Source organism: Paenibacillus sp. FSL R7-0331 (genome assembly GCF_000758645.1).
GTDB lineage: Bacteria > Bacillota > Bacilli > Paenibacillales > Paenibacillaceae > Paenibacillus_AQ > Paenibacillus_AQ camerounensis.
Map to the genome: position 1 here is coordinate 3,290,388 of NZ_CP009284.1, position 56,907 is coordinate 3,347,294.

Annotated in this window: 61 protein-coding genes (2 of these 61 running past the window's edge); 53 read left to right on the forward strand and 8 right to left on the reverse strand. The window is 50.4% G+C overall.

Annotation, left to right across the window (positions count from 1 at the left end):
• Positions 1–876: the 3' portion of a sensor domain-containing diguanylate cyclase gene (locus tag R70331_RS13740; RefSeq protein WP_042176361.1), read on the forward strand. It extends 756 nt beyond the left edge of the window; the window shows 876 of its 1,632 coding nt (coding positions 757–1,632); the start codon falls outside the window, past its left edge; the stop codon is at positions 874–876.
• A 111-nt stretch (positions 877–987) separates the two neighbouring features.
• On the opposite strand, the gene R70331_RS32305 is transcribed toward R70331_RS13740, so the two are convergent.
• Complete coding sequence (locus tag R70331_RS32305; protein WP_269322333.1) at positions 988–1,113, reverse strand: hypothetical protein; 126 nt, start codon at positions 1,111–1,113, stop codon at positions 988–990.
• Between the two features lie 173 nt (positions 1,114–1,286).
• Here R70331_RS32305 and R70331_RS13745 point away from each other — a divergent pair, with 173 nt between their 5' ends.
• From R70331_RS13745 to R70331_RS13780, 10 genes are all read left to right on the forward strand, one after another.
• Positions 1,287–2,084, forward strand: a complete 798-nt coding sequence (locus R70331_RS13745; RefSeq protein WP_042176363.1) for a glycoside hydrolase family 73 protein — start codon at positions 1,287–1,289, stop codon at positions 2,082–2,084.
• Positions 2,085–2,089: 5 nt separating this feature from the next.
• Complete coding sequence (locus tag R70331_RS13750) at positions 2,090–2,371, forward strand: holin (protein WP_042176365.1); 282 nt, start codon at positions 2,090–2,092, stop codon at positions 2,369–2,371.
• Positions 2,372–2,492: 121 nt separating this feature from the next.
• Positions 2,493–2,915 carry a hypothetical protein gene (locus tag R70331_RS13755; protein WP_042176367.1) on the forward strand — a complete coding sequence of 141 codons (423 nt, stop codon included), beginning with the start codon at positions 2,493–2,495 and terminating at the stop codon, positions 2,913–2,915.
• A 135-nt stretch (positions 2,916–3,050) separates the two neighbouring features.
• Positions 3,051–3,185 (forward strand): sporulation protein YjcZ, encoded by a 135-nt coding sequence (locus R70331_RS32075; RefSeq protein ID WP_197071804.1) that lies wholly within the window; start codon positions 3,051–3,053, stop codon positions 3,183–3,185.
• Positions 3,186–3,298: 113 nt separating this feature from the next.
• The gene (locus R70331_RS13760) at positions 3,299–3,775 is read left to right on the forward strand and encodes a GNAT family N-acetyltransferase (RefSeq protein ID WP_042176369.1); all 477 of its coding nucleotides are present in this window, start codon (positions 3,299–3,301) and stop codon (positions 3,773–3,775) included.
• 65 nt (positions 3,776–3,840) lie between these two features.
• Entirely contained in the window at positions 3,841–5,556 is a 1,716-nt protein-coding gene (locus R70331_RS31085; protein ID WP_081947611.1) for an alpha/beta fold hydrolase, read from the forward strand.
• 206 nt (positions 5,557–5,762) lie between these two features.
• Positions 5,763–6,365: a hypothetical protein gene (locus R70331_RS13770; RefSeq protein ID WP_042176372.1), complete on the forward strand. Its 603-nt coding sequence runs from the start codon at positions 5,763–5,765 to the stop codon at positions 6,363–6,365.
• Complete coding sequence (locus R70331_RS13775) at positions 6,358–6,918, forward strand: accessory gene regulator ArgB-like protein (protein WP_042176374.1); 561 nt, start codon at positions 6,358–6,360, stop codon at positions 6,916–6,918. Before R70331_RS13770 ends, R70331_RS13775 begins: the two co-directional genes overlap by 8 nt.
• Positions 6,887–7,021, forward strand: a complete 135-nt coding sequence (locus R70331_RS31090; protein ID WP_081947612.1) for an AgrD family cyclic lactone autoinducer peptide — start codon at positions 6,887–6,889, stop codon at positions 7,019–7,021. Before R70331_RS13775 ends, R70331_RS31090 begins: the two co-directional genes overlap by 32 nt.
• A 17-nt stretch (positions 7,022–7,038) precedes the next feature.
• Positions 7,039–7,434: a LytTR family DNA-binding domain-containing protein gene (locus tag R70331_RS13780; protein WP_042176376.1), complete on the forward strand. Its 396-nt coding sequence runs from the start codon at positions 7,039–7,041 to the stop codon at positions 7,432–7,434.
• Positions 7,435–7,459: 25 nt separating this feature from the next.
• On the opposite strand, the gene R70331_RS13785 is transcribed toward R70331_RS13780, so the two are convergent.
• Positions 7,460–8,095 (reverse strand): DUF2569 domain-containing protein, encoded by a 636-nt coding sequence (locus tag R70331_RS13785; protein ID WP_156131124.1) that lies wholly within the window; start codon positions 8,093–8,095, stop codon positions 7,460–7,462.
• A gap of 887 nt (positions 8,096–8,982) precedes the next feature.
• Here R70331_RS13785 and R70331_RS32080 point away from each other — a divergent pair.
• Positions 8,983–9,825: a hypothetical protein gene (locus R70331_RS32080; RefSeq protein WP_231576471.1), complete on the forward strand. Its 843-nt coding sequence runs from the start codon at positions 8,983–8,985 to the stop codon at positions 9,823–9,825.
• Between the two features lie 51 nt (positions 9,826–9,876).
• On the opposite strand, the gene R70331_RS13795 is transcribed toward R70331_RS32080, so the two are convergent.
• Positions 9,877–10,761 carry a cohesin domain-containing protein gene (locus R70331_RS13795; protein ID WP_081947613.1) on the reverse strand — a complete coding sequence of 295 codons (885 nt, stop codon included), beginning with the start codon at positions 10,759–10,761 and terminating at the stop codon, positions 9,877–9,879.
• A gap of 911 nt (positions 10,762–11,672) precedes the next feature.
• Here R70331_RS13795 and R70331_RS31535 point away from each other — a divergent pair.
• The 4 genes from R70331_RS31535 to coaD all read left to right on the forward strand — a co-directional run bounded on the left by R70331_RS31535 (position 11,673) and on the right by coaD (position 14,062).
• Positions 11,673–11,813 carry a hypothetical protein gene (locus R70331_RS31535; RefSeq protein WP_156131126.1) on the forward strand — a complete coding sequence of 47 codons (141 nt, stop codon included), beginning with the start codon at positions 11,673–11,675 and terminating at the stop codon, positions 11,811–11,813.
• 266 nt (positions 11,814–12,079) lie between these two features.
• The gene (locus tag R70331_RS13805) at positions 12,080–12,325 is read left to right on the forward strand and encodes a sporulation protein Cse60 (RefSeq protein ID WP_042176382.1); all 246 of its coding nucleotides are present in this window, start codon (positions 12,080–12,082) and stop codon (positions 12,323–12,325) included.
• Between the two features lie 635 nt (positions 12,326–12,960).
• The gene (rsmD, locus tag R70331_RS13810; protein WP_042176385.1) at positions 12,961–13,569 is read left to right on the forward strand and encodes a 16S rRNA (guanine(966)-N(2))-methyltransferase RsmD; all 609 of its coding nucleotides are present in this window, start codon (positions 12,961–12,963) and stop codon (positions 13,567–13,569) included.
• On the forward strand, positions 13,553–14,062 hold the full coding sequence (gene coaD / locus R70331_RS13815; protein WP_042176387.1) for a pantetheine-phosphate adenylyltransferase: 510 nt from the start codon (positions 13,553–13,555) through the stop codon (positions 14,060–14,062). The genes rsmD and coaD overlap by 17 nt, the downstream gene beginning before the upstream one ends.
• Here the strand turns inward: coaD and R70331_RS13820 are convergent.
• Complete coding sequence (locus tag R70331_RS13820; protein ID WP_052419053.1) at positions 14,043–15,269, reverse strand: nucleoside recognition domain-containing protein; 1,227 nt, start codon at positions 15,267–15,269, stop codon at positions 14,043–14,045. The genes coaD and R70331_RS13820 overlap by 20 nt on opposite strands.
• 153 nt (positions 15,270–15,422) lie before the next feature.
• On the opposite strand from R70331_RS13820, the gene R70331_RS13825 reads away from it, so the two are divergent.
• Positions 15,423–16,472, forward strand: a complete 1,050-nt coding sequence (locus tag R70331_RS13825) for a SepM family pheromone-processing serine protease (RefSeq protein ID WP_042182656.1) — start codon at positions 15,423–15,425, stop codon at positions 16,470–16,472.
• On the opposite strand, the gene R70331_RS13830 is transcribed toward R70331_RS13825, so the two are convergent.
• Positions 16,450–17,688, reverse strand: coding sequence for a tRNA(Met) cytidine acetate ligase (locus R70331_RS13830; protein WP_042176390.1), 1,239 nt, complete (start codon positions 17,686–17,688; stop codon positions 16,450–16,452). The two genes, R70331_RS13825 and R70331_RS13830, sit on opposite strands and share 23 nt — an antisense overlap.
• Positions 17,689–17,838: 150 nt before the next feature.
• On the opposite strand from R70331_RS13830, the gene R70331_RS13835 reads away from it, so the two are divergent.
• From R70331_RS13835 to R70331_RS13935, 22 genes are all read left to right on the forward strand, one after another.
• Positions 17,839–18,360, forward strand: a complete 522-nt coding sequence (locus tag R70331_RS13835) for a YceD family protein (RefSeq protein ID WP_042176393.1) — start codon at positions 17,839–17,841, stop codon at positions 18,358–18,360.
• A gap of 53 nt (positions 18,361–18,413) precedes the next feature.
• Positions 18,414–18,587, forward strand: coding sequence for a 50S ribosomal protein L32 (gene rpmF / locus R70331_RS31095; protein ID WP_026263995.1), 174 nt, complete (start codon positions 18,414–18,416; stop codon positions 18,585–18,587).
• A gap of 475 nt (positions 18,588–19,062) precedes the next feature.
• Positions 19,063–19,659 carry a transcription factor FapR gene (gene fapR, locus R70331_RS13840; RefSeq protein WP_042176396.1) on the forward strand — a complete coding sequence of 199 codons (597 nt, stop codon included), beginning with the start codon at positions 19,063–19,065 and terminating at the stop codon, positions 19,657–19,659.
• Positions 19,643–20,632 (forward strand): phosphate acyltransferase PlsX, encoded by a 990-nt coding sequence (gene plsX, locus R70331_RS13845; protein WP_042176398.1) that lies wholly within the window; start codon positions 19,643–19,645, stop codon positions 20,630–20,632. The genes fapR and plsX overlap by 17 nt, the downstream gene beginning before the upstream one ends.
• Before the next feature lie 8 nt (positions 20,633–20,640).
• Positions 20,641–21,630 carry a beta-ketoacyl-ACP synthase III gene (locus R70331_RS13850; RefSeq protein WP_042182658.1) on the forward strand — a complete coding sequence of 330 codons (990 nt, stop codon included), beginning with the start codon at positions 20,641–20,643 and terminating at the stop codon, positions 21,628–21,630.
• A gap of 69 nt (positions 21,631–21,699) precedes the next feature.
• Complete coding sequence (fabD, locus tag R70331_RS13855) at positions 21,700–22,623, forward strand: ACP S-malonyltransferase (protein ID WP_042176401.1); 924 nt, start codon at positions 21,700–21,702, stop codon at positions 22,621–22,623.
• 45 nt (positions 22,624–22,668) lie between these two features.
• Positions 22,669–23,418 carry a 3-oxoacyl-[acyl-carrier-protein] reductase gene (gene fabG, locus R70331_RS13860; RefSeq protein WP_042176404.1) on the forward strand — a complete coding sequence of 250 codons (750 nt, stop codon included), beginning with the start codon at positions 22,669–22,671 and terminating at the stop codon, positions 23,416–23,418.
• 122 nt (positions 23,419–23,540) lie between these two features.
• Positions 23,541–23,774 carry an acyl carrier protein gene (locus R70331_RS13865; protein ID WP_019911228.1) on the forward strand — a complete coding sequence of 78 codons (234 nt, stop codon included), beginning with the start codon at positions 23,541–23,543 and terminating at the stop codon, positions 23,772–23,774.
• 211 nt (positions 23,775–23,985) lie between these two features.
• Positions 23,986–25,224, forward strand: coding sequence for a beta-ketoacyl-ACP synthase II (gene fabF / locus R70331_RS13870; protein ID WP_081947615.1), 1,239 nt, complete (start codon positions 23,986–23,988; stop codon positions 25,222–25,224).
• 15 nt (positions 25,225–25,239) lie between these two features.
• Positions 25,240–25,944, forward strand: a complete 705-nt coding sequence (gene rnc / locus R70331_RS13875; RefSeq protein ID WP_042176408.1) for a ribonuclease III — start codon at positions 25,240–25,242, stop codon at positions 25,942–25,944.
• Positions 25,945–26,168: 224 nt separating this feature from the next.
• Positions 26,169–29,738 (forward strand): chromosome segregation protein SMC, encoded by a 3,570-nt coding sequence (gene smc, locus R70331_RS13880; protein WP_042176411.1) that lies wholly within the window; start codon positions 26,169–26,171, stop codon positions 29,736–29,738.
• Between the two features lie 77 nt (positions 29,739–29,815).
• Positions 29,816–30,820 carry a signal recognition particle-docking protein FtsY gene (gene ftsY / locus R70331_RS13885; protein WP_042176413.1) on the forward strand — a complete coding sequence of 335 codons (1,005 nt, stop codon included), beginning with the start codon at positions 29,816–29,818 and terminating at the stop codon, positions 30,818–30,820.
• Between the two features lie 418 nt (positions 30,821–31,238).
• Positions 31,239–32,702, forward strand: a complete 1,464-nt coding sequence (locus R70331_RS13890; RefSeq protein ID WP_042176415.1) for a circularly permuted type 2 ATP-grasp protein — start codon at positions 31,239–31,241, stop codon at positions 32,700–32,702.
• A gap of 71 nt (positions 32,703–32,773) precedes the next feature.
• On the forward strand, positions 32,774–33,727 hold the full coding sequence (locus R70331_RS13895) for an alpha-E domain-containing protein (RefSeq protein WP_042176416.1): 954 nt from the start codon (positions 32,774–32,776) through the stop codon (positions 33,725–33,727).
• On the forward strand, positions 33,724–34,590 hold the full coding sequence (locus tag R70331_RS13900; protein WP_042176418.1) for a transglutaminase family protein: 867 nt from the start codon (positions 33,724–33,726) through the stop codon (positions 34,588–34,590). The genes R70331_RS13895 and R70331_RS13900 overlap by 4 nt, the downstream gene beginning before the upstream one ends.
• 385 nt (positions 34,591–34,975) lie before the next feature.
• Positions 34,976–35,785 carry an SDR family oxidoreductase gene (locus tag R70331_RS13905; protein ID WP_042176420.1) on the forward strand — a complete coding sequence of 270 codons (810 nt, stop codon included), beginning with the start codon at positions 34,976–34,978 and terminating at the stop codon, positions 35,783–35,785.
• 157 nt (positions 35,786–35,942) lie between these two features.
• The gene (locus R70331_RS13910; RefSeq protein WP_042182660.1) at positions 35,943–36,287 is read left to right on the forward strand and encodes a DUF1801 domain-containing protein; all 345 of its coding nucleotides are present in this window, start codon (positions 35,943–35,945) and stop codon (positions 36,285–36,287) included.
• A 23-nt stretch (positions 36,288–36,310) separates the two neighbouring features.
• Complete coding sequence (locus R70331_RS13915; protein WP_042176422.1) at positions 36,311–36,703, forward strand: DnaJ family domain-containing protein; 393 nt, start codon at positions 36,311–36,313, stop codon at positions 36,701–36,703.
• A 25-nt stretch (positions 36,704–36,728) separates the two neighbouring features.
• The gene (locus R70331_RS13920) at positions 36,729–37,553 is read left to right on the forward strand and encodes a class I SAM-dependent methyltransferase (RefSeq protein ID WP_042176424.1); all 825 of its coding nucleotides are present in this window, start codon (positions 36,729–36,731) and stop codon (positions 37,551–37,553) included.
• 77 nt (positions 37,554–37,630) lie between these two features.
• Entirely contained in the window at positions 37,631–40,126 is a 2,496-nt protein-coding gene (gene hrpB / locus R70331_RS13925; RefSeq protein WP_042176426.1) for an ATP-dependent helicase HrpB, read from the forward strand.
• 130 nt (positions 40,127–40,256) lie between these two features.
• The gene (locus R70331_RS13930) at positions 40,257–40,916 is read left to right on the forward strand and encodes a general stress protein (RefSeq protein WP_042176429.1); all 660 of its coding nucleotides are present in this window, start codon (positions 40,257–40,259) and stop codon (positions 40,914–40,916) included.
• A gap of 384 nt (positions 40,917–41,300) precedes the next feature.
• Positions 41,301–41,660, forward strand: a complete 360-nt coding sequence (locus R70331_RS13935; protein WP_042176432.1) for a replication termination protein — start codon at positions 41,301–41,303, stop codon at positions 41,658–41,660.
• 32 nt (positions 41,661–41,692) lie between these two features.
• Here the strand turns inward: R70331_RS13935 and R70331_RS13940 are convergent, their stop codons facing one another.
• Positions 41,693–42,256, reverse strand: coding sequence for a TraR/DksA C4-type zinc finger protein (locus R70331_RS13940; RefSeq protein ID WP_042176435.1), 564 nt, complete (start codon positions 42,254–42,256; stop codon positions 41,693–41,695).
• Positions 42,257–42,456: 200 nt separating this feature from the next.
• On the opposite strand from R70331_RS13940, the gene R70331_RS13945 reads away from it, so the two are divergent.
• The 6 genes from R70331_RS13945 (at position 42,457) to R70331_RS13970 (ending at position 49,291) form a co-directional block, all read left to right on the forward strand.
• Entirely contained in the window at positions 42,457–42,840 is a 384-nt protein-coding gene (locus tag R70331_RS13945; RefSeq protein ID WP_042176438.1) for a DivIVA domain-containing protein, read from the forward strand.
• A 129-nt stretch (positions 42,841–42,969) separates the two neighbouring features.
• Complete coding sequence (locus R70331_RS13950) at positions 42,970–45,732, forward strand: CHASE3 domain-containing protein (RefSeq protein WP_231576473.1); 2,763 nt, start codon at positions 42,970–42,972, stop codon at positions 45,730–45,732.
• Positions 45,733–45,935: 203 nt separating this feature from the next.
• The gene (locus R70331_RS13955; RefSeq protein ID WP_231576474.1) at positions 45,936–46,802 is read left to right on the forward strand and encodes a PRD domain-containing protein; all 867 of its coding nucleotides are present in this window, start codon (positions 45,936–45,938) and stop codon (positions 46,800–46,802) included.
• A 22-nt stretch (positions 46,803–46,824) separates the two neighbouring features.
• A complete protein-coding gene (locus tag R70331_RS13960; RefSeq protein ID WP_042176443.1) occupies positions 46,825–47,331 on the forward strand; it encodes a PTS sugar transporter subunit IIA in 507 nt (168 codons plus the stop codon).
• A 47-nt stretch (positions 47,332–47,378) separates the two neighbouring features.
• Positions 47,379–48,833 carry an N-acetylglucosamine-specific PTS transporter subunit IIBC gene (gene nagE, locus R70331_RS13965; protein WP_042176445.1) on the forward strand — a complete coding sequence of 485 codons (1,455 nt, stop codon included), beginning with the start codon at positions 47,379–47,381 and terminating at the stop codon, positions 48,831–48,833.
• 143 nt (positions 48,834–48,976) lie between these two features.
• Positions 48,977–49,291, forward strand: coding sequence for a hypothetical protein (locus tag R70331_RS13970; protein WP_042176447.1), 315 nt, complete (start codon positions 48,977–48,979; stop codon positions 49,289–49,291).
• Positions 49,292–49,408: 117 nt separating this feature from the next.
• Here the strand turns inward: R70331_RS13970 and R70331_RS13975 are convergent, their stop codons facing one another.
• Positions 49,409–49,621 (reverse strand): hypothetical protein, encoded by a 213-nt coding sequence (locus R70331_RS13975; protein ID WP_042176450.1) that lies wholly within the window; start codon positions 49,619–49,621, stop codon positions 49,409–49,411.
• A gap of 333 nt (positions 49,622–49,954) precedes the next feature.
• Here R70331_RS13975 and R70331_RS13980 point away from each other — a divergent pair, with 333 nt between their 5' ends.
• From R70331_RS13980 to R70331_RS13995, 4 genes are read left to right on the forward strand one after another with little or no spacing between them, the layout of a single operon-like run.
• A complete protein-coding gene (locus tag R70331_RS13980; RefSeq protein WP_042176453.1) occupies positions 49,955–50,467 on the forward strand; it encodes a sigma-70 family RNA polymerase sigma factor in 513 nt (170 codons plus the stop codon).
• A gap of 57 nt (positions 50,468–50,524) precedes the next feature.
• Positions 50,525–51,658, forward strand: coding sequence for a hypothetical protein (locus R70331_RS13985; protein ID WP_042176456.1), 1,134 nt, complete (start codon positions 50,525–50,527; stop codon positions 51,656–51,658).
• Positions 51,655–52,647 (forward strand): ABC transporter ATP-binding protein, encoded by a 993-nt coding sequence (locus tag R70331_RS13990; protein WP_042176458.1) that lies wholly within the window; start codon positions 51,655–51,657, stop codon positions 52,645–52,647. Before R70331_RS13985 ends, R70331_RS13990 begins: the two co-directional genes overlap by 4 nt.
• On the forward strand, positions 52,644–53,528 hold the full coding sequence (locus tag R70331_RS13995; protein ID WP_042176460.1) for an ABC transporter permease: 885 nt from the start codon (positions 52,644–52,646) through the stop codon (positions 53,526–53,528). The genes R70331_RS13990 and R70331_RS13995 overlap by 4 nt, the downstream gene beginning before the upstream one ends.
• Before the next feature lie 94 nt (positions 53,529–53,622).
• On the opposite strand, the gene R70331_RS14000 is transcribed toward R70331_RS13995, so the two are convergent.
• The gene (locus R70331_RS14000; RefSeq protein WP_042176462.1) at positions 53,623–53,949 is read right to left on the reverse strand and encodes a catDE operon transcriptional regulator CatR; all 327 of its coding nucleotides are present in this window, start codon (positions 53,947–53,949) and stop codon (positions 53,623–53,625) included.
• A gap of 161 nt (positions 53,950–54,110) precedes the next feature.
• On the opposite strand from R70331_RS14000, the gene R70331_RS14005 reads away from it, so the two are divergent.
• From R70331_RS14005 to R70331_RS14020, 4 genes are all read left to right on the forward strand, one after another.
• Positions 54,111–54,893, forward strand: coding sequence for a GTP cyclohydrolase II (locus R70331_RS14005; protein WP_042176465.1), 783 nt, complete (start codon positions 54,111–54,113; stop codon positions 54,891–54,893).
• 75 nt (positions 54,894–54,968) lie between these two features.
• Entirely contained in the window at positions 54,969–56,024 is a 1,056-nt protein-coding gene (locus R70331_RS14010; protein ID WP_042176467.1) for an ABC transporter ATP-binding protein, read from the forward strand.
• A 76-nt stretch (positions 56,025–56,100) separates the two neighbouring features.
• Positions 56,101–56,895 carry an ABC transporter permease gene (locus R70331_RS14015; protein ID WP_042182664.1) on the forward strand — a complete coding sequence of 265 codons (795 nt, stop codon included), beginning with the start codon at positions 56,101–56,103 and terminating at the stop codon, positions 56,893–56,895.
• 4 nt (positions 56,896–56,899) lie between these two features.
• On the forward strand, positions 56,900–56,907 hold the beginning of the coding sequence (locus R70331_RS14020; RefSeq protein WP_042176469.1) for an ABC transporter permease. It continues 778 nt past the right edge of the window; the window shows 8 of its 786 coding nt (coding positions 1–8); its start codon is at positions 56,900–56,902; its stop codon lies off the right edge, out of view.

Below are 56,907 nucleotides of genomic sequence, written 5' to 3' on the forward strand. Positions count from 1 at the left end.
AGAGATACTTATCTGACAGGATATGCCGTCGGTGACGGATATCTTAACTACCCCGGCCTTGGCTGGACGGTCATTATCCGGCAACCGGCAGAAATTGCCTTCGCTTCAGTGCATCAATTTGAACGGTTTATTATATTAATCGGCCTGGCGGCGGCTGTGGTCTTCGGGATAATCGGATGGCTCCTGGCCGGCTGGATTTCCCGGCCGCTCCATGACATTTCCCGCACAGCAGATATACTGAGCTCGGGCGCCTGTGTGGAGATTCCTACCTCGGCCAGAATTAAAGATGTGGCTGTCCTCTCCGCATCTCTGCAGAATCTGGTTGATAATTTGACCAAAACAGAGAGCAAGCTCAGCTATATGTCTAATAAGGGTATGCATGATTCGTTGACCGGACTGCCTAACCGTACAGCGCTGAATGAATTTATGTCTCATGCGGTCAGCAAGGCTAAGCAGAACCAGTCTACGCTAAGTATCCTGTATCTTGATCTGGACGGCTTCAAGAAGGTGAATGACACCTTCGGTCATGCTACAGGTGATGTTCTGCTGCAGCAGGTGGCGGGGAGGCTGCTCGAATCTACCCGTGATCATGAGATTGTAGCACGGCTTGGCGGAGATGAGTTCGTTGTCATCCTGCATACTTCGGCAGGCAAGCCGATGCAGGAAGCGGAGGTTGTTGCTACCCGCATAATTAAGAAGCTCAATCAGCCGTTCCTGATCGGTGGCGAGAACCTTCATATCGGCTGCAGTGTTGGAGCCGCCGTATGGTCACCGGATGCCGGGGAGCCTGACGACACGATGCGCCTGGCGGACGAAGCGCTGTATATCTCCAAGCGCAGCGGCAAAAACCGGATTACCTTTGAGGCGGCGAGCTGATTCTATGCACGAATTCGCCTGAACAGTAGAAAGCTCTTTTGGCCTGCGGCATTCTAGACCTGCTGCAGCCAAAAGAGCTTTTATATTTGTGCAAAAGAGTATATAGGACGATTAGCGCAGCTTTTTACGCGGGTTAGACCACCATTTAATCCATAGATTCTCCTCATCGTCATGAAAGAACTTGATTCCAATCCATTTTAGAGGTGTCCACACCTCTTTAAAATAATATGAAGGCATAGTCTTTTATACCCTCCTTATAGTTAATTTTTACTATATATTACGCCTGAATTTATAGATTAACAAGACATGTCAAAAATAAAAATAAAAATTTATATTAAATCAGAGTATTCGCTATAAGCACAAGCCATCTTTTAAAAAGTGCATTTAATATAGGGAAAGGATGTGAGAGTATGACTAATGCCGAGTTTATTGCCAGGATTGTTCCTTTTGCGGTAGCAGATATGCAGCGCAGCCACATTGCCGCTTCGCTTACCATAGCCCAGGCTGCACTGGAATCCGGCTGGGGCAAGAGCGGACTGACGGAGAAGGCCAACAACCTGTTCGGCATAAAGGGCAGCGGACCGGCAGGAAGCGTAGCTGTCAGGACGACGGAATACATGAACGGCAAGCCGGTACAGGTTACTGCAGCCTTCCGTGCTTATAACAACTGGGGAGAGTCGGTAGCTGACCATTCTGCGCTTATTATCGGCGGTGTGTCATGGAACCGTAATCTTTACAGCAGAGTAATCGGTGTGGACGGTCGGGCAGCCGCCAGGGAAATAGCTGCTGCGGGTTATGCCACTGACCCGAACTATTCGGCTAAGCTGATTCAGATAATGAATACCTACAATTTGTACCAATATGACGAAATCAAGGAGGATGATGAGATGTCGGCTGAAGACAGACAAAAGCTTGCCAGCCTGGAAACGGAGCTTAAAGACCTGCGTGTGTTGCTTGCCGCGCTTACAGTCAGCCGGGATACACTCAAAACCGGTGTGCAGGAGCAGGGGCAGTCGATTAAAAATGCAGCGGACCGGCTTACCGTGATCGAAGGGCGGGCGGTAATGAATGTACCGGCCTGGGCAGAGCCGGCAGTTAATGCTGCAGTTGCTGCTGGGCTGCTGGATACGCCTACTGGCGGAAGCTACGACTTCTACCGTCTGCTCACCGTACTTCACAGAGCGGGACTGCTGGTGACCGGGAGGTGAATGACATGGTTAATGAGGCGCTTAACAATGTGTTAGCTTTCGCATCCGTACTGGCTGTGTTTGTTATGGCGCTTGTCCAGCTGGTGAAGAACAGTGTCAATCTTCCCAAGCAGCTTGTTCCGGCCGTTGGCCTGGCGGTCGGTCTTATTGTCGGAGCTGTTTCTTACCCGTTTACCGATATGACGCTGGTGCTCCGGCTGTGGGCCGGCGGGCTGGCTGGCCTGTCGGCTACCGGATTGTTTGAGCTTGCTTTTAACAAAAGAGACGGAACAACAAAGGACAAGTGACTTATCCTTGGAGTCGCCTGTGGCAGTAAGGTTGTACTTTTGCCTGCTGGTGATAAGACCAGGCCATCAATGGCTGACGTTAATATGATAAATTATGCCTGAAAAAAAGGAGGTGCTATTGATGGGAACTTATCTTGATGCCAGAACATCACAAAATGCCAGTACGGCGAACTCTATTGCCATTCCGATCCTGGTTATTAATACACCGCAGCTATTCGGTCAAATTGGCCTGCTGAGTGCAGGAGTTACCACGAATCCGCGTGTATTGCTGAAAGGCACAATCTCGGTGCAGCTGCCGCTCGCTTTGGTCGGAATCACCATTACAATCGTCAGAGGAACATTGGCTACTGACCCCGTTGTTTACTCTGCCACTTCCACCTTCAGCCTGAGTCTGCTGGCTCCGCAGGTTATCACATTTTCAGCTGCTGACTTTAATCCTCCGGTGACGCCGCAGCTGACTTATACTGCTTTCGTTACTTCTAACCTGCTTGGAACAGTTCGTGTAGGTCCGGAGAGCTTTGACGGAATCCTGGTTTCTGACTAACTGCTGACAGCGCAGCTTGCCATGCTTATCCGGTATGGCAGGCTGCTTCCCTAAAAAAAGTCCGTTCTGCCCAGTCTGCGCAGATCCATCATACATACTCTATCCTGTAGTCATCATTTTGAAGGAGGTTATCTCATGGGTGCAGATTGCGGATACGGCGGTAATGTTGGTGGCGCTAATGTAGGTCCTGTAGGTCCTTGGACATCTACTGGTGCGATTCTGGTTCTTTATATCCTGCTTGTTATTATCTTGAGTGCCTGCTTCATTTAAAGGGGGTCCCCTATGCATGTTCCCGTTAGAGCGGGAGCATGCTTTTTTTTGTTGCGGCGGGCAGGTGCAGTTAGGGTATACTGGAGAAAAATGGCTGGAGGTATTGCAGTAAGATGATTATAAGAAGACTGGCTGAGCATGAGCTTCCTCCGATGGAGCTGCTGCTGTCAGCAGATCCTTGCCGTAAGAAAGTCGAGGCCTACCTGACAAGAGGAGAGTGTTTCACAGGATTTATAAATGATGAGCTTGCAGGTGTATATGTGCTCCTTCCGACAAGACCGGATACAATTGAGCTGGTGAATGTGGCTGTGGAGGAAAGACATCAGGGGAGAGGAACGGGTAAACAACTGATTTTACATGCGGTTCAATCCGCTGCGCAGCTTGGATACCGGACAATGGAGTTAGGAACCGGTAATTCGAGCGTGAATCAGCTGGCTTTATATCAAAAATGCGGTTTTCGTATTGTCGGCGTTGATCTGGATTTCTTTACTAGACATTATCCGGAGGTTATTTACGAGAACGGAATAATCTGCAGAGATATGCTGCGTCTGTCTAAGGATCTTTTAACTTACAAACAACTATTTAAATAAAACGAACGATTATTGACAGTTAAACGTATTACAAGAATAAAACTCAAAGCAGGGAGAGGTTGTTTATGAGAAAAAAAGCTGTGTTGATATCGGTCTGCGGTCTGCTGCTGCTTGGGACAGGAGGAGTAACGCCGCCGGCATATGGTGCTAATAATCGGGCAGGAATTACCCTTAATAATGAGCCGTTCAGTCTTCCGGAGGGGATGGACACCTTCTTGCAAGGTTCAGAAATCATGGTTCCGGTTCGTCCTCTGGGAGAAGCTTTTGGTTATGAGGTCAAGTACATAAAAGTACAGAACAGTCTGGAGCTGAACGGAAATAACCATACTTTTGTTATTAAGCTTGATGAGACCACAGTTTACGTGGATGGAGAGGCTGGGCAGGATATTTTCGTTCAGCCGGAACTGAGAAACAACCGGATTTATGTTCCAGTCTCCTTTTTCAGAGTGTTAGGGCTGATTATAACCAACAATGCAGGTTCAGCCCAGGCCGCTGTTACTACTCCGTACAAGTATGCTGAGAACATTACAGCATTGCTTAGCGGCGGCAAGTATATGGAGCTGTGGCAGCAGACCTTCAGCAAAGACGTCCAGCTGGCGCTTCCCGTATTAAAGCTGCAAGCATTCTGGGAAACGCTTACGGGTACTCACGGTTCCTTTGTCCGGCTGGATTCTGTTGGAGCGACTCAGGAAGCGGATTATACCGTCATTCAGGCACCCCTTGTGTTTGCAGAAGCACGGCTGACTATGAACCTGAAGGTGGACAGCTCAGGCCGCCTGGCCGGTATTCTATTCGGACCTGCATCAACAGCAGTGGAGCTTTCGCTCCCTGCAGGACTCATTGAAGAGGAGACCATTGTTGGTGCCGGAACTGCTTATCCGCTGGAAGGTGTGCTGACTTTGCCGGAGCATTCATCGGGTCCGCTTCCGTCAGTTGTACTGGTGCACGGCTCCGGCTCCACTGACCGTGACGAAACGGCTCTAGGCTACAAGGCTTTCCGTGATCTTGCCTGGGGACTTGCCCGCCAGGGGATTGCAGTCCTCCGTTATGACAAACGGACATTTACTTATGGACAGCAATATGCAGGCGACAAGGCGGCAAGCCTGACTGTGAAAGAAGAAACCGTGGAGGATGCCGTACTGGCAGCCAAGCTGCTCAGACAAGACAAACGTTTGAATCCGGATCAGGTATACATCGCCGGACATAGCCTGGGCGGTATGCTGGCCCCGCGGATCGACGCTGATGGCGGCGATTTTGCCGGACTGATTCTGCTGGCAGGCTCGCCACGTAAGCTTTGGGAGATCGTCTATGACCAGAACATGGCGTTAATCCGTTCTATGAATGAAAGTGATCCGCTTAAAGCCCAGTCTGCTGCACTTATTGATGCTGAGGCTCAGAAAGTCAAGGCACTGGCCTCCATGACCGCAGAGCAGGCGAAGCAGGCACCGCCGGTGTTCGGGATGCCGGCGAATTATCTGCTTGAAATGCAGCACCATGATACGGCAGAGCTTGCCCGCAAGCTGACCAAGCCGGTACTCGTGCTGCAGGGGGCGGATGATTTTCAGGTATATGCGGATAAGGATTATCTGCTATGGAAAGAGGTGCTCAGCAATAATCCGTCGGCCGAGTTCAAGCTGTATCCCGGTCTGAACCATTTCTTTGTGAATTATGACGGGGCTGGTGCTGGAACAACCGATGAATATAATGTGCCGGGGGTTGTGGATGAGCAGGTCATTTCGGATATTGGAGGGTGGATCAGCAAATATAACAATAAAAATTAGAAGGAGTCCAATTTTTATTGTCATTCTTCTTGCGTCATTCTTTATTATCCTATTTTTTGTGTACCATTTTTATAATTTAAGTAGATTTTTTACAAATTTCATCTATACGAATATAGGTCTAAAGTTATATTATAGAGTTAAAAATTGTTACTAATTGATTTTCAGGCCGGGCGGTGTATGTGTTGTTGTGGGAAGTTGCAGGATTCATGTTTTTTTCAACGGTTGAAGGTTTGGCTTTGTATTACTTAATCATGTGTTTATTCCGGTTTAAATGGAAAGGGCATATCTGGCCCGCGATGTTCGTGATGCTGCTCAATAATCTTCAAAGCTATCTGGTGCGCAACGAGCTGAACATGGACAATATTTCACCGCTGATTACCATTATTGTTTTTATTTTGTTTTTTTCCGCTGTTGTACGGATGCCGGTTATTCTGTCGGTTATAGCGACGGTTTCCGGGTATGTTATTTTTGCGGCGGTTCAGACGGCACTGGTCTTTCTCCTGTTTGGATCACTTGCTGCCGTTAATGAAAGCTTGTATAACGGGTATCTGCTGCAGACAGCAACCGCCATTGTGGTTGTGTCAAGCTTCTGGCTGCTGTACCGCCAAGGCAAAGGCTTCACGTTTGATCTCGCTAAGCTCAGGCTCAAGCTGGAGGATATTGTGCTTACGGTGCTGATCGTCGTCTTTTTGCTGGCAATTTCGGTGCTCCTGCTATTTAATAATCTGCTGGTTAATATCGTGTTCTTCCTGGTCATGTCGGCATTTCTGCTGTATTACTCTACTAAGAAGGAGCAAGAGGATGCTTGAACAGATGTCCGGAAGGATCGCAGCCCAAATCAAACAAATCGTTCCGGAACATCCGGCATCCTATGCTGTTCTTAAATTTGCGCTTGCTGTTATTCTCAATATAGTATCTGTAATCGGCTTGACATTATTGATATCGCTGGCTACAGGACGAACTTTGGAAGCTGTTCAGATCCTGATAGCCTTTGCATTACTGCGGCAGGTCTCGGGCGGTATACATCTGAAGTCCGGAATGGCGTGCATCCTGTTTACGACGGTTTTGTTTACCATTCTATCCTATGTGCAAGCCGGGCAGCCCGGTGTCCATCTCATGAACGGACTAAGCCTGCTGCTCGTCCTGCTGCTTGCGCCTGTAGGCATCGACAAACAGACCCGTATTCCGAGTCAATACTGGTCCAGGCTTAAATGGATCGGCGCTGTGCTCGTAGCTGTTAATTTCATTATTGCATCTCCGGTTATTGCGGCCGCTTATACGGCCCAGTCCTTAAGCTTAATCCTTGCATGGAGAAAGGGGAGCCGAAAGCATGAGAACATTTCAGCGCAAAGCCGTCTATAAACTGGCGTCGGCACTGTTTGCCGTTGCTGCGTTTGTAGCAGATGCTGTACCGAGTATACTTTACATCCACCAGCCGGAGATTCCGGAAGAATTACTGAAATAGCATTGGAGCTGGTTTTATTGAGCAGTATATCTGTAACCCGTGATCCCAAGGGCAACACCGGACTGTCCGCACTCGACATCACTGAAATCACATACATGGAATTTGAACAGAGCCTGTACCGAATCATGGTCCACACGAAGGACGAGGTGTTCTACACGGTCGGGACGCTGAAATATTGGGCAACCACCCTCAAGAGCTCCGGCTATAACTTTGTACTGGCAGACCGCAATACCCTGATTAACGTAAAAAATATCATTCAGCTGGACAAAACCTTCCACGTTGCCTATTTTGGAGAGAACCGCAAGGGCATAGAGCAGAAGTGCTTCCTGTCGGAAAAGGGATACAAGGAAGTCGTCAAGGACGTCAAAATCTCGCAGCCGAATATTGCGTTTATTGAGCTGCCGCTTTGGTAGTTCTTTTTTTTGTTATTGGGATTGATCAGCTAGTGTATGTATTCTTGACCCGCTTCGACAGCAAGAAATAAGGGATCCATACCACCGTATAGAGGGTGGATTTTAAAACACCTTCGTAGATGTTTGTTCCTTCGAAGACCTCATCTGCAAAGCCGCTGGTTATGCGCAACACGAGAGCAAGATCAAGGTATGTGAATACTGCGGAAACAATAATGACAGCTATAGCGAGATATTTGAATTGTTTTCTGTGCTTTATACACATGAAGACCATAATTATAATGAATACAGCGATTAAGGCTTCAATAATTGTTTCAAAATATACAGTTGGCAGCCATAGAGGGCTGTAATAGTCGTTAGTAGAATCAACCAGTAACTGAAAGTCTGCCATTCTAAGTGTTATATAGTTGTCGTAAACACTTGTGATGTGCAGATACAATTGTCTGATCATTCCGAGTGCAAATAAAATAAGCCAGCCGCCAAAGCCATAAGGCCCTGTTCTCTGTGGATATGTAAAAGGAACAGATTCTGTTGCCGCTGCCGATTCTATATTTCCGGAAATCTGATTGTCTAACCTCTCAGCGCGGAGCTGTCTGCGCACCTTATCGAAGGAGTGGCCCACCAGTCCGAAGCAAAAGGCAAAGATTATGCCGTTCAACAACATGCCCGGGAACCCGAAATCATAACGGATCAGAGCCAAATAATAAAAAACAAAGCTGAAAACAAACCTGCTATAGAAAAAACGCCTGTCACAATATTCACCTACATCATATCTGCATCGGATACAGTATTTGCTAGATCGTATGCAGGGTTAAGAATACAATATATGCGGATGTTATGAAATAACATAATTCTCAGATTTAGCAAAAGTTTGTGAAAGGGCCTTGGAGGACTGTTTACCAGGCGGATAGGGTATGTGTTTTGACAATATCCTTACTTTTATTGTTGATGAGTACGTAGTCGATGGAAAATAGACCGTAGTTATAAAGAACCCGCCGGGCTTAAGCTGGTGGGCTTTTTTTATTTACATAATTTAGCTATGGAGATACACTCTCGATATTAAGCCTATTTCTAAAGGCATTCATGATGAGAGTTCAAAAGAGATTTTGCAATAATTAACCGCGCTTTCGCCGCTTTTATAAGGTTTTCAAAGGCGGCTGTAGCAGCGTATTTGGGCAAGCGCATTAACAATATAAAGTGCTGGAAAGTGATACAGACCTCCTGGCTGCAGCTCTAAATCAATCAAAGGTTATCGGTCTGGTACCGGGAAGAATCGGCTCCAAATGGTCACCTAATTGATTAGGGTTGGATTAGTGGAGAAATGTATGCCTGAATCCGTTAAACTATCCGGGTCGTTTTTCATGCGACAACGTTTTGAATTTAGAGCATACATAAAATAACCCGCCGATTGTTGGCGGTTTTTCTTTTGTTAATCCATATATTTGCTCTATAACTCTTAATTGTATTGTAAATAAATGCCGAAAAACAGACTGTTTGTTCGCCTTTTTTTAGTGTAGGCTTAATGCATACATATTAAGGGAGTTGGATTTTTTGAAGAAGAAAATAGCTGGATTTTTAGTTTTGTGCACATTATTCTTTATCCTGATGCCAGGAGCAACAAAAGCCGCAGAACAACCTGTTGGGTTATTGAATGGAGTAAAAATGTTAACCGGGACCAGCGTTACCAATGAACTGGGGTCAACATTAAAGGTAACAGATAATGATGTTTCAACTGTTTTTAGTCTGCCTTATGAAAGATCTGGTAATGTAGAAGATACAATTTTTTATAATTTCCCAAAAGCAGTGACTATTAATGCATATAAAATGCATATTACTAATTATGATAACGGACCTGTTTACTTGGCATATTGGAACAGTTCTGGTACATTGGTGTCACGTATTCCATTACAGCCGAATGCTGGAACAGATCAAATATATTATTTCCCCGAAGCTATAACTGGTGTAACGAGAATATCAGTTTATCAGACTAGCACAATTACATATAAACTTGCTGAGATGAACGTTTATAATATTTTACCAGAACCAACATCTTCACCCACTGCAGAGCCAACACCGGAAATCACTGCTACTCCAGAACCAACTGTAGAACCAACACCAACTGCATTGCCGTCACCAACCCCGGAAATTCCAGCGGGAAATCGTGCTATTTTGGTTGTAACGATGAACACTGGACTGGAAAAAGAATTTGATTTGAGTATGCAAGAAGTAAATGCTTTTATTGTTTGGTATGAGAATAAGCAGGCGGGTTCAGGTACAGCATCCTATGCGATTAATAAGCATGATAATAATAAGGGGCCATTCACCAGTCGGAAAGACTACGTGATCTTTGATAAAATCCTAACCTTTAGTGTTGACGAATATTCTGCTGAGTAAAGATTATTAAAATAACCCGCCGGGCTTATGCCTGACGGGTTTGTTTTTTTATTATGCGTTTGGTAGGTAATCTGGATTGATCAGGATTTGATCCACAATATAAAGTAAATCATCGTCATTGATGTATTCATCGCCAGCTTGCTGCGCGTTGTACTTAATTGGATCAACATCAGCTGCGAGATACTTGAAGTATCTGGCATCAATTGCAAGATCCACAAGAGTGAAGGCACCTGATTTGTTGACGTCTGTCGCCTCTATTATGATACTGTCATCTAAGCAATTCTCTGTTTCCAGATCATACTCATCTTCGGTATCAGCGATTCTCGCCTTAGTGGAATCGACCACTGCGGTACCTATAGCTCGAGCTTTAAATTTAAGTTTAAGGATAACAGTATCCTCATTGATTCCGTATTCTTCACCTTGGCTAGCTACGACAAAGCGAACGGCACCATTTAGATCGACCGGCTTATTGTATACTTTATAGCCGGTGACTTCTTGAAACCCGAGATACTCCAGGTGCGTTTTGTCATACTTTACTTCGAAGTCCTCAGCATAGATATCTTTCACGTTTTTGAGAGGAATTTCTGCTGTAAACTCTTTGCCAACACCGATTTTTACTGGAGCAATAGCTACATCAAGAGTAGGCTCTAGCACTGGTGTTGGAGTAGGGCTTGGCGTAGGCTCCGGTGTTGGTGTTGGTGTTGGTGTTGGTGTTGGTGTTGGTGTTGGTGTTGGTGTTGGTGTTGGTGTTGGTGTTGGTGTTGGTGTTGCTGGATTAGCATCATAATCAATAATTATGCTCAATAATTGATTGGTATAATAGTTACTGTTTACTATATTTCCAGATATTTTAAAATTAATCTTTGTGAGGTCGCGAGCTGTAGGAAACGTAATAGTTTTTTTCCAGTTCGATCCATCATCGGTTGAGGAAGTCAAATAAATAACCACTAGAATTATTTATTACAGACGCTCCACTATAAAACTGTAAATTGTATGAGGGGTCGCATCCTTCTACATAACTACTCCAACTTCCCGTAATAGTAATTTTGCTAACGTTTTTATAATCAACCGTAGTGCTCTGCTGTACACCGTTCATTGTTGGATTTAATCTACCCAAAAGTATGGTTCCCGATGATGTGGGAGCACCATACACAGTTGCCGGCAAAATTAATAAAAATAATGTGATAATAAATAATACTTTTTTCAAATTACACACCTCGCAATGTTTTTTATTAAGTTAATACAAATGAAAATTTATGTAATTAAGCAGTTTATACATTTCCTCCTTTCTATGTTAAATAACTACTTGATGCCTGACTACCCTATGACAATAACTGTAATGTGTCTAAACAAAAATTCTTAAATATGGGATAATTAGAATAAAATCGCTTTAACAGAAAATATATCTATATTTAGATTTGAAATGTGTATGCCCATTAACCTTAACTGGGTCGGCGGGCTTATTTTATTTCATGGCAATCAAACCACTGCTAAATATTGAGCAGCGAGCATATAATGCAAACGAACGTTAGTTACGTGTTTGACGACACCTCACGCAAACTGCTGCGGATTATTGCTCATTTTAGGGCTAAAAATAAGCGGATGCTGACGATCCGAGAACAGGGGCGATTAAGCGGGCGCTGGCCGGCGGATATTATTAAGGGGTTCAAATCCCTTGCCGCCGATAATTACATAACATGGATGCAGCCAAGACAATCCAGACAGCTGTATTACTGGAGGGGCGGGAACGGAATGCACCATAAGATACAACGCTGCAGGGAGTTACACAGACTGCGAGGTACAGCGGTACTATTGATTACTGGCTTTACCATTAGGAGGACTTAGATATGACGAAACTGGAAGGCAATGACCTGTGGCAGCAAAAGATGCTCCTGATCGATAATGTAGAGCAGTATAAGGCGCAGCAGGAGCTTAAGGATAAGCCGACCAAAGGGTTGCTTATAGTTGAGGAACGGTCAATGGTCTGAGACTTAATCTTGCTGCCACATATTAATAAGATGCTCAGCAAAAAGCATGAAAGAGAGCGAGAGGTCTAATAGAATATCAAAGGACACTTGCCAAGCTCAAGCCAGCCAGCAGCTTTACATTGATGAGTAACTCCAACTGGGTATATTGACGTTGAGGTGTTTGGAGATGGGGTTTCTATGTCGTGATTTAAACGGCTGGATTTGGCAAAAAGAAATTTGCAGGAATTTTCTCCCATTTGCCGAATTATGGTTGTGGAGGTGATTTCATGGCAAAGGTAAAGTTGTTCGTGGCAGACAGCGTGGAAACTTTAGAAGAAAAAATTAATTATTTTCTGGAGTCTGAAGTTGAGCAGGTCATTGGTATTAATTACAGTACAAGTGCTGCTGCTATTCCAGACGGGTACGGTAGAGCAGAGGCTTATTGCAATTTCTCAGCACTAGTTCATTATGAAGCTAAGAAAGCAGATGACAATGAAAAAACTGGTGTTGCAGTAGGACATGTATTTCCTTAAATCTTCAAAAAAAATAATAGCAGAAGTAGCCATCCACTTAGGGTGGCTTTTTCATGCCACTTCATTTTGAGTATTCGCACAAGATATACAGCGTATATGAATCCTGAGGGAGAGAATTAGCCCCCAAAGCAAGAACTAAAATCTTTAAGAAATATGTTTTTCATCTGCATAAACTATCGAATAAATCCATGCATACAGGCTGCTCATAAAAGAGTGGCCTATTTGCTTTTCAGAGAAAGAAAATGATTCGTTTGAGAAAATGGTACCCAATAACAAGATTTTGACACCCTAGGAACACGAGTTACGAACCGAAAGACCATATACATCAAGGCTCCGGGCAAAAAAAATCGGAGCCCTATTTCTAGGGCTCCTTTCATGGGAGAGGAGAAACCGGACGAAGAGCTTATGGGGAAACGTAAGCCTGCTCCGCGGTTGTCTACGACATTTTGTGATGTCGATAATTACATGATGTCCGGAAATGAATGGTTCTATACATAGTTGCAGAAACTTTTCTGCTTCATTTTAAAGTGACACAGACAGACAATCTTTTTATTTCACCTGGCAATTGTGGTACTATAGGCTTGGACTTATGCCCTATGCGGCATAACAAACAGAGACATAGAGCAGGTGAATCGGTGAGAGTTGTATCGGGAAGTGCCAAGGGGAGACCCTTGAAGAGTGTGCCGGGTAACGGGACGCGTCCAACGACCGACAAGGTGAAGGAAGCGCTGTTCAGTATGATCGGCCCATATTTTGACGGCGGCATTGCGCTGGATTTGTTCGCAGGCACCGGCGGTCTTGGGATTGAAGCGCTGAGCAGAGGGATGGAACATGCCGTGTTTGTGGACATGGAGCAGAAAAGCATTGATACAGTCCGTGCAAATCTGAAGGCGGCCAGGCTGGAGGATAAGGCGGAGGTGTACCGTAATGATGCGGGAAGAGCGATTGGTGCGCTCGAGAAACGGGGGCGTGCTTTTGATCTTGTGTTCCTGGACCCGCCGTACCGGCTGAAGCACGGGGATGAGCTGATGCTGACCCTAGCCGGTAAAGGATTGCTGAAACCGGATGCGGTGATTGTACTGGAGCATGAGTCAGGTTACGCCTATCCCGAAGAGATTACGGGTTTTTTTCGGACACGGCAGGCTATATACGGGGAGACGGCAATCTCCATTTATCAGTATGAAGCTGCTTCAGAAGAAGCCGGCTTGAGCAGTGAGGAGGGTAACGATGAGTCTGCAAATTAGAAAAGAACGAGTTGCCATCTATCCGGGGAGCTTTGATCCGGTCACGATGGGGCATATCGATATTATCCGGCGCGCTGCCAAACAGTTCGACAGGCTGATTGTTACCGTGCTTAATAACCTCAGCAAAAAGCCGATGTTCAGCGTGGAAGAGCGCACTGAGCTGCTGCGGCAGGCAACGGCGGATCTTCCTAACGTCGAGATAGACAGCTTCAGGGATCTTCTGGTGAATTACCTCCGCCAGAAAAATGCCCAGGTTATTGTTCGCGGTATCCGTACGGTTACCGATTTTGAATATGAGCTGCAGACCGCTTCGATTAATCACAGCCTGGACCCTGAGGTGGAAACCATCTTCATGATGACCAATCCGAAATATTCGTACCTCAGTTCGAGTGTAGTGAAGGAGCTGGCGCATTTTGGCGGTAATGTATCGGAATTCGTTACTCCTGAAGTCGAGCAGGCAATGAAGCTTAAATTCAGCCAGCTGGACGCCTGACCCAGGCTAAGAAACCGATCAATCCGGACAATACGGCCAAAAACAGCATTATAACGGCCTGTAAGCTAAGGAGCTGGGGCACCATATTCCAGACTACAGGCAGAGCGGCTGCATCGTCTGAGCCCGCCGGATCTATGCTGCTGATTGCCGGCAGGGCAGCAGCAACATGCCGCAGCGGCTGCCACATGATTAAGGTCAGGCCAAAAGCGTAGAAACCGTGCAGCAGCCTTCCGGCGGCAAACGGGAGAAAACGGGCCTTGGCCTGTTTCAGTGCGGTTAACGCCTGAAGCTGTCCGCAAATTCCGCTCCATCCCAGCAATGCAGAGAGCAGAGCAAGACTGGTTACACCCATTGCGCCAAAAGAAAACGGCTCTGAAACCTGTGAAGTCACAGCACTGGCACCCAGATGGATCTCGAGGATACCGGCAGCCAAGGCTGGAGACAGATGCGGGAGCCGGGCGGCAATAATGTTGATGACAACAGAGAACATAATCATATATCCCCCGATGACCATCAGGCTCTGCACTGCGGTTGACACGGATTCGCCCAGCAGCCTGCCGAAGCTGCGGCCGTCCTGTTCTCGGGCTTCTGTTACGGCTTGCCGGACTCTTGACAGGAGTGAGCCCGGCTTAACCTGCTGAAGCTTTACGGGGCCGTTAGCCCGGCTGCCTGTGGCAGAGAACAAAGCGGCAGTTAAGCCAGCGGCGAGACCCGACAGCCAGTGAATGGCAAGCAGAATGTACCCTGCGGACGGACTGTGCAGAAAAGCCGCCCCGACAACGATAATTATAGTGACCGGGCTAGCAAAATGGGCCAGCGAAGCGAGTCTGCCGGCATCCTTGTCCGAAATCCCGCCCTGCTTATGAAGCTGCTGTACGCCTCCGGCGCCTGCCGGAAATCCTGCTGTCATACCAAGGGCGAGTGTCCAGCCTGCGGCTCCGGGCAGCCGGAATACCCTGGTCATCAGCGGTCCCAGCAGCACGCCGAACCCGTGCACGAAGCCTGAGGCAGTCAGCATTTCCGAGAGGATCAGAAAGGGCAGCAGCGCCGGGAAAATCAGTGTCCACCAGAGCTTGAGGCCCTGCAGCGAAGCCGCGAACGAGGATTCAGGCGCAGCGATAATCGCCGCTGCCAGCAGAATGGCTGCTGCCCCGGACAGAAAAGGTGCGGAAGCTGAGGTCATTCTCCGTATTTTAACGTTATTCATTTTAAGCATCACCTCTTCATAGGTTAAGACAAGGCTTACGGGCTGTTATCAATTTATGCACAGCAGACAATCATCATGCCACAGCAGGAGAAGGCGCAGCAGTGGGCAGGCTGCCTGATCCGTTATAGAGCCCCAAGAAAGAAGGGAATCGCATTGAGGCAACAGAAACGCCGGGTAGGATTCCGCACAATCGCCTACCTGTTTACTTTTGTGGTCATACTCTATGTTACTGTTTTTATGAATACGCCTTATATTGTGTACCAGCCTGGCAGAGCCTCTGAGGTCGCGCCGATGATCAAGGTGGAGAACGCCGACAAGGATGAAAAAGGCACCTTCATGATGACAACTGTATCAGCCAGCTATGCTAACGTGGCCCTGCTGATTGCTTCTATTTTTAATTCGAACAGTGAGGTTGTCCTGAAGGAGACACGGCTGGGTGATAAAACAGAGCAGGAATATGCGGCCGAGCAGGTCTACTACATGAACAGCTCACAGTCGTTCGCAGTTCAGGCTGCTTATCATGCGGCAGATATCCCTTATGAGGACGTTGTGGATTATCTGTATGTGTTCTCTGTTCCTGATACAAGCAATCCGGGACAGTTCCGTCCGGGAGACCGGATTATTACGGTTGAGGGACAGCATATCCCCGATCCGCAGGCTTTGTCGGCGCTGCTGTCTTCCAGAAAGATCGGCGACCGTGTAGAGGCTGTGCTTCAGCGCGGAGGCAAGGAGATCAAGGAAGAAGTCACACTGGTTGAGGTGAAAAATGCAGATACCGGTGCGGTTAAGCCGGGGTTCGGGGTTGTCATAGGGGCGGTCCAGAAGGTGGAGCCCAAGGTTGCCGGCAAAGCAGTCAGCTTTACTGACACGGATGTCGGCGGACCGTCAGCCGGGCTGATGTTTACGATGGAGATCTATAACCAGCTGACTCCGGGGGACCTGACTGCAGGCCACCGGATAGCCGGTACGGGTACCATTACTGCAGATGGAACCGTTGGTGCGATTGGCGGAGTGAAACATAAAATTGTCGCTGCAGACCGCGAGGGGGCAGAAGTATTTTTTGTTCCTGTCAAAAATTATGACGAAGCCAAAGCGAAGGCAGACCAGATAGGCACCGCCATGAAGCTGGTGCCTGTGTCAACGCTGGATGAGGCGCTGGAGTATATGGAGAAGCTGCCGGCTACAGCATCACCGGCGGCATGAGATAGTCTGCATAGAGATCCTTGTTCTGCGGGGCTGTGAAGGCGCCGGCATATGCGGCAGCGGCCCGTAGATCACGCTCAAGTCCGGGATGGCTGAACTGTGCCGGGGAGAGTACCACAGGCCATGCAGCAGTCTGCTTCATCTGCTTAAGCAGTCTGCGTCCGCTCTCACGGAAGCCGAGCACCCGGATGTAACCGGGTCCTTGGGCTAACGCAGAGGGGGCCAGCTCTGCTTTGCTGTGATTCAGTAAGGTGTGCACAAGCAGGCGCTGCAGACGGGTCTGCGTGTAGCGCTTGCTTTTTAGTGCTCCCAGGAGTCCGCCGACAGTGAACTGTTCCAGCTGCGGAAGCACCTTGAGCAGCCGGTTCTCCAGCCCTTCATTCATATCCTGGAGCAACCGCAGCTCGTCCGGTGTCCGGGTAACAAGGACGTGACGCAGCTGGCTGCGGAAGTCCTCCAGACTTACCGGACCCCTGCCTGCCGCATGCTCCCGTTCCAGAATGGATATGCTATATTCCGGCATGTATGCCGCCGGAGAGCCGCCCTCCTGCAGCAGCCGGCGGATTGCCGTCGCGCTGGCAATGGACGACCCGCGCTGCAGCGGGTCGTGGAACCCCGCGCCGGTGCGCGGCACGGTGAGGGGCCTGATCGCGCTGCCGAGCCGGCGCAGCGCGATCAGGTAGTGCAGGCCGAGGCTGTTGTTGGGCTGCCGCAGCAGCGCCTCGGCCTTTAGGGGACTCCCAGGCCCGCCGGGAGTCCCGGACCAGACGGCCGCCGCAGCAGCGCTGAAGGCGGCCGGGAAGCTCGCTCCGAGCGCCAGGCGGCGGCGGAGCTCATCCTGCAGCTCGCTGCTCTCATCGGCCAGGAACTCCGCCAGTCCGAGCAGCCCGCCAAGACTGCCAGCCTCGGAGCCGAAGCACAGGCTGTCCGCTACTCCGGTTGCTTCCAGCAGGGAAACCGCTCCGAAGGCGAACCATTCCGCCGGCTGCAGCGCATAGCCGGCCGGCAGCTCAAGCACGAGATCAGCGCCCATATGCAGCGCCATCTCCGTGCGGGCCTGCTTGCTCACCGCCGCCGGCTCGCCGCGCTGGGTGAACGGACCGCTCATTACGACGATGCAGGTGTCCGCACCGGACAATCTTTTGGCCTCATTAAAATGATGGACATGGCCGTTATGCAAAGGATTATATTCAGCGATTATGCCGACTGTAGTCACTGCTCGTGTCACTCCAAATCGTATTTGATATATTGGGCTAATAGTTATATCATAAGTTGTCCCGGTTATCGAAACAATATAAAGGAATAATGGTTGACAAACTTCGGTAATTCTAGGTATAATAATTTTTGTTTGTTTGGAGTGATGAATATGAAGATTCACTTTCGCAAATTGGCAAATGCCGACGAGCCACTGCTTATCCATGAAACACTGGATATCAGCGAGCTTGTCAAAGGGCGGAAGGATATACTTTCTGTTGCACCGCTTACAGTGAACCTTAAAGCGCTGCCCGCGGGAACCGATAGTGTGAACGTGGTGGGAACATTGGAAGGGAATGTGGACATGTTATGTGCACGTTGCCTCAGCGAGGTTAACAGCAAATTGAACATTCCTTTTGCTGAGACTTTCAAATGGCTTAAGCAGCCGCTTCTTCCTGAAGACGAAGATGACGAACTCATCTACGCCCCGGACGAGATTGTGGATCTTGTTCCTTATGCGGAAGAAAACTTCGTACTGCACTTACCGGATTCGGTATTGTGCAAGGCAGACTGTCTTGGTCTTTGTCAGACATGTGGACAAAATTTGAACGAAGGCACCTGCAGTTGCGACAACACAGTAGTCGATCCCCGGCTAGCTGCGTTGAAAGGATTCTTTACCAAGCAAGATGATTAAGAACAAATCCCGGGTTACACCGGGTCAACAACAAATTCCGGAGGTTGATAATCATGGCAGTACCACAACGCAGAACGTCTAAGACCCGCCGCGACAAACGTCGCACTCACTTCAAATTGGCAGTACCAGGTATGGTGAAATGTGAACAATGCGGAGAGCTGAAACTGGCTCACCACGTATGCAAAGTTTGCGGAACTTACAAAGCTAGAGAAATCATCAAACAATAGTTTGTGATAAGAGATAGCACTTCATCTTAGGGTGGGGTGCTATTTTTTTTGTGGCCAAAACTGCAGGCGCCTTCTAAACCGTTAAGGCCGAATTAACATTCGTACCTGCTTTAAGTGAAATTTCCTGTGTGAACCGGATTAGTGTAAATTAGACTATACTTAGATTGAAAGAAGCAGACACTACCTGAGCGTACAAGCTTTGTTGACGTAACTTTCATGTCAATGCTTTATTTTTGACGGCTGATGCTTTATACTACATATTAGTACCTGGTTCTAAAATGAAATTTTAACCATAAAAGTTATGATGACAGCGGCCTTCCGCGGCCGGATGCTTTGATCAGATATAAGAATACTACAGGCATATTGCCAAATCTCATCCTTATATTAACCGTTGGAGCGGTAACCCGGCTATTATGCAGGGCTCAGCCGTTTCACACCCGGAGCATATGCCAGGAGGTGAGCCGCCATAGAGCGGATGTCCAAGAAAGAGCGTCAGCAGAAGCTGCTTCAGATTATAGACGGCAACCCTTTTGTGACCGACCGGGAGCTGACCCGGCAGCTTAAGGTGAGCATCCAGACCATCCGGCTGGACAGGCTGGAGCTGGGGATCCCTGAGCTCCGTGAACGGATGAAGCAGATGGCGGAGCATTCCTACGATCAGGTCCGCTCATTGCCGCCTGATGAAATCATTGGTGACATTGTCGATCTGCAGCTGGATAAGAGCGGTATTTCCATATTTGAAATCCGTGAGGAGCATGTCTTCTCCCGGAACGGAATCGCACGCGGCCATTATGTGTTTGCCCAGGCCAATTCGCTGGCGGTTGCCGTTATCAATGACGAGATTGCCCTGACGGCGTCTGCTGATATCCGCTTTGTGCGGATGGTGCGGCTCGGAGAGAAATGTATTGCCAAAGCGCAGGTGCGTTCGCTTGCCGGCCGGGGCGGAAAGGCCGAAGTGGACGTGTTTACTTATGTCGGGGAAGAATTAGTGTTCCAGGGACATTTCGTAGTGTACCGCTCTGCAGTTGAAGAATACGGCGAAGGGGGAAACCGCAATGCTGATCGCCATTGATGCGATGGGCGGAGATAATGCACCTGAATGTAATGTGGAAGGTGCATTAGCTGCGGCCGCAGAATGGAGCGATACCCAGCTGGTGCTGGTCGGCGATGAAGCCAGACTCGCACCGCTGCTAAAGAATAAGCCGTCTAACCTGACGGTGCGTCATGCCGGAGAGGTTATCAGCTCCGATGAGGAGCCTGTGAAGGCGGTCCGCCGCAAAAAGGATTCATCGATGGTTGTGGCCGGACGGATGGTACGTGAAGGCGAAGCCGATGCCATGATTTCTTCGGGAAATACGGGAGCCCTGATGACTACCGGGCTGCTGGTTGTGGGAAGAATGAACGGTATTGAACGTCCCGCGCTCGCCCCGATGATTCCGACCCTGGATGATGTCGGTGTGCTGGCTCTGGACCTCGGAGCGAACATGGATGCGAAGCCGCAGCATCTGGCGCAGTACGCGCTGATGGGCAGCATCTACCGCAGCAAGGTGCACGGGATTGCGAAGCCCCGGGTGGGTCTTTTGAATGTCGGAACAGAACCCGGTAAAGGCAATGAGCTGACCAAGGAAGCATATCCGCTGCTGGAAGCACAGCCTGGCATTCATTTTGTCGGCAATGTGGAAGCACGCGATGTACTCACAGGAGCCTGTGATGTTCTCGTCTGCGACGGCTTTGCCGGAAATATTCTGCTTAAGACGCTGGAGGGAACGGCAGGCGCAATGTTCTCTCTGCTTAAGGAGCAGTTCAGCAAGTCCCTAAAAACCAAGCTCGGCGCAGCAATCCTGATGCCTGAGCTGAGAAGCCTCAAGGGTAAAATGGATTATAAAGAGCATGGCGGCGCGCCGCTGCTGGGCCTCAGCGGCCTGGTAGTAAAGGGCCACGGCTCATCGGACGGCAATGCGGTCAAGAATGCGGTCAGACAGGCGCGGATCGCGCTGCAGGCAGGGCTTGTGCCCGGCATATCCAAGGAAATTAGCGGGAAGTGAGTGACGATATGAATCAGATGCGTTCGGTAGGGGTTATCGGTACAGGGAAATATGTGCCTGAGAAAATATTGACTAACAGCGATCTTGAAAAGATCGTAGAAACCAATGATGAATGGATTGTCAGCCGTACAGGTATCCGTGAGCGGCATATTGCGGCACCGCATGAGGCGACTTCGGATCTGGCCTATGAGGCTGCACTGAAGGCGCTGGCATCCGCTGGGATGAAGGCAGAGGATCTTGACCTCATTATTGTTGCCACTATAACACCTGACACCTCGTTCCCTTCCACTGCCTGCATCCTGCAGGATAAGCTGGGAGCAAAAGGTGCAGCGGCGTTTGACTTGTCGGCTGCATGCTCGGGTTTTGTCTACAGTCTGGCAACAGCAACAAGCTTCATCAAGACAGGAATGTATAATAATGCGCTCGTTATCGGGGCGGATACGCTTTCCCGCATCACCGACTACACAGACCGTAATACCTGTGTGTTGTTCGGCGACGGGGCTGGCGCCGTAATAATAGGTGAGGTTCCGGAAGGACGCGGATTTCAGTCGTTTGACCTGGGCGCAGAAGGGGCGGGCGGCAGCCTGCTGAAGCTGGAAGCAGGCGGCTCGCGCCTGCCGGCCTCTAACCAGACGATTGAAGACAAGAAGCACTTTATTTACATGAACGGCCGTGAGGTATTCAAATTTGCAGTGCGCGTGATGGGTACAGCTACAGAACGCGTGCTCACCAAAGCAGGACTAACTAAGGAAAATATTGATCTGTTTGTACCGCATCAGGCGAACATCCGGATCATTCAGTCAGCAATGCAGCGTCTTGATCTGCCCGAAGAAAAATGCGTGATTAATGTAGACCGTTACGCTAATACTTCCGCAGCTTCCATTCCGCTTGCGCTGGTGGAAGCGGCAGAGGAAGGCCGGATGAAGGAAGGCGACACGGTACTTATGGTCGGCTTCGGCGGCGGACTTACCTGGGGCGCTTCCGTATTGATCTGGTAAACGAATAATGAATCCTGTGTATCAGCCGGCTGACCCGCTTATACACAGGTACTTGAAGGAGTTTCTACAATGGGTAAAATTGCATTTGTCTTTCCCGGACAGGGTGCGCAGGCTGTCGGGATGGGTAAGGATATTTATGACGCACTGCCGCAGAGCCGTGCGGTGTTTGAACAAGGTAACAAGGCACTCGGATTTGACCTGAGCCAGCTTGTGTTTGAAGGACCGGACAGTGAGCTTAAGCAGACGGTGAACACCCAGCCTGCACTTCTAACAACAAGTGTTGCCTATCTTGCAGCGCTTAGCGATAGAAACATCAAGCCTGATTTTGTAGCCGGCCATAGTCTGGGTGAGTACAGCGCGCTTGTAGCCGCAGGCGTACTTTCCTATGAGGATGCTGTGCGGCTGGTACGGCTGCGCGGTCGCTTCATGGAAGAAGCGGTGCCGGGCGGACAAGGCGCAATGGCTGCTGTGCTGGGCGCAGAGCGCGGGGCGCTTGCTGAATTGTGCCGCAGTATCTCTGAAGAAGGCAGTATAGTAGAACTTGCTAACGTCAATTGCCCCGGCCAGATTGTAGTCTCCGGCTCACAGACAGGTGTTGCAGCTGTAGTGGAGCGGGTTAAGGAAGCCGGCGGGAAACGGGCAATTCCGCTGGAGGTCAGCGGACCGTTTCATTCGTCTATGATGAAAGCAGCAGCTGATCGCCTGTCCGCAGAGCTTGCACGTGTAACCTTTAATGCTCCGGCTGTGCCGGTGGTTGTTAATGTCACTGCCCAGCCGGTAAGTAATCCGGAAGAAATCCGGGAACTGCTGGTGCAGCAGGTATATTCACCTGTACTCTGGCAGGACAGCGTGGAATGGCTGATTGCAGCTGGTGTAGATACCTTTGTTGAGATTGGCTCTGGCAGCGTACTGGCCGGGCTGATCCGCAAAATCGACAAATCGGTCAAGGTTGTCGGCATTAACAGTCTGGAAAGTGTTCAGGCTGAGCTGTAGCTGCCTGGAAATATTACCGGTCATATGATGGAAAGGGGATATACAATGTTCTCAGCATTAAAAGGCCAGACGGCTCTGGTTACCGGCGGATCGCGCGGAATCGGCCGCAGTATTGCACTTGCTCTCGCAGAGCAGGGCGTTAAGGTAGCCGTTAACTATTCCGGCAGTGAAGCTGCAGCCCAGGAGACAGTTGCGCGTATTGCCGAGCTGGGCTCTGAGGGCATTGCCCTCAAGGGGAATGTCGGCAGCAGTGAGCAGGCAGAGAACCTCGTCAAGGAGGTAATCAACACCTGGGGCAGAATCGACATTCTGGTTAACAATGCCGGTATTACACGGGATAATCTGATTATGCGCATGAAGGAAGAAGAGTTCGATCAGGTCATTGAGACAAATCTCAAGGGCGTGTTCAACTGCCTGAAGGCTGTTACCCGCCCTATGATGAAGCAGCGCTACGGCCGGATCATCAATATTTCTTCTGTGGTGGGTGTAACAGGTAATCCGGGTCAGATCAACTATACCGCCGCCAAGGCGGGGGTAATCGGGATGACCAAATCAGCGGCACGGGAGCTAGCTTCCCGAGGAATTACGGTGAACTGTATTGCACCGGGTTTCATTGATACTGACATGACCCGTGAGCTGTCCGATGAAGTCCGCAGCGAGCTGGTGAAGGGGATTCCCCTTGCCCAGCTCGGTCGGCCGGAGGACATTGCTAACACGGCTGTATTTTTGGTCTCGCAAGGGGCAGCTTATATGACAGGCCAGACACTTCACGTGGACGGCGGCATGTACATGTAAGGCTAAAGCAAGCTTTAAACAGCTATGGAGGGAACGGGAAGAGGCAGCCGGAAAGCGTTTTTTATGCTCTATGGTATTTTGACTTCATATCTCGTATAATACCAAAAGAGGAGGTGAACCGGATGTCCGATGTATTGGAGCGTGTAAAACGCATTGTCATCGACCGCTTAGGTGCCGATGAAGCAGAGGTAACATTAGAAGCGTCTTTCAAAGATGATTTGGGTGCTGATTCTCTTGATGTAGTAGAATTGGTTATGGAATTGGAAGATGAATTCGATATGGAAATCTCTGATGAAGATGCAGAGAAGATTACGACCGTGGGTGAAGTTGTGAAGTACATACAATCTCATACCTAGAGTCATATGATTGAGGGTCCCGTCCCCAGGGGGCGGGACTTCTCCTCATTTTACACGTATACAGCATTACAACAGGCCGTTGGCCGTCTTAATATGGGGAAAATAACAGAACCGCGGGCAGAAAGCCTTGGCGGACTGAAGTTTATATATAGTTCAGAAAGCACAGCTTCATAACAATGAAGTATACAGCTTACAGATGGGGTGATTGCGTTTGAGTCATAGAGTGGTTATTACAGGAATGGGCGTAATAACGTCCCTGGGCAAGGATCTGGATACCTTCTGGGAGAGCCTGATGAGCGGCAAATCCGGAGTTTCTACAGTCGATGCCTTTGATGTCAGTGATTACACTACGAAAATTGCAGCTTCGGTTAAGGATTTTGATGCGGAGGAGCGTTTTGGCCGCAAGGAAGCCCGCAAGATGGACCGTTTTGTGCAGTTTGCAGTAGCCGCCGGCGAGGAAGCGCTGAAAGACAGCGGACTTAAGATCGGTGAAGATATTGATGCAGAACGGATCGGCGTATCAGTCGGCTCCGGCATTGGTGGACTGGGAACATGGGAAGACAATCACAACCTGCTGCTCGAAAAGGGTCCAAAGCGCGTGAGCCCGTTCTTCATCCCGATGATGATTGCCAATATGGGCTCCGGCCAGCTGTCGATTAACCTCGGCGCTAAAGGACCTAACACTACTACAGTTACTGCCTGTGCGACAGGAAGCCACTCCATTGGAGAATCCTTCCGTCTGATCCAGCGCGGTGACGCGGATGCAATGATCTGCGGCGGTTCGGAAGCGACAATCCGTCCGACAGGTATGGCCGGCTTCTGCGCGATGAGAGCCATGTCAACGCGTAATGATGAGCCTGAAAAGGCAAGCCGCCCGTTTGATGTTGACCGTGACGGTTTCGTTATGGGTGAAGGAGCCGGTATTCTGATTCTGGAATCACTGGAGCATGCCGAGAAGCGCGGGGCAAAGATCTATGCCGAGGTTATCGGCTACGGCCTGAGTGCGGATGCACATCACATGACTGATCCGGACCCTGACGGCGCAGCACGCTGCATAAAGATGGCGATCCGTGATGCCGGAATTAATCCGGAAGATATTGATTATATCAATGCGCACGGAACCTCCACACCTGCCGGCGACAAGTCGGAAACGACTGCCGTGAAGAAGGCGCTTGGAGACCACGCTTATAAGGTAGCTATCAGCTCGACAAAGTCGATGACCGGCCATTTGCTTGGTGCAGCCGGCGGTGTTGAAGCGATCATCTGCGGGCTTTCCCTGCAGAAGAACAGAATTGCGCCTACAATTAACCTGGACAACCAGGACCCGGAATGTGATCTGGATTATGTTCCGAATGTACCGCGTGATGCCGATCTTAACATTGTTATGTCCAACTCATTCGGATTCGGAGGACATAACGCTACCGTTATTCTCAAAAAATATAAACAGTAAGGGGAGAACAGTGCAGTGAAAGGAGACCTGAAGCAGTTACAGAGCCAACTTCAAATCCAATTTCACGATCCTGTACTTCTGAAGCAGGCCTTTACCCATGCATCTTATGTGAACGAACACCGATTCAACCAGCATCAGGATAATGAGCGTCTGGAATTTCTGGGCGATGCTGTGCTGGAGCTGACGGTTTCTGAATATTTGTACAACCTGCTGCCCGACAGGCCAGAAGGTGAGCTGACCAAGCTGAGAGCAGCAATTGTATGTGAGCCTTCACTGGTCAAGTTTGCCGAAAGTCTCGGCTTCGGGCGGTTTGTATTGCTGGGCAAAGGGGAAGAGCTTACGGGCGGGCGAACCCGCCCGGCCTTGCTGGCTGATGTGTTTGAATCCTTCGTGGGAGCGCTCTATCTTGATCAGGGGCTGGAGACTGTACGCCGCTTCCTGGATAATCACGTATTTCCGCTGGTGGAGACGGACGGCAAGCTGCAAATGCAGATGAGCGATTTCAAGACTGAGCTTCAGGAGCTGATCCAGCACCACGGATTAGGTACATTGGAATACCGGATTATTGAAGAGCGGGGACCGGCGCATGAGCGCGAATTTGTGTCTGAGGTCTATATGTCCAGCCAATCACTTGGCAGAGGTAACGGCCGTTCCAAGAAGGAAGCGGAACAGCAGGCTGCAGCAGCAGCACTTTTGCGGCTCAAGGAAGATGGCGCTTGAATACAGCAATTGTAAATGTACAAGCTAAGGCTACCCGAGGCAATTAGCGGAGGAGAGCAGCAATGGTCTGAATGCCGGCGTTAAGGCGGAGGTCAGACTTTTGCTGCTCTTTTTCGTCTCAGGGTCCCCGCAAAGTACCTGATTCATCATCGATGGAGAGAGCCACTTTGTGGGGTTATTTCGAGAACGCTATGTTATAATAGTTCAGAGGTGATAGGCGAGTTATGTTTTTGAAACGGATCGAATTGGCTGGCTTTAAATCTTTTGCCGACAAAACAGAAATGGAATTTGTGCGCGGCATTACGGCTGTAGTAGGGCCGAACGGCAGCGGCAAAAGTAATATTTCTGACGGTATCCGCTGGGTGCTTGGTGAACAGAGCGCCAAGTCGCTGCGCGGCGGCAAGATGGAGGATATTATCTTCGCGGGCAGTGATGCGCGGAAAGCAGTTAACTATGGCGAGGTTTCGCTTACTCTGGATAATGAAGATCATGTACTGCCGCTGGATTTCAGCGAAGTAACTGTAACCCGGAGGGTACACCGCAGCGGAGACAGTGAATATCTGATCAACAAGCAATCCTGCCGGCTGAAGGACATCACAGAGCTGTTCATGGATACCGGTATCGGCCGTGAGGCTTACTCCATTATCGGGCAGGGACGGATTGAGGAAATTTTAAGCACCCGTTCCGAGGACCGGAGGGGGATATTTGAAGAAGCATCCGGTATTGTTAAATATAAATCGCGCAAAAAGGAAGCCGGACGCAAGCTGGACGATACGGAGCAGAACTTGCTGCGCATCCACGATCTGCTCAGCGAGCTGGAGGATCAGATTGGTCCGCTGAAGGAGCAGTCTGAGAAGGCGATCCGGTATAAAGAGCTGCGTGAGCAGCTGAAGCAGCTGGAAATTTCGGTCTACGTTCATCAGATCGAAGGGATTCATACCGCATGGAAGGAAGGCAATGCACGTCTTGAGGTGCTGGGCAAGGAACAGCTGGAGCTATCGACCGTTGTATCCGCCCATGATGCCAAGCTTGAAAGCGGACGTGCTGAGCTGCGGTCACTGGAAGAGCAGGTAGAGAAGCTGCAGGAGCAGCTGCTCCGCTACAGTGAGGCGTATGAGAAGAATGAGGGCTATGGTGAGGTCCTGAAGGAACGCAAAAAAAACCTTGAAGCCAACCGGGAGCAGCTGCTGGCTAATCTTGGGTCTGTTGGTGAACGCTCTGCAGACCGGCAGCGGGAGCTGGCTGAGCTGGAGCTGAAGTTGGAGAAGGCCCGTCAGGCGCTTGAGGATTTACGCAGTCAGCTTTCCGCTGAAGAGACCCGGCTGGAGGGCGTTGCCGTCGGTATCAGCCAGAGCAAGGAAGAGCAGCTGAAGAGCGCTTTGCTTGAGCTGATGAATCTGATGGCCCAGGCCAGGAATGAGATCCGTTATGCGGACCAGCAGAAGGAGAGTCTGGAGCGGCGGATGAGCCGCAGCGCTGAAGAAAGCGGCAAATGGACTGCCCGGCTGGAGGAGCTGTCCGTTTCGCAGAAGACGCTTAAGGACCGGATTAGCGCACTCGGCAAAGAGATCGGGAATCTGCGGAACAGCTATATTACCGAGAGTGAGCAGACAAACAAACGGCATAAGCTGATTGAAGAGACGCAGTCAGGACTCCGTAAATGGGAGCAGAAGCGCGAAGCGCAGGTGTCCAGGCATGAGACGATGAAGGAGATGCAGGATGACTTCGACGGCTTTATGCTCGGAGTCAAGGAAGTGCTCAAGGGAGCCCGTAAAGGACAGCTAAACGGTGTGCACGGTGCGGTCGCTGAGCTGATTTCTGTGCCTGAGCGCCTGGAAATGGCTGTGGAAACAGCACTTGGCGCTTCGCTTCAGCACGTGGTTATGGACAATGAAGCAGTCTCCCGTCAGGCGATAGCCTTTCTGAAGCAGCGCCAATTAGGCCGGGCGACTTTTCTGCCGCTGGATGTTATCCGCCCGCGCCAGATAACCGGAAGTGACCGCAGCATGGTAGAGGGTGCTGAAGGATTTGTTGGTATCGGCTCTGAGCTGGTGAGCTTTGAAGACAAATACAGCAGTATTATAGGCAGTCTGCTGGGTAATGTGGTCATTGCCGAGAATCTGGAGCAGGCTAATAAGATTGCGGCCAGATGCCAGTACCGCTACAGGGTTGTGACGCTTGAAGGTGATGTTGTAAACGCCGGGGGTTCAATGACCGGGGGGAGCCAGCATAAAAAAAATAACAGTCTGCTGAGCCGCAAGCGGCAGCTGGACCAGCTGTTCAGCGAGATTGAAGAAAGTGAGCGCCAGATCGCCAAGCTGAAGCAGGGCATCGGCCGGCTCAGGGATGAACAGGAGAATGCCTCGCGTAAGCTGGAGCAGCTGCGTCACGACGGAGACGAGAAACGGCTGGAAGAGCAGCGCGTAGCCGGCGACCTGAAACAGCTGGAGCAGGAGCTGCGCCATGTGCAGGAGCAGGTAGAAGGTGCCGGTGCAGAGCGCAGCGGCTTCGAGGCAGAGGTCAAGGGGCTGGAGGAAAGCCGGGTACAGGCGGTAACTGAGCTTGCCCGCCTGGAGCAGGAGGAAAAGGCTGCCCATGAGGCGATCCGAAATGCCGAGTCTGAGCGTAAAGCGAGCGAATCCGCCAAGGAAGAGCTTCAGGGCAAACTGACCGGTATGAAGGTGTCAGAAGGCAAGCTGGACCAGGAGATTTTCTCACTGGAAGAACAGCTGCGCCGGATGCGCCAGGATGCCGGATCTCAGGATAAAGAGCTGAAGCAGAGCCGCGGCCTTCTTATGACGATTGAGCAGGATCTGGAAGAGAATGTCCGTGAAGCGGTGAAGCAGCAGGAGAACCTGAACAGCTACCGGCTGAAGCGGGACGAAAGTGCGGCAGCGCTTGATCTTGCCCGTGCAGACCGTGCAGCCCTGACCCGCAAGCTGGAGCTGGCTGAAGGCGAGACCAAAGATCAGCGGCAGGCACTCCGGGCTGTGGAGGACAAGCTCCGCACGACCGAGGTGTCAGTCGGCCGGCTTGATGTGGAGCTGGACAACATACTGCGCAAGCTGAGTGAGGATTATGAGCTGAGTTATGAGCTGGCTAAGCAGCGTTACCCGGTTCCCGAGGATGTTCCGGCAGCCCAGATGGAAGTACAGCGGCTGAAGCGCAGTATTTCTGCCCTCGGAGAAGTCAGCCTGGGAGCTATTGAGGAGTATCAGCGTGTGCATGAACGTTATACCTTCCTCAGCAGCCAGAAGGATGATCTGGTAGAGGCTAAGACAACGTTGTATCATGTGATACATGAAATGGAAGAGGAAATGTCCAAACGCTTCAAACAGACCTTTGATGCCATCCGCCGGGAATTCGGAACGGTGTTCTCGAAGCTGTTCGGCGGCGGCCGGGCCGATCTGCAGCTGCTCAACCCGGAGAATATGCTGGAGACCGGCATTGATATCGTAGCCCAGCCGCCCGGTAAAAAGCTGCAGAACCTGCAGCTCCTCTCCGGCGGTGAACGCGCGCTGACGGCGATGGCTCTCCTGTTTGCCATTCTGCAGGTTAAGCCGGTTCCGTTCTGCGTGCTGGATGAGGTCGAGGCGGCGCTGGATGAAGCCAACGTCGTCCGCTTCGCCCAGTACCTGCGTGAGTTCTCGGAGCAGACCCAGTTCATCGTCGTAACCCACCGCAAGGGCACAATGGAGGAAGCAGATGTGCTCTACGGCGTCACAATGGAGGAGGGCGGCGTATCCAAGCTCGTCTCCGTGAAGCTGGAGGATGAAGAAGCGATTATTGCATAGTTAATTGAAAACAACAAAGGGAAAAGTGACGGCTGGAAATTCTGTCAAGGCTAATCCCGTAATTGAGGGGGACCACAATGAGCTTTTTTAAGAAACTGAAGGACAGTATTTCCGGTAAAACAGAAAGTGTAACAAAAAGCTTCCGCGACGGGCTGGAGAAAACACGCAAGGGCTTCGTCGAGAAGGTCTCCGACCTGATCATCCGCCGCAAAAAGATTGATGAGGAGTTCTATGAAGAGCTCGAAGAGATTCTGATCGGTGCAGACGTAGGTGTTAACACGGTAATGACACTTGTAGAAGAGCTGCGTGCAGAGGTTAAGCAAAAGCGTATTGAGGATGCCTCGGAGCTGCAGCCGATTCTTTCCCGCAAGCTGATGGAGCTGCTGCGCGGTGATGATGACAACAGCCTTAAGGAAAATCCGGACGGCATCACCGTGATCCTGTTTGTCGGCGTTAACGGTGTCGGCAAAACAACAACGATCGGCAAGCTGGCCCACCGTTACAAGCAAGAGGGCAAAAAAGTTCTCCTGGCAGCAGGCGATACATTCCGCGCTGGAGCCATAGAGCAGCTTGAGGTGTGGGGCCAGCGTGCCGGAGTGGACGTAATCAAGCAGCAGGCGGGCTCTGATCCGGCTGCGGTTATGTTCGATGCCGTGCAGGCTGCCAAGCAGCGGAATGTGGATGTGCTGATCTGTGATACGGCCGGCCGTCTGCAGAACAAATCGAATCTGATGGAAGAGCTGAACAAGATTTTCCGGGTTATCCAGCGTGAGATTCCAAGTGCTCCCCACGAAGTACTGATGGTGCTTGATGCGACAACCGGACAGAATGCGCTCAGCCAGGCTAAGCTGTTTGGTGAAAAAAGCGGAGTCACGGGTCTCGTGCTGACCAAGCTGGACGGCACAGCTAAGGGCGGTATCGTTGTGGCCATCCGCCAGGAAATGAACCTGCCGGTGAAGCTGGTCGGGCTTGGCGAGAAGATGGACGATCTGCAGGCCTTTGACTCCACGCAGTTTGTACATGCCTTGTTTGCCGGCTTGATCAGCGAGGAAGAGGCTGACCCGGACGAAGAGAACGAATAACAAATCTAAGAGAATCGGCTTCACTCTGATAGGATCCGTTTACCGGCAATGGCTGGTGAGCGGGTCTTTTTGTATGAAGAGCAGCAGTCATTTTAACGGTACTTTCAAATCGCACCATATACATAATAATTTCAACACATGAAAAATTCATAATAGTACTGCTTGTCAGCCCTCCCGCATACAATTCATTGTATCCTCAGCATTACAGCACCCGGAAAATACGCTCAGGAGAAAGGAAGCGATTCCAAGAATGCGAAATGGTTCATAAACTCCATTTTGCTGTTATATATATTGACATCAAGATTATCATTTACGTATTATGAGAGTAGAATTAAAGTTTTTCGTGATTAAATCTATAAATTTAAATTAATTTGTAAACAAACTTAACACATTTGAACATCCGAAAGGAGTCGGGCTCATGTCCAAATTAGATCCTTTGCCCGGTATCTCTCCGTATCCGCTGGAGCATTTTTACGACGAAATGTATGCCGATGAACGGAGTATCCGGCCTCATTACAAGCATGTGAGCCGCATGTTTAACGGGATGAGCCCCGAAGAGCTGCAAGCTAAGCAGAAATTGATGCAGCGGCGGATGATGGAAGAAGGAATTACATTTACACTGTACAACCCGGCGCAGGATCAGCCGATGGAACGGACGATTCCCTTCGATATGATCCCCCGGATTATCCCCAAGGGTGAATGGGAGCGGCTTGAGGCTGGAATCATCCAGCGGATTACAGCACTTAATTTATTTATTCACGACATTTATCATGAGCAATACATTGTCAAGGATGGAATTGTACCGCGACGGATGATCATCAGCAACGTGTACTTCCGTCCCGAAATGGCGGGCCTCAGAGTACCCGGAGGGGCTTATGTGACGACTTCGGGCATTGATCTGATCCGCCATCATGACGGCGAGTATTATGTGCTTGAGGATAATCTGCGTACGCCGTCAGGCTTCTCTTACCTTTTTAAAGGCAGATCACTAATGAACCAGTTATTTCCTGAATTGGCCTTCGCCAGCTCCATCCGGGATGTGGATCACAGCCTTAACCGGTTTCTGTCAGTGCTTCGGAGCCTGTCTCCGTCCAGAACCAAAGATCCGGTAATTGCCCTGTTAACGCCGGGTGAATATAATTCAGCTTATTACGAGCATGCTTTTCTGGCCCAGCAGATGGGCATTCATCTGGTTGAAGGGCGCGATCTGGTCGCTCAGGATCACAAGATTTATTTAAAGGAAATGAACAGCCTGCGCAGAGTAGATGTGCTCTACCGCCGCCTGGACGATGATTATATCGATCCGCTGGCGTTTCAGCCGAATTCGCTGCTGGGCGTGGCCGGACTTATGAATGCATACCGGGCAGGCAATATCGCAATCGCCAACGCTCCTGGCACAGGGGTCGCAGATGATAAGGCCATGTACGTCTATGTTCCGGATATGATCCGCTATTACCTGAACGAGGAGCCGATACTGGGCAATGTACCGACGTACTTGCTCTCACGGCCGCAGGAGCGCCAATATGTGCTGGATAACCTCTCTGAAATGGTGGTCAAAGAGACATCACTCTCCGGCGGGTACGGTATGTTGATCGGCAGTGAAGCGACAAAGGATGAGCTGATAGATTTCCGGCTGAAGATTCTGGCTGACCCGGCCCGTTATATTGCCCAGCCGATCATGTCGCTGTCACGGGCGCCTGTCTTATCCGGTGCATCCATGGTACCGCGCCATATCGATTTGCGGGCTTTTGTACTGATGGGTGCGGACCGCAAGCCTCATGTCATCCCCGGCGGCCTGACCCGGGTGGCAATGAAGGAAAATTCACTGGTCGTGAACTCTTCCCAGGGAGGCGGAGTGAAGGATACCTGGGTTATGGCCTGATGCCGGCGGCTTAAGCCGGATAGGAGGAACAAAGTGCAGCATCAAAATGTGGAAGCGGAGGAGTGGTGACGATGCTGAATCGCAACGCGGAAGCTTTGTTTTGGATCGGACGGTACATTGAACGGGCGGAGAATCATGCGCGGCTGATCGATGTCCATTATCATATTCAGCAGGAAGAGGATTTTCAGTCAGAGGGCCATAAGTGGTCTAGGCTAATTGATGCGTTAGGGGTCAGAAATGAGTATCTTAAGCAGTTTGACAGCTTTTGTGAGCAGGATGTGCTGTCTTTCATTACCCTCGACTTAGGCAATGCCAATTCCTTATTCTCCTGTGTGCATCAGGCGCGGAATAATCTGCGTACCTTGCGTCAGCATCTGCCGAGCGAGCTGTGGGATATTGTCAACGGCTTTAATCTCTGGCTCGGTGAGCAGTCAGTAGCGGATATTATGAGCGGCCCGCATCAATTCTATCAACAGATTAAAGAGCGTGCAGCCATGTTCCTGGGTGCAGAGCAGTCAGTGATGCTGCGCGGCAACGAATGGCATTTTATAGAAAGCGGACGGTTTCTGGAGCGTGCCGAGAACACGACGCGGATTCTGCAGGCTGTTACCGTATCATGCAAATCTAAGGAGAACAGTACCATCTATACCCAGCTGCAGGCTGTGCTGAAATCTGTGAGCGGCTATCAGTCTTTCAGACGTTATTATGCGGATGATATGACGCCGGAGTGCATTCTGGAATTTCTGATTGTGAATGCACGGTTCCCGCGTTCGGTTCGTTTCTCCTTCCATAAGCTGGAGGAGCATCTGGCCAGGCTGGAGCTGGATTCCTCCGAGAAGGGCTCAGGACATGAGAAGGTTATCCGTCAGGCCGGCAAGATTAAGGCTGAACTGGATTACATGGAAAAAGAAGAGATGGCCGGTGATCACGTCGATGATGTTCTGGATTCCCTGATGATTTCCTGCCAGCGTTTAGGAAAGACGATGGAAGGCGCCTTTTTTCGCCGCGAAGGAGCCTATGTATGAAGATACAGATCAACCACACGACAACCTATTCCTATCCCGAGCCGGTTACGGACAGTGTCAATGAAATCAGGCTGACTCCGCGCACGAACTACCGGCAGTCCTGCTATCATCACGAGGTGGAGGTTACTCCGGCTGCCAATCTGCTGACCTATGAGGATTTTTTCGGCAACCGGGTACATGCCTATTCGGTGAATAAGCCGCATACAGAGATGGTGATTCATACAAAGGCGACTGTAGTAACGCTGGATAAATCGCAGGGTGCGGACCTTCCGCATATCCCGCTCGAAGATCAGGTTAAGCTGCTGAATGATGAAAAGTTCCAGAACCGGTACATTGAATTCGTTCTGCCGACCCGTTACACGGAGGTTACACCGGAGCTGGTGGAGTTCGCGTCGCTGCATCCTTTTGATGAAGCCGATGATATGTATGCCTGGACGAAAAAGCTGTCTTCGACCATCTATGAACAGTTTACCTATGATCCCGAAGCGACGAGTGTGAATACTACGGTCAAAAAAGCGCTCAAGCTTAAGCGCGGCGTCTGCCAGGACTATGCCCATCTGATGATTGCCGTCTGCCGGAGTGTCGGGTTACCTTCGCGTTACGTCAGCGGATACCATTTTGTCGGTGATCTGCAGGGCGGAAATGCCGATTTCGAACAGGCCTCCCATGCCTGGGTCGAAACGCATATCCCCGGAACGGGCTGGCTCGGCTTCGATCCGACTAATAATGCAGAAGTGAACTGGCGATACATCAAGCTGGGCCACGGCCGGGATTACAAGGATATTGTTCCGGTAAAAGGCGTATACCGCGGCGGAGCCGGAACACTCAGCGTCAAGGTGGATGTCCGTAAGCTGGACAATTGAGCGGAAGAGGATGATCATCTTTTACAGAAGGACATAATAGTAAAAAGTTATTGAGCAGACAGGAAGATAGTGCTGGTGAGTTAATGTACCAAATAAAGCTGCTGTGGAGCGGCTGAAGAAGAAACTGAAGAGCGACTATAGAGCTGCTTTAGAAGCCACTGTAGAGCTGCTAACCTTGTAAGGCCCCACGCTGTGGGGCTTTTATAGTTCATGCAGGCGGAAGGAATGAAAGGAAGGAGGCAATGAGCCGGATTTTAGTGCCTTCCTTAGTAAAGTTGCACAAATCTTGCACATAAATTTGCACAAGGTGATTATAATCGAGGGGCATTTGGGTAATCTTGAAACAGAGTCACGAATATGGATGATGTGGAAGGAGAGTGTACATATGAGCCCCAATATAGCGAAAAAACAACGGTTTATCGGTAAAACGGCGATTATAACAGGTGCGGGCTCGGGAATCGGCCGGGCAGCGGCGATCCAGATGGCGCGGGAAGGCGCCAATGTAGCTCTTTTTGACCTGGTCAATGAACGCACCTCGGTGCTGGAGCAGAAGCTGAACAAGCTGCGCAAGGATTGCGCACTGGCTATTGATGTCGATACCTCTGATGCTGAACGGATGGAGGAGGCGGTGCGCAGAACGATTGAGCATTTTGGAAGCCTCGATATTGTGTTTGCCAATGCGGGCATTAACGGTGTGGTCGGGCCGATCGAAGAGCTGAGCCTCAGTGATTGGGAGCATACGATCAATGTCAATCTGACGGGGACGTTCCTGACACTCAAATATACTATTCCACATCTTAAGGCAAAAGGAAAAGGCAGCATCATTATCACCAGTTCGATTAACGGCAATACCCGGTTTACGAGCTTTGGCTGGTCGCCATACAGCACGACCAAAGCAGGACAGGTCGCATTTGCCAAAATGGCTGCGCTGGAGCTTGCTAAGTTCAAAATTCGCGTAAACGTAATCTGTCCGGGGGCTATCTCCACGAATATTGACGAGTCCACAGAGTTTAATGAGGATGTAGAGGAAATCGTTATCCCGATCGAGTTCCCGGAAGGAGCCCAGCCGCTGGCGGACGGACCGGGTAAGCCTGAGAATGTTGCTGATCTGGTGTCATTCCTTGCTTCAGATGAATCGATTCATATCACCGGGGCGCAAATTGTAATTGACGGTGCAGAGTCGCTGTTAAGTTAATATTGAATCCTAGTTTGTAAAGATAGAAATAACGGCCTTACTCCTGGTTTATAAACGGGGTAGGGCTGTTTGCCGTCTGCAGGTTTTGTAAAGTAAGCAGGTTATGGTAAAATCTGTGCATATACAGCAGCACATTTTAGCAGAAAAAGGTGATTGTGTGAATCAGGAAGTTACAGATTTTATCAACAGTGTCAAGCAGCCGTGGCAAATTGAGATCTGCAATGCACTACGCCAGATGATTCATGACTCGGTTCCGGATGTGCAGGAGCGGATACAATACGGCAAGCCCCATTTTCTCAAAAACGGCAAGTATGCCGCTGTTATCACTACTGCGAAGGGCTGGGTGACCTTTACGATTTTTAATGCGGCCGGACTTGAGGTGCCTGAGGGAGTATTTGAGCCCGGTAAGCCGGAACGGATTACAGCAAAGCTGCTGGAAGGAAAGGCTGTCCGGTACGATCTGTTCGCAGACCTGCTGAAGCAGGCTTCTGCCGGATTATAAGGTTAGCGGAAGGGGAGGATACAATGCTGGCATGGCTCGCGGAGCAACGGATTCAGGAAGCAATGAGAAACGGTGAGTTTGCAGATCTTCCGGGACACGGCAAGCCGCTGGAGCTGGAGGATTTGTCCGGCGTACCGGAGGAGCTGCGGATGTCGTTCAAGATCATGAAGAATGCCGGGGTTGTGCCGGAAGAGCTGACCCTGCGTGCGGAATGCATCACCTTGGAAGAATTACTTGCAGCCTGCCTGAGCAGCGGGAATTCCGATCCTGCCGGGCGGAAGTCGCTTGAGTCCCGGTTAACTGTAAAAAGAATGCGGCTGGAGCAGCTTTTACGGGAACGGGGAATCGGGGGCAGCAGTGCCTTTACTCAGTACGGGGATGAAATCCGCCGGCGGCTGGCGGGCCAAGAGAAATAAGGATAAATCATGCGGAGGTAAGCTAATGTTAGAGCGAAAATCTACGTACAGCATCGGAAATGTGCCTGCAGGCTTTCAGTCAGAGGTTGAGCGGTTAAAGGCTCAGGCTGTCATGGGATGGGACAAGGAGTTCCGCAATCTGAAGTGGTATGGCTTGCACAACGGAATGCGTGTGCTTGAAGTGGGGAGCGGCCCGGGGTTTATTACCGAACAACTGGTCAACAGTCTGCCTGATAGCCAGATTACCGCACTGGAATATGATAAAAGCTTATTGGATGAAGCAGAGCGGCGGATTGCTGCTCCTCCTTCATCAAGGCTGGAATTGGTGCACGGCTCGGTCTATGAGACTGGGCTGGCGGATAATACATATGATTTTGTAATAGCGAGGCTGCTGTTTCTTCATCTGCATAACCCGTCAGATGCGGCAAAAGAGATCTACAGAGTGCTCAAGCCGGGCGGAAAGCTGGTTATTATTGACATTGATGACGGGATATTTGGAGCGGTTAATCCGGATAGTGCAGTTCTGCCTTCTGTAATTCGCAAGCTGGCTGCCCATCAGGCGGCCAAAGGCGGTAACCGCTATGTCGGAAGGTCGCTGCCGCTGACGGAGTCCGGCTACTGTGATGTGGATATGGATGCCGTCGTTCAGCACAGTGATCTGCATGGCATTGAAGGCTTCCGGCAGCAGTTTAACATAAACAGATACACCCCCTTCTATAAAAAGGGAATGATCAGCGAAGAAGAATACGGGCAGATTAGCCGGGTATCCGAGGCGCTTAACAGCTCTCCGGAAGCCTATGCAATGATGACATTTCTGATAGCCTGCGGCCGCAAGCCCGGAGAAATTTGAACGTGCCGCTTGAAATAATGTGTTGTATCGTCCAAGATAAAGTGAACTATAAACAGTAACAGTAATGGAGAACAACGATGAGACAGCTTCCGATTATGCAGGTGCTTCCTGACCTGACAAGAATACTCCGCAGCCGCACAGCCGCTGTGCTGATTGCCGAGCCCGGCGCCGGAAAGACGACGGGAACGCCGCCGGCTTTTCTGGACGAGCCGTGGATGACAGGTAAAACGATACTGATGCTGGAGCCGAGAAGGCTGGCTGCCCGCTCAGCAGCTGTCTATATGGCGGCTTGCCTGGGTGAACAGGTGGGACAGACGGTCGGCTACCGGATGAGAATGGATAGCAAGGTAAGCAGGCAGACACGGATTACCGTGGTTACTGAGGGTGTTCTGACACGGATGCTGCAAAGTGACCCGTCGCTCGGTGACGTCGGGCTGGTGATTTTTGACGAGTTCCATGAGCGGAGCCTGCATGCTGATCTGGGTCTGGCCCTGGCGCTTGAGGCGCAGTCTGTGCTGCGGGATGATCTGCGTATCCTGATCATGTCTGCGACGCTGGATGCGGAGCGGGTATCTGCGCTGCTTGGCGGAGCGGCGGTAGTGAATTGCCCGGGACGGATATATCCGGTAGAGACCATCTATGCCCCCTCTGCTAATAATGCAGTGCTTGAACAATCCGCCGCCGCTGCTGTCCGCCGCGCGCTGGCGGAGCAGCCGGGAGATTGCCTGGTATTTCTCCCCGGAGAACGGGAGATCCGCCGGACGCAGCGCGAGCTGGAAGGCGGCAGCCTGCCGGCTGACACCGTGATCCGGCCACTGTACGGCCAGCTCCCGCAGGCGATGCAGGATGCTGCGGTAGCTGCCGCAGTACCGGGACAGCGCAAGGTTGTGCTGGCTACCTCCATTGCCGAGACCAGCCTGACGATCGAAGGCGTGCGTACCGTGATTGATACAGGCCTCCGGCGCACACAGGTATTCTCGCCGCGGACCGGCATGCCGCGGCTCACAACGGTGCCTGTATCCAAGGCATCCGCCGACCAGCGGCGCGGACGGGCAGGCCGGACGGCACCCGGGGTCTGCTACAGGCTCTGGAGCAGCGAGGAGCATACCCGGCTTCCGGACGACAATGTGCCGGAAATGCTGGAAGCCGACCTGGCGCAGCTATCCCTGGAGCTGGCGCTGTGGGGCGTGCGCGAGCCCGCCGCGCTGCCCTGGCTGGACCCGCCGCCCGCTGCGCCCTACGCGCAGGGCACGGCGCTGTTGCGCCAGCTCGGCGCGCTAGACGCCGGCGGCGCCATAACGCCGCACGGCCGCAGCATGGCCGCGCTTGGCGCACACCCGCGCGCCGCGCATATGCTGCTGCGCGCGGCTCTGCTTGGCGAAGCGCCGTTGGCCTGCCGGCTGGCGGCGCTGCTGCAGGAGCGGGACCTGTTCAAGGGTCCCGCGGATCAGGGCAGCGACATCACGCTCCGCGTGGAGGCGCTGCTTGCATTTGAGCGCTCCGGCAGCAGCGGGAGCGCGGACCCGGCAGTCTTGCGCGCGGTGCAGCGCGAGAGCCGCAGTCTCCTGGCGCAGCTGCAGCTGGCGCCGGGGGCAGGGCCGGAAGACAGCAGCGCCACCGGCCTGCTGCTGTCTTTTGCCTACCCCGACCGGGTAGGGCAGAAACGCGGCGACGGCGCGTTTCTGCTGTCCGGAGGCCGGGGGGCGGCCATGCGCGAGGGGCAGCCGCTGGCCCGCTCGCCTTACATCGTTGCCGCCGGCGTGGATGACCGTGCCGGCCAGGGCAGGATTCTGCTGGCTGCGGAGCTCGCTGAAGCAGAGCTGCTGCAGCACCATGCAGACAGCCTCACCGAGGAGAGGGCCGTCTTTTGGGACAAAGAAAGCGGAGGCGTCAAGGCCTCCCGCCGGACGATGCTCGGCGCACTGGTCCTGAAGGAAACAACGCATGAACGGCCTTCCTCTGAGGAGATTGAGGACGTGCTGCTGTCCGTTATTGCTTCGGAAGGGCTGGAACTCCTGCCCTGGGACAAAGGCACAATTCAGCTCCGGCAGCGGATGGCCTTCATGCAGGCAGTCCGCAGTGACTGGCCGGATGTATCAGATGCGGCTTTGCTTGGAACACTGGACAGCTGGCTTCGTCCTTTTCTGCAGGGAATACGCAATCTGCGGGAGCTGCAGCGGCTTCCGCTGGCCAGGGCGCTGGAAGGAATGCTGGACTGGAACAGCCGTCAGACGCTGGACCGGGAAGCGCCGACGCATCTTACAGTGCCCAGCGGGTCGCGCGTACCGCTTGACTACGGTAGCTCAGGAGCCCCTGTTCTTGCGGTGAGGCTGCAGGAAATGTTCGGGCAGGCGGATACACCGCGGATCGGAATGGGGAAGGTTCCTGTGCTGCTGCATCTGCTGTCTCCGGCCAGAAGACCGGTGCAAGTGACCGCCGATTTGGGCAGCTTCTGGCGGAGTACCTATTTCGAGGTCAAGAAGGATCTTAAAGGACGTTATCCGAAGCATTATTGGCCGGATGATCCGCTGCAGGCAATACCTACCAGCCGTACACGTCCACACAATAAATAATCGGTATACACGGCAATCCAGAGTATGAATAATCCCTGCCCTAAAGATAATCTGATAGCCCGGCCGCTGTTTGACAAAGCTTTATTGGGGTAATAATACTGCGAACGACAATTACTAAGGAGGGCTTCAAGTGACTACCAAAAAAATTATAGGAATCTTTGATACGGAACAAGAAGCAACCAGAGCAATTGAAGATCTGCAGAACCGGGGAATCAGCAATGACGAAATCTCCATTATTACCAGAGACCGTGATGAATTACAGAGCATTTCTGAAGATACAGGAACAATGGCGCCGGAAGGTGTAGCAACCGGGGCGGCGACAGGCGGTGTAGTCGGCGGGGTAGCCGGACTGCTTGCCGGAATAGGAGCTCTGGCTATACCGGGTATCGGACCGATTCTGGCTGCAGGACCAATCGTGGCAACGCTGACTGGTGCAGCTATCGGTGCGGGTGCAGGCGGACTGGTCGGCGGTCTGATCGGCCTTGGTATTCCGGAAGAAGAGGCCCGTGAATATGAGGGTTATGTCGACAACGGTAAGATTCTTGTCCTGGTCGATGACAACGGCAGAGGGAATTCCATTCACGATGTCTTCCGCGGCAACCATTCTTTGAACGCCAGCCGTTACGGCACCCTCAATAATGCCGATACAGCCGGCGACAGTCTGGCAGACAGGGGAGCCACCAATCCTGACCTTACTCTTGAAGACACTACAGTAGGGAACGCTAGAGGTAACAGAGGATCACTGAATACCGACCGCGATCCGGATCTTTATAAACGTGACCGGATGTAAATAACATCAGGACCTGCAGAATGCGGCAATCCGATTCTGCAGCATTTAATACCGGCTAGTATCAAGACTGCATTTCCGGCTTTACAACCGGAGATGCAGTTTTTTTGTGGCGTTACAACCTAAATCTTGCCTGCGCAGGATCAATGGAACTAATTCCGTTATTTATACATGTGAAAAATTCACATTAATAAAGACAAAGAAATCATCGCGCAGCTCAGATACCCGGCTCAGATCCGCACAATTCAGCTCCCTAAAACATCCGAAATAAGGTATCAAGGATTGCAGAATAAAGGCGGTCGTCAAGGCTGCACTGGTTTCGAATTGTGAAATATGGTAAATAGGCATTATACTAGAGTTACAAGTTTAATCATCAGGAGGGATACTATGGCATTCATGATTGCCCAGCGGGCTTTTATCAAGGTATATCTGATTACATTAGTAGAACAGCATAAGGGTTACGGTTATCAGATGCTTGAGGATTTGCGCAGGGATTTCAAAGCCTACGGGTATTCTCCTCCCCAGAGTGAGGTGTACCGTGCTTTGCATGAGCTTGTGCAGCAGGGGATACTGTACCGTACTAAGCAGCTTAAGGGGAACGATCCTAAGGTGGATTTTCAGGAGATTGTTCTTTATCATTTCACGGCTGACGGTGAAGAGAAAGCCAGGCTATACAAAAAACAGGTAAAAACAGATCTGGACCGCTGCTTAGGTATCCTAAACAAAGCGGTCGCAGATAATTACTAGATCAATCTGGCTGATTCATAACCAGGCTTAACTCAGGAATCCTGTTCCTTCTTGTCCTGGCCCGGCGGGGTTACCGGAGAGCTTGCGCTGCCGTAGTCCTCAACAGCATCCCAGGCATCAGCATCGTCGAATCTGCCGCTATGCTCCCGGCGGCCCTCGCCGGCACCGGCAGGAGGCGGAGTCATTACCTGTTCTTCAACAGGGCGTTCATCCGCAGATCCGCGTCCGGGAACATGATTTACCGCATATGGGGTATAGGGGATCGCTTCCAGCCGCTCATACGGAATTTCTTCATTGCTGAGTATACAAATCCCGTAGGTGCCGTCTTTCATCCGCTGCAGGGCGGCATCAATATCATCCAGCTCATCTCTGAGCGCGTTGTTGATTCCGAGATCACGGCTTCGTTCAAAGGTTTCGGTGCCTGCGTCCGCAGGATGGTTATCGGCGGTGGATAGTTCACCGGTTGATTCCCGGAGTGAGTCGCCAAGCAGGCTGTTTTCTTCGTTATTATCAGTGAAATGCTGCTCCAGCTCCTGTCTGCGCTCCTCAAGGGAGGCTTTAAGTGAAGTGAGCTGTGCACCCGTTAAGTGGCTCATCGTTCCATCTTCCTTTCTGCAAGTAGAGTGGTTGTATTGTCGTAATCATCCTTACCCTTTTCGTCCGAAAGGCAATCAGAGGGACTGCGCAACCAGAAACTGCAACTTTAGTGATATTTTCATACCGCTTTCAGCCTGATATAATGATTACTGCTAACAAAACATAGACAGAACTTAGACAAAGCTTGGAGGTCACAACAATGGATGAGCATATGAAACGCAGATTGGATAAACAAAGAAAGCTGTTTAGCCAGCTCGGAATTACACTGGATGCACTCACGATACACGAGAAGGAATTCGGCATGAAGCTCCGCGGTTATGATGCTGAAGAGGTGGACACCTTTCTGGATAGTGTAATCAAAGACTATGAACGGTTTTACGCAACTATAGCTGATTTGATGGATAAATGGCAGGAGCAGCAGCTTGAGCTGCGTGAGCTCAAAGAACAGGTTAAGACAGCAGCAGCTCCGGCACCGGTAATCCGGGGAATTGATCCGCAGGAGCTTGAGGAAATTGTGGTCAGACTGGAGGCTAATCTGCGCCAGCTGAAGGACAGGATTCCCCGCACCGAAAAATACCTTTAAATCCAGGCGTTCCATACAGAATGACTGTAATTCGACACCGGCGTCAGCAGGTCCGGGCTTGTTTGGCGCTGTTTCCATCAATTACAATATATTAGAACTGATAATATTAGACAGATGGAGGTTGAACCCTTGTCTACTAAGCGGCCTAGAAGCTTGAATATACGCGGCAAAATTGCGCTCGGCTATGTCGTAATTCTTGTTATGCTGGGTCTGTTTCTTGTTATCGTTTCCAGCAGAATCACTGATCTGGAGAAGGAAACAGTCTATTTAAGCGATCATGATATTGAAGTACACGAGCTTACATACCGGATTGAAAAAAACGTATTGGATATGGAAACCGGACAAAGAGGGTTTTCACTTACCGGGGACACGAGCTATTTGGAGCCGTACAACAACGGGCTGTCCGAGTGGGGTGTGAATTATTCTAAGCTAAAAGTTCTTATAGCTGATAATCCATACCAGATTGAGAACCTAGAAAGCATCAAACGGGATATTGAAAAATGGATCGAGGAAGCCGGAAATTATGTAGTGCAGCTGAAGCAGCGCGGATATGATGATGAGGTTGCACTGTATTTTCAGAACGATTCCGGCAAGTCGGTTGTCGACTCTATCCGTGCCCAGTCGGATTATTTCCGTGATAATGAGCGTCAGCTGACGAATGACCGTATTGCCAAGCTTAAAGAAAGCAATGAGAAGCTGATCCTTACCATGTATATTCTGTGGGCTCTGGTGGCGCTGTTGACTCTGCTTATCAGCTACCTGCTCTCCGTGAGTATAGTGAAGCCGCTGCAGCATGTGATTCAGGCAATTAACAGTATTGCTAACGGCGGTAATATGTCCGAGCGGATCAAGGTCAAAACCATGGATGAAGTCTATGAACTGGGGGAAGCGACGAACGGTCTGCTGGACAAGGTGCAGGTGGACCAGTGGTGTGCGGAGCAGCTTGCATCTACCTCTATTGTTCTGCAGGAGACCACCGATCTTTCTGTTATGAGCCGGACCTTTATGAATAAGCTGGCAACAACATTTGAGATCCAGTACGGAGCGGTTTATATTCTGGATAATGAGGATGAGAACAACAAGGGAAGCTACAAACGGAGGTACTCCTACGCCGGGAGCATAGATGCGGATACTCCTTACGGGGCTGCAACAATCCGGATTGGTGAGGGGCTTGTCGGACAGTGCGCTTTGGACAGGGTGGTTATGTTTGCCGGAGATCTGCCGGAGGATTATATCAGCATCAATTCAGGACTTGGACGGACTGCGCCGAGATTTGCGATTATTGCCCCGGTAGTTTTTGAGAACAAGACACTGGCTGTAATAGAGGTAGCTTCTTTAACCAAATGGGCGTCCCATCATGTGGAATTATTGTACGAGCTGCTGAAGACATTCGGAGTATCCCTGAATTCTCTTATCACCCGCATGGAAATACAGTCACTGTATCAGGATTCGCAGGCAATGAATGAGGAGCTTCAGGTGCAGTCAGAGGAGCTTCAGGTGCAGTCCGAAGAGCTGCAGGTGCAGACGGAAGAGCTCCAGAATCATACAAGTGAACTGATGGATCTGAACAGAGAGCTGGAGAATCAGAAATCGGTAGCTGAAAGTGCGGCGGTTGAGCTGGATAAGTACAACAAGCAACTGGAACTGAGCTCGCGTTATAAAAGCGAATTTCTCGCCAATATGTCACATGAGCTGCGTACACCGCTTAACAGCATGCTGATCCTGTCGCAGCTGCTGGTTGAGAACCGCAGCAACCGGCTTAACGATGAAGAGCTTGAATATGCTTCCGTAATTCATTCTTCCGGGAGTGATCTGCTGGCGATGATCAATGATATTCTCGATCTTTCCAAGGTGGAAGCGGGAAAAATGATGGTCGAGATGGACGCGGTTAACCTGACCGAGCTGCCTTCGCTGCTTACCGGTTATTTTGACAAGACGGCGGATCAGCAGAACCTGGACTTTTCAGTACATCTTGGCGATAATGTTCCAGATCTATTCTTCACAGATGAGATGCGTATGCATCAGATTCTGCGTAATCTGCTGTCCAACGCTTTCAAGTTCACAGAAGAAGGATATGTCCGTGTAGAAATTAACTGCACTGCTGTTGAGCCTTCTGGGCCGGGAAGTAAGCCGGAGCAGTTGCTGTCCTTCGCCGTCACCGACAGCGGAATCGGCATTTCGGAAGCTAACCGTGAGCTCATCTTTGAAGCTTTCAGGCAGGCGGACGGGACAACGGCACGTAAATTCGGGGGGACTGGACTCGGCTTGTCGATCTCGCTCCAGCTGTCCAAGCTGCTTGGCGGATATATTACTCTGCAAAGTGAAGAAGGGAAGGGCAGCACATTTACCTTGTACCTTCCCTACCTGCAGGAGGAGTCTGATCTTAACCAGATTCCGCTTGGGTCATGGTATCCGGCAGCTGCAGCAATCGAGCGCAGCGATCCTGAATTCCTTCAGGAGACGCAGATTCTGAATGACAGCATGTTGTTCCAAAAGGAACGTGACAGGCTAAAGGGCCGGACGGTTCTAATTGTTGATGATGACCTGCGTAATATTTATGCTCTTGAAAATGGCCTGATTCCTTATGAGATGAACATTCTAACAGCGCAGAACGGTTATGAATGCCTGCAAATCGTCAGAGAGCAGCCTGAAGTCGATATGGTCCTGCTGGATATTATGATGCCGAACCTGGACGGCTATGATACCTTATCAATCATCCGTGAGGAGCTGCTGCTGCGGGAGCTGCCTATCATAGCAATCTCAGCCAAGACCATGAAGGAAGACCGGGAGAAATGTCTTGCTGCCGGTGCTACCGATTTCATAAGCAAGCCGGTCATTATGCAGGATGTTGTTACACGTATGTGCAGGCTAATCATACCGCAGAACCTGTAGCCTGGCAGCTGGCTTGACTTTTCTAATATTACCATTGACGGAATTATAGGTTTGCTTTATGATTAGCTCATAAATGATCATTTATAACAAACGGCGTGTTACCTATTAAGGGCATGAGCCAAGGATTGTCTTCATTTTATATGAGACGGTTCTTGGCTTTTTTTGTTGCCAAATTTCTGAAGCTTAAGGGAAGGAGGGAGAACTTGTCGAGGGAAATCGAATGTTTTCAAGTACTGCGGGTGATCGGAAACAATGTAGTTATGGTTCAGGGAAGCAGGAACGGCAAGGAATATGTCATCATCGGCAAAGGCATTGGCTTTGCGGTTAAGGACACCGGAGTTATAGAAGTGGATGACCAGCGGATTGAGAAGCTGTTTCGCCTGGAAGACCGGGAGGAATGGAGCCAGTATCAGATTCTGCTGGAGGATATTGATCCAAAAGTAATGAAGATTACCGATGAGATTATTGGAGATATCACACAACAGTTTCCCGGTAAGCTAAACGACAAAATCTATCTGGCCCTCCCGAGCCATATCCAATTCACCATTTACCGTCTGCGCAGCGGTATGGATATTATCAATCCCTTTTTGCAGGAAACCAAAATGACGCTCCCTAAGGAATATGAGATCGCTTTCAGGGCAGCAGATAAGATCAGTGCCGAATTCAATGTACAAATTCCTGAGGATGAAGTCGGTTTTCTGACCTATCATGTCTATTCTGCAGTCAGCAATGTGCCGGTCGGACAGCTCGTGAAAGTATCCAACATGGTCAATGAGCTGCTGGAGCAGATCCGGACAGAGCAAAAGATTATCTTTGAGCACGGCAGCATGAATCATGTGCGGCTGATGATCCACCTGCGGTTTTCACTGGAACGGATTCTGCAGGGCTCGCTGATTGATAATCCGTTCGTAAAGCATATCAAGAAGGAATATAAAGCGGAATACAAGCTGGCCCAGAAGCTGGGGAAAGTCATCCAGAGCAGGCTGGAGGTTCAGGTTCCGGAGGAGGAGCTATGCTTCCTGGCGATGCATTTGCACCGTCTGTTCCAGACTATAGAGAAAAACAAATAGCAGCATGAGAGGAGTGGAGCGGATGTTCTCCAGATGGAAATCCAAAAAAGAAGAGCAGCGTACTGTGCAAATAATAGAAATTAAATCACCGCTTAGCGGGCAGGCAATTGCCCTGAGTAAGGTGCCGGATGATACCTTTGCAGGCGGACATATGGGAAGCGGAATTGCAATTGAACCTGTAGAAGGCAGGCTGTATGCACCTTTTGACGGAAAGATTGCCCATATTGTGAAAACCGGACACGCGCTGATTATTGAACACGCTTCCGGGCTGCAGCTGCTGCTACATATCGGCATTGATACGGTCAGCCTGAAGGGCAGCGGTTTTCAGAGTCATGCTGCTGCAGGCGATATTGTAAAAGCCGGTCAATTATTGATTGAATTTGATCTTGAAGCAATCCGTACAGCCGGCCTTGCTGCGATTTCTCCCATGATTGTCACCAGTATGGAAGAAACGCAGCCGGCAGTTGAATGCATGTACGGACAGGTTACAGCGGGAAAAGACCTGATCCTGAAAGTTACAGCGCAGTAACCACACATAGAGCGGTAACAATAACGAACTGAGGGGATGATTGTATTATGTTGGCTTTTCTACAGAAGTTGGGCAAGTCTTTAATGCTTCCGGTTGCGACAATGCCGGCTGCGGCGATTCTGCAGGGTTTCGGGCTGATTGATTATGAGAAAGATCTGCATCTGGGCAATGCGGTCGGAGGATTTTTGAACCAGTATGTAGCTCCTTTTCTGAATGCAGGCGCGGGTGCGATCTTCGGAAATCTGGCATTAATTTTTGCTATCGGGGTCGCGATCGGTTTTGCCGGAGATGCCGTTGCTGCATTGTCTGCGCTGATTGCCTACATGGTGCTGAAAAATGTACTGGAAATTGTTCCGCTGCAATTTTCCTTCATTAATGATGACGTTGTGCTGAATATGGGTGTGCTTGGCGGGATTTTTGCCGGTGCATGGGCGGCGTTCCTGTACAAGAAATATCACAATATCAAAATGCCTGAATGGCTCGGCTTCTTCGCCGGCAAACGTTTTGTGCCGATTATTACAGCCGCATCGACCATGGTGCTTGCGATCTTCATCGGAATGATCTGGAGTCCTGTACAGGACGTAATCAGTGATTTTGGCAACTGGGTGGTCAGCCTCGGAGCAATCGGTGCCTTCGTGTTTGGTACGGCCAACCGGCTGCTGATACCCATCGGGCTTCACCATGTTATTAACACGATTGCCTGGTTCCAGATCGGTGACTTCACCAATGTAGCCGGCGAAATTGTGCACGGTGACCTTACCCGCTTTTTTGCCGGGGATAAAACAGCCGGAATGTTCATGACAGGCTTTTTCCCTATTATGATGTTCGCCCTCCCGGGTGCGGCCTTAGCCTTTATCCATACAGCCAAGCCTGAAAAACGTAAGGTTGTTGCTTCCATCTTTATAGGTTCGGCAATCGCATCTTTCCTGACAGGGATTACTGAGCCGCTTGAATTTTCATTTATGTTCGTTGCTCCGCTGCTGTATGTAGTGCATGCTGTACTGACCGGAGTTGCCGGACTTCTGATGTATGTGCTCGACGTTAAGCTCGGTTTTGGCTTCTCCGCCGGTCTGATCGATTATCTGGTGAATATGAAGCAGTCTACTAACGCCTGGATTCTGATTCCGGTGGGGCTTGTCTTCTTTGCACTGTACTATGTACTGTTCCGCTTCATTATCGTGAAGTTCAACCTGAAGACTCCGGGACGCGAGGATGATATTGAAGATGATCTGCAGGAGGTTGCTGTTGGAAAAGGTACAGTGTCGGCATCTTCCAGAGCAGCAAAGATTCTGGAAAATATCGGCGGACCTTCTAACATCCGTACTATTGATGCCTGCATCACGCGGCTGCGGCTGAATGTGGCCGATGATAAAGCCGTTAAGGATGCTGCGCTGAAGCAGCTGGGAGCTTCCGGGGTTATGCGGCTCGGCCAGGGTGCCGTCCAAATTGTATTCGGCCCGCAATCCGAGCAGATTAAGGATGATATTAAGAAGCTGATGTAAAAAATAGAACATATTGTTGAACGGTATCAACACAGAGGCGGGGCGGACTTATTGTCTGCCTCTGTTTTTTTTAATACAAGTATTGCAATATCCATAATACCGAGTATAATACTTGGTATATAAGGATTAAGGAGTCGGTACACATGTCAGTCGATGATTATCTGGATTTACTAAATTACGCCAAGGCAATTAACGATGGACAGTGGCAGGCTGACATCATTGAGCGTTTGAAGCAGGTTAGTACAGTTCGTGAGCCATACGCGGCAGATGAGAACGTTCATGAGCTATGGAGCCGGTTTGATGATATTAATCTTAAGCTGCTGGAATTGTTCGATAAGCTCAGAGAGAATGAGACTGCGGGGGACAGCTACCGCTGGAAGGAACAGATCTGGGAGCTGAAGCTGGAGCGGATTACACTGGCTAAGCAGATTCAGGGACGTTATATCAAGATTAGATAAATAGGTTAGAAGACATAAAAAAAGGCATGCAGTTAGTCTGCTCTGCCAAGACGTACGAATATTCCGGGTAAAGTGAATGTAGAGGATTCACTCAGCCGTGTAAACCATGTTCAATGCTTACTTTGACATTTGCATACCTTCACGCATCATTGTCATGCACATTGTCATCATTTCATCGCAGTCCTGCATTTTCTTCATCATCATGTCCATATCCATGTCCATCATGTTCATTTCAGACATCTTTTCCATACACATCTTCATTGTGTTCATTTTGGCCATCATGTCTTCCATACACATGTTCATCATCATTTCCATACACATCTTTTCCATTGCGGGTTCCACCTTTCATAGTTTAATAGTTTGCTTACGCTTACTAAATTACTATATTTTCCTGCTTAGTTCAACACTTTTGTCTGAAAATGCAGTGAAAAGTTATTATTTTTGTCACAAATATGTATATTCAGACCTTGCAGATTGTATTTATGGGTATACTTAACATCAGAATGTACAGTTTGCTAGCTTCGCGGAAGCAGCTTCCTTGCGTTTAGGGGCTGCTTTTTTGCGTTGTAAAATACTGATAAAATATTTTTGATATAAGTGATATAAAATGGCCCCAGGCACCGTCTTACTTATAGCTGCAGCTGATAAGGAGGAACAACAATAATGAACATTCCGGAATCAACAGATACATTTAAGCAGGTATTCTATACGCATTATCCTGTAGTACGGCGTAAGCTGGCCGCACTGGTCCGTGATGAAACCGCAGCAGACGATCTCGCGCAGGAGGTATTTCTCAAGCTGTACCGTAACCCGCCGGATGATCCGCAGGCGCTAGGTGCATGGCTGCATAGGGTGCTTACCCGGACTGGCTACGATTATTTAAATAAAAAAGCCAGGGAACGGCTGCTGCAGACAAGGCAGGAGATTTTCTTCAATGCAGAGGCTTCTCCGCCGTCTGGTGAAGAAGCGGTGCTCAGTAAGATGGAGCAGGAGGACGTCCGCCAGTGGCTCGAGGAGCTGCCAGACCGGGATCGCCAAGCCTTACTGCTGCGCCACTCGGGATACAGCTATGCGGAAATTGCCGGAAAGCTGGGAGTAAAGCCGCCGGTGGTCGGCACGCTTTTAAACCGGGCCACCCAGAAGCTGAAGCAGCAGGCGGCAGAAACGCTCCCCTAATCAGAAGTATAGCCGGCATCCATAAGTTATCAGTTATTTACTAGGAGGAGAAGATTAATGAAGAACCCTGATATTAAGGCTTCAAATACAACCGCTACAGAATCTGTATATACGGCTTGGATAAAGATGCAGCAGCAGCTGGCAGACGAACCGGTAAATCCGGTATGGGACAGCTGGGGTCTTAGCACCGGGCCTGACCCTGTTCAGGAAGATGCAGGCCGATTAAAGAATTATGCTCCGGACTTAAATGCTGCCGACGGACAAAAAGCGCTTCCTGTACAGGCTTCTGCAGATGAAAAGCCAGTAATAACATCAACCCGCAGGAAATTACGGATGACCCGCGGCCGTAGATGGGCTGCCGCCGCATCTGCAGCAGCCCTCCTAGCTGTAGTATTGGCCACACCGGTCGGCAATACGGCAATGGCGGCAATCCTCAATCAGATCAGAATGCAGGAGGTAACAATTGTAAAAGAGACCGATATCCGTGACCTGTTCAATCTGATGAATGATGGCGGAACTTTCAGTGAAGCTCAAAACAAGTTCGGAAGCTTTACGACTACATCAGGAACCTTCTACGATGAGGTCCCGATAGATCAGCTGCAATCGTTCGTGGGGTATTCTGCAATGAATGCAGGCATTAAGGATGTAATTCAGTCTGTTCAAGTGTCATCTGCCCGTGATGCCACAATGACACTCAAGGTAGATGTACTCAATCAGACACTGAAACGACTTGGAGCGGAGCAGCTTTTGCCTTCTTCTCTGGACGGTAAGCAGATTACCCTACACTTGCCAGAGACGGTAAACTATGATCTGACTACACCCGACGGCAAATGGGCCAGTCTGTCACAGATGAATACTCCAACGATTATCGTAGACCAGTCTATCGATGTGAACGAAGCTCTGCAGTCAATACTTAACTTACCTTTTCTGCCGCATCAATGGAAGACAACCCTGCAGCAGAGCCAGGTGCTTGCCGGGGAGATCCCCCTGCCGCTGATCAAAGGGCAGCAGGCAGAGGAAATAACAATCGCAGATACACAAGTTATTCTGCAGCAGTTCGATTACAGCCAGGGAGCAGTGTTTACCGCAACATGGGCACGGGATGGACAGCTGTTTGAATTGCATGGAGGGAGTCACTATCCGAATAAAGAGGAATTTATACAGAAGCTGCAGGAGTTGATCGAAGAGTGAGAGAAACAGCGCTTGAGACACACTCACTATCCAAGGAGTATGACAACGGTCGCGGCTGCAGGGATGTAACGATCTCTATAGGGAAAGGGGAAGCCTTCGGCTTCCTTGGCCCCAACGGGGCAGGCAAAAGCACCTTTGTGAAAATGCTGGTTGGTCTGATCGCTCCAACAAGCGGGCAGGCCAGCATCTTCGGCCATAGAATCGGGTCTCTGGAGGCAAAAGCTAGCATTGGATATTTACCGGAGCTGTACCGTTATCAGGAATGGCTGACCGGAGCAGAGGTGCTGCAGCTTCATGCTAAGCTGTGTCGGATGGATGCAGCAGCCGCCCGGCGGCGGATTCCGGAGCTGCTGGAGGAAGTCGGACTCGGGCTGCGCGGCAAGGACCGCGTCAAGCATTACTCCAAGGGCATGCAGCAGCGGCTTGGACTTGCCTGTGCACTGGTACATGAGCCGCAGCTTGTTTTTCTCGATGAGCCTTCATCGGCGCTGGATCCTGTCGGGCGGGCAGAGGTACGCGGAATACTGGAACGGCTCAAGACACAGGGAGTTACCATTTTTCTTAATTCTCATCTGCTTGGGGATGTGGAGGCGCTCTGCGACAGGATGGCTCTGCTGAACGACGGCGTTATTCTGCGGCATGGCACAGTATCAGAATTACTCAGTATACGAAGTACCTGGCTGTTTAAAGTAGGGGGCTGCTCGCCTTATTTGCTGTCCTGGCTGCAGGAAGCAACCGGTCTGGTAATCCGGCATGCAGCAGCACAGGATGAGGGGAGTAAGGCTGAGTTAAAGCTCGGAACTTCTGCAGACAACAGCATTGTCTGGCTGGAAGCAGAGCTGGATAACGAAGAGCAGGCTGGCTGGCTGAATGCGCTGATAATGGAGCAGGGTATGATTTTGTATGAGGCTATCCGGCGTAAGGAACGCCTGGAAGGATGGTTTATGGATGCGGTGTCAGGACTGAGCCATAGGGGGGAGGGAAAATGAGGACTATAGCAGGCATGACTTGGAAGGAATTACTCCGTAAAAAAGTAATGCTGCTTACCCTGCTAATGACTGCTGTATTCCTGTTAGCCTTCTGGTTTGTTGCTCAGACCATTGGCAGCAATAATATTTTTGAAGGTAACGGATTAAATAGCTATACAACCCTGATATACCGTTTCACCAACGGGGCCTTCATTTTGATGCTCGGCTTTTTCTTTGGTTCCTTTGTCATTGCTTTCCTGGCAATATTCAGCTCCTTTTCAGCGATATCAGGTGAAGCGGAGCAAGGGATTATGCAGGCGATGATTCCCCGTCCGCAGCCGCGCTGGAAATGGTATCTGGGCCGCTGGCTGGGATATGTCTCACTGGGAGTTATCTATGCAGGTGTATTGTTTGCAGCAATTCTGTCCATTACCCTGTTCCACGCGGCAATTCCCCAGGACCCTGCGGCGCTTCTCAGAGCCTTTCTGCTGTTTGTATCCGTTGTTCCCTTATTGGTCAGCCTGACAATGCTGGGGTCGGGTATTTTCTCTGCACTTGGTACAGGGGTATTCATGACAATGCTATATGGGGCCGGCTGGCTTGGAGGGATGCTGGATAAGCTGAGCGGATCTCTCCGGCTTGAACCTGAAGGACTGTCAATGCTGAATAATCTGACCGGGCTTATCTCCATGATCATGCCTGCTGATGGACTGCAGCGAAGAATGATAGCAGAGCTGCTTAGCATTAAGGAGCTCAGCGGTATGGTAGATATAACAAGCGGCGGCTTTAGTATGCTCAGCGGGGGATCGCAGCCGTCTGATGCATTTATTGTTTACACAATAGCCTATACCCTAGTCGCGCTGTTGATTGGACTTCTGCGCTTTAAGCGCAGGGATCTCTAGAAATGGCCAGGTTTTTAATAGAACGCACAAATAAGCGCCCTTTTGAGCCGGAATCCGGTTCAAAAAGGGCGCTTATCTGCTAATAGAGCGGGGCTCACTGCTTCACTCCAAGCTCGATCCACTCAGAAGACCAGCTGCTGATCTCTCCCAGAATCGGGGCGAGGGCTGTACCTTTGGTGGTTAATGAATATTCAATCCGTACTGGCATTTCAGGATATACCGTCCGCTGGATAATACCTTCGTTCTCCATTTCCTTCAGGCGGTCGGATAATACCTTACCGCTGAGATTGGACAGACAGCCCTCAATTTCACCAAATCGGCGCGGACCTTTCATTAACACAAAGACGATCAGTGCGACCCAGCGTTTGCTCAGCACATCTACCGCTTTTTCAAAGCGCGGACACATCTCGAATTCATTCATTTTGCTCACCTCTGCATTCATTATATCATAAACTTACAATAAGTAATTATAAATATTTAAATATATATTATAACTTGACGAAGTTATATTACAATGATAAACTAACTTACAAATAGTTACTACAAAGAATTTTAATAATTAAATTTTAGGACGGTGCAATGATGATCAAACCGGATATCATTTCTATATTGCAGAATAAGATCAAGTGGATCACTAACGGAGATAATACAAACATACTGGTTGGACCGATAACCTTGCCTGTTAATCTGGATGGGGAGACAGTCACCTTTAAATGGTACAGCTGGCTGAATGCCGCTGATGAAGATTTGCAGCAGGGCGATAGCAAGGAAGCAACGGAGCTGCTGATTTCCCGTCTGTCCTCGCTGAAGCTGGCCGATGCGCAGCAGTCGAGCGTGCTGGTATACGGTGATTTTGATCAAGCGGACGAGGCTCTGATCCGGATGCACAGCATCTGCCACACCGGAGATATCTTCGGCAGCAAACGCTGTGATTGCGGCTTCCAGCTCCACCAGTCGATGAAGATGATTGCCCAGCACGGCTCCGGGGCACTGTTCTACCTGGCTAACCATGAGGGAAGAGGCATTGGCCTGTTCAGCAAAGCAATGGCCTATATCCTTCAGGAAGAAGGCTATGACACTGTTGAAGCTAACCTTGAGCTGGGTTTTGCAGATGATTCCAGAGACTACAGCGACGCGATCAGTGTTCTGCAGCACCTGCGCAGCAAACCAGTCACTCTCATTACCAACAATCCGAAAAAGCTGGAGGCGCTGAAGGCTGCCGGAATGAACACCGGGAAACGGATTCCGCTGTGGGGCGATGTCTCCGTATTTAATGAAAAATACCTGCGGACTAAGGTAGCCCGTTCCGGCCATCTGGAGGCAGTGAAGACAGCCGATTTTTTTGACGGCAGAGTCGCTAAATAATGAGGGGTAGTTCTTTTCCGCTCTGTACATTATAATGGAGAACTGAACACAACTTATAGCTTAGCGAGGTACTCTATGAATGCAATTGAAGTGCAGGACTTGCGCAAAACCTTCAAAGTCCAAAAAAACCGCGAGGGCCTCAAAGGGGCCTTCGCTGATTTGTTTAAACGGCAGTATTCCGAGGTTACCGCTGTAAAGGATATTTCGTTCACGATTCCCGAAGGCGAAATCTGCGGCTACATCGGGGAGAACGGAGCAGGCAAATCTACAACAATCAAGATGCTCACAGGCATTCTGGTTCCAACCTCGGGCAATGTGTCTGTAGGCGGATTTGTTCCGTATATGGAGCGGGAAAAGTTCGTGCAGAACATCGGCGTTGTATTCGGCCAGCGCAGCCAGCTGTGGTGGGATATCGGGGTTATTGAGTCCTTTCAGCTGCTTCGTAAGGTGTACAGAGTATCCGAGCAAGATTTCAAAAAGCGGCTGGATGAGCTTGTCGAGCGGCTGGAGCTGCAGGAGCTGCTGAACCGTCCGGTCCGCAAGCTAAGTCTCGGACAGCGGATGCGCTGTGAGCTTGTGGCTGCACTGCTGCATAATCCGTCCATTCTGTTTCTGGACGAGCCGACTATCGGCCTTGATATTGTTGTGAAATCGGAAATCCGCCAGTTCCTCAAGGATATGAACCGTGAGCATGGAACTACTATTCTGCTGACTACCCATGATCTGCAGGATATCGAAGCCCTGTGTTCGCGGGTTATTATGCTGGATGACGGGCGGATCATTTATGACGGCGGGCTTGAAGAACTGAAGCAGCGCTGGGGAACCGGGCGCGAGGTGCAGTTCCAGTTCGGCGCAGCTACCAAGCTGGCTCAGCTGATGCAGTGGACAGAAGGGATGCCGGTTTCCTGGACTGCGGAGAATGATCTGGCAGCGAAAGTGTGGATACCGCTGGAGCTGAATGTGTCCGATGTACTGGCCCGTGTGGTGGGGCAGGCGGATATTACCGATATCAAAATTATCGAGACCAACACGGATGAGATTGTGCGCAGCATCTATCAGTCCGGCTCTGCAGACAAACCGGAGGACAAAATCGCGGCATTGCAGGAAGAGAAAGAGGCTGCTCATGTCTAATTCTTTAGAAGCTTCTGCTCCTAACGGAAGCGGCGGCTCTTCTCCGGGCGGTGCCCGGGAGAACGGGCGTTGGCTGCTGCTGGGTGCTTATTTTGATTTTATCCGCATCCGTTTCCTGACGATGCTGGCTTACCGTGTTAATTATTATTCAGGTATTCTGATCTATACATTAAACATTGGAGTCAACTATTTCACCTGGAAGGCTATTTATGGCGGCGGAGAATCATTAGGCGGCTTTACCAGCGCGCAGATGACCACCTATGTTGCCGTCTCATGGATGGCGAGAGCCTTTTATTTCAACAATCTGGACCGGGAGATTTCTTCAGACATCCGTGACGGGAGCATTGCAATTCAGTTCATCCGGCCATATAACTATGTGCTGGTCAAAATGATGCAGGGTCTCGGCGAAGGCCTGTTCCGCTTCCTGATGCTGATGATTCCGGGGATGGTCGTGGCGATCCTGCTGTTTCCTGTACAGCTGCCGACGGAGCCGTCCGCTTGGGCAGGGTTCCTGGTTATGCTCTTTTTCAGCTTCCTGATCAGTTCGCAGATTAATGTGATCACCGGGCTGAGCGCTTTTTTTGTGGAAAATAATGAAGGTGTGATGCGGATGAAGCGGGTTATTGTTGACCTGTTCTCCGGCTTGATTGTTCCAATCAGCCTGTTTCCGGGCTGGCTGTCGTCTGTGCTGAATGTATTGCCGTTTCAGGCGATTACATACCTTCCGGGCTCCGTCTTTACGGGCCGTGTTCAAGGGGTAGGCATTTGGAATGTGCTGGGCATCCAGGTCTTCTGGTTCGCGGTGCTGCTGATTCCGATTGTCTGGCTTTATCATGCGGCGCGCAAGCGGCTGTTCGTGCAGGGGGGCTAAGCAGATGTATCA

What these genes read in the sequence shown, in the direction of transcription:
- R70331_RS32305 (WP_269322333.1), bottom strand. Translation starts at nt 1,113, where the DNA reads ATGCCTTCATATTATTTTAAAGAGGTGTGGACACCTCTAAAATGGATT.
- R70331_RS13745 (WP_042176363.1), top strand. Translation starts at nt 1,287, where the DNA reads ATGACTAATGCCGAGTTTATTGCCAGGATTGTTCCTTTTGCGGTAGCA.
- R70331_RS13750 (WP_042176365.1), top strand. Translation starts at nt 2,090, where the DNA reads ATGGTTAATGAGGCGCTTAACAATGTGTTAGCTTTCGCATCCGTACTG.
- R70331_RS13755 (WP_042176367.1), top strand. Translation starts at nt 2,493, where the DNA reads ATGGGAACTTATCTTGATGCCAGAACATCACAAAATGCCAGTACGGCG.
- R70331_RS32075 (WP_197071804.1), top strand. Translation starts at nt 3,051, where the DNA reads ATGGGTGCAGATTGCGGATACGGCGGTAATGTTGGTGGCGCTAATGTA.
- R70331_RS13760 (WP_042176369.1), top strand. Translation starts at nt 3,299, where the DNA reads ATGATTATAAGAAGACTGGCTGAGCATGAGCTTCCTCCGATGGAGCTG.
- R70331_RS31085 (WP_081947611.1), top strand. Translation starts at nt 3,841, where the DNA reads ATGAGAAAAAAAGCTGTGTTGATATCGGTCTGCGGTCTGCTGCTGCTT.
- R70331_RS13770 (WP_042176372.1), top strand. Translation starts at nt 5,763, where the DNA reads ATGTTTTTTTCAACGGTTGAAGGTTTGGCTTTGTATTACTTAATCATG.
- R70331_RS13775 (WP_042176374.1), top strand. Translation starts at nt 6,358, where the DNA reads ATGCTTGAACAGATGTCCGGAAGGATCGCAGCCCAAATCAAACAAATC.
- R70331_RS31090 (WP_081947612.1), top strand. Translation starts at nt 6,887, where the DNA reads ATGAGAACATTTCAGCGCAAAGCCGTCTATAAACTGGCGTCGGCACTG.
- R70331_RS13785 (WP_156131124.1), bottom strand. Translation starts at nt 8,095, where the DNA reads ATGTTGTTGAACGGCATAATCTTTGCCTTTTGCTTCGGACTGGTGGGC.
- R70331_RS31535 (WP_156131126.1), top strand. Translation starts at nt 11,673, where the DNA reads ATGACGAAACTGGAAGGCAATGACCTGTGGCAGCAAAAGATGCTCCTG.
- R70331_RS13805 (WP_042176382.1), top strand. Translation starts at nt 12,080, where the DNA reads ATGGCAAAGGTAAAGTTGTTCGTGGCAGACAGCGTGGAAACTTTAGAA.
- coaD (WP_042176387.1), top strand. Translation starts at nt 13,553, where the DNA reads ATGAGTCTGCAAATTAGAAAAGAACGAGTTGCCATCTATCCGGGGAGC.
- R70331_RS13820 (WP_052419053.1), bottom strand. Translation starts at nt 15,269, where the DNA reads ATGAATAACGTTAAAATACGGAGAATGACCTCAGCTTCCGCACCTTTT.
- R70331_RS13835 (WP_042176393.1), top strand. Translation starts at nt 17,839, where the DNA reads ATGAAGATTCACTTTCGCAAATTGGCAAATGCCGACGAGCCACTGCTT.
- rpmF (WP_026263995.1), top strand. Translation starts at nt 18,414, where the DNA reads ATGGCAGTACCACAACGCAGAACGTCTAAGACCCGCCGCGACAAACGT.
- fapR (WP_042176396.1), top strand. Translation starts at nt 19,063, where the DNA reads ATGTCCAAGAAAGAGCGTCAGCAGAAGCTGCTTCAGATTATAGACGGC.
- plsX (WP_042176398.1), top strand. Translation starts at nt 19,643, where the DNA reads ATGCTGATCGCCATTGATGCGATGGGCGGAGATAATGCACCTGAATGT.
- R70331_RS13850 (WP_042182658.1), top strand. Translation starts at nt 20,641, where the DNA reads ATGAATCAGATGCGTTCGGTAGGGGTTATCGGTACAGGGAAATATGTG.
- fabD (WP_042176401.1), top strand. Translation starts at nt 21,700, where the DNA reads ATGGGTAAAATTGCATTTGTCTTTCCCGGACAGGGTGCGCAGGCTGTC.
- fabG (WP_042176404.1), top strand. Translation starts at nt 22,669, where the DNA reads ATGTTCTCAGCATTAAAAGGCCAGACGGCTCTGGTTACCGGCGGATCG.
- R70331_RS13865 (WP_019911228.1), top strand. Translation starts at nt 23,541, where the DNA reads ATGTCCGATGTATTGGAGCGTGTAAAACGCATTGTCATCGACCGCTTA.
- smc (WP_042176411.1), top strand. Translation starts at nt 26,169, where the DNA reads ATGTTTTTGAAACGGATCGAATTGGCTGGCTTTAAATCTTTTGCCGAC.
- ftsY (WP_042176413.1), top strand. Translation starts at nt 29,816, where the DNA reads ATGAGCTTTTTTAAGAAACTGAAGGACAGTATTTCCGGTAAAACAGAA.
- R70331_RS13890 (WP_042176415.1), top strand. Translation starts at nt 31,239, where the DNA reads ATGTCCAAATTAGATCCTTTGCCCGGTATCTCTCCGTATCCGCTGGAG.
- R70331_RS13895 (WP_042176416.1), top strand. Translation starts at nt 32,774, where the DNA reads ATGCTGAATCGCAACGCGGAAGCTTTGTTTTGGATCGGACGGTACATT.
- R70331_RS13900 (WP_042176418.1), top strand. Translation starts at nt 33,724, where the DNA reads ATGAAGATACAGATCAACCACACGACAACCTATTCCTATCCCGAGCCG.
- R70331_RS13905 (WP_042176420.1), top strand. Translation starts at nt 34,976, where the DNA reads ATGAGCCCCAATATAGCGAAAAAACAACGGTTTATCGGTAAAACGGCG.
- R70331_RS13915 (WP_042176422.1), top strand. Translation starts at nt 36,311, where the DNA reads ATGCTGGCATGGCTCGCGGAGCAACGGATTCAGGAAGCAATGAGAAAC.
- R70331_RS13920 (WP_042176424.1), top strand. Translation starts at nt 36,729, where the DNA reads ATGTTAGAGCGAAAATCTACGTACAGCATCGGAAATGTGCCTGCAGGC.
- hrpB (WP_042176426.1), top strand. Translation starts at nt 37,631, where the DNA reads ATGAGACAGCTTCCGATTATGCAGGTGCTTCCTGACCTGACAAGAATA.
- R70331_RS13935 (WP_042176432.1), top strand. Translation starts at nt 41,301, where the DNA reads ATGGCATTCATGATTGCCCAGCGGGCTTTTATCAAGGTATATCTGATT.
- R70331_RS13940 (WP_042176435.1), bottom strand. Translation starts at nt 42,256, where the DNA reads ATGAGCCACTTAACGGGTGCACAGCTCACTTCACTTAAAGCCTCCCTT.
- R70331_RS13945 (WP_042176438.1), top strand. Translation starts at nt 42,457, where the DNA reads ATGGATGAGCATATGAAACGCAGATTGGATAAACAAAGAAAGCTGTTT.
- R70331_RS13960 (WP_042176443.1), top strand. Translation starts at nt 46,825, where the DNA reads ATGTTCTCCAGATGGAAATCCAAAAAAGAAGAGCAGCGTACTGTGCAA.
- nagE (WP_042176445.1), top strand. Translation starts at nt 47,379, where the DNA reads ATGTTGGCTTTTCTACAGAAGTTGGGCAAGTCTTTAATGCTTCCGGTT.
- R70331_RS13970 (WP_042176447.1), top strand. Translation starts at nt 48,977, where the DNA reads ATGTCAGTCGATGATTATCTGGATTTACTAAATTACGCCAAGGCAATT.
- R70331_RS13975 (WP_042176450.1), bottom strand. Translation starts at nt 49,621, where the DNA reads ATGGAAAAGATGTGTATGGAAATGATGATGAACATGTGTATGGAAGAC.
- R70331_RS13980 (WP_042176453.1), top strand. Translation starts at nt 49,955, where the DNA reads ATGAACATTCCGGAATCAACAGATACATTTAAGCAGGTATTCTATACG.
- R70331_RS13985 (WP_042176456.1), top strand. Translation starts at nt 50,525, where the DNA reads ATGAAGAACCCTGATATTAAGGCTTCAAATACAACCGCTACAGAATCT.
- R70331_RS13995 (WP_042176460.1), top strand. Translation starts at nt 52,644, where the DNA reads ATGAGGACTATAGCAGGCATGACTTGGAAGGAATTACTCCGTAAAAAA.
- R70331_RS14000 (WP_042176462.1), bottom strand. Translation starts at nt 53,949, where the DNA reads ATGAATGAATTCGAGATGTGTCCGCGCTTTGAAAAAGCGGTAGATGTG.
- R70331_RS14005 (WP_042176465.1), top strand. Translation starts at nt 54,111, where the DNA reads ATGATCAAACCGGATATCATTTCTATATTGCAGAATAAGATCAAGTGG.
- R70331_RS14010 (WP_042176467.1), top strand. Translation starts at nt 54,969, where the DNA reads ATGAATGCAATTGAAGTGCAGGACTTGCGCAAAACCTTCAAAGTCCAA.